The organism is Clostridium sp. CMCC3677 (assembly GCF_023845585.1).
Lineage (GTDB): Bacteria > Bacillota > Clostridia > Clostridiales > Clostridiaceae > Clostridium > Clostridium aquiflavi.
This window is the reverse complement of record NZ_JAMQHS010000010.1, coordinates 57,436-115,106: the sequence shown is the minus strand read 5'-3', so window position 1 is coordinate 115,106 and position 57,671 is coordinate 57,436. Positions and strand designations below refer to the sequence as shown.

Below are 57,671 nucleotides of genomic sequence, written 5' to 3'. Positions count from 1 at the left end.
TGAGCTAGTGAACCAAAATGGTGCGTTTTAAGGGATTCGAACCCCTGGCCCACGCCTTAGAAGGGCGTTGCTCTATCCAGCTGAGCTAAAAACGCATAATTTAAAATATTCATCTTATAATCAAGTTTTAAACTTTAATACTTAAGTTATTCAGGAATTAAATCCCTTGCAACTTGACTGCTTGTTTATTATAGGATACATAATATAAATTGTCAACACTATTTTTACAATTTAGCTATAAATCTTCTAAGATAGTATAAATTTAGATATTTATTTCATATTTAATCATAAGTAATTCAGTAAAAAAATCAATAAATTTTAATTATATTTTAATATAATGCTATGTTTTAATATATTTTATAATAAATTTTACTCATGTAATTCTAATGGTAATCCATCTGGATCAGAGAAGAATGTCATTTTCTTATTAGTAAATTCATCTATTCTTATAGGCTCTGTTTCTATTCCTTTTTCATTTAATTCACTTATTATCTCCTCTATGCATTCCACTTTAAATGCTAAATGTCTTAAGCCACAGGCCTCTGGCCCTGATACTCTTTTAGGACTATTATGCATTCCAAATATCTCAAGTTCACAATCTCCAAGCTTTAAATCTAACTTATAATCTCCTCTATCAGGTCTATAATTTTCCCTGATTATATTAAAGCCCAACTTATTTACATAAAAATCTTTAGATTTTTCATAATCCGATACTATTATTGCTATATGGTGAATTGTATTTAAGTTCATGTTTTTGTCATCTCCTTTTACTATCCATTGTATATATATTATACTATTATAACAACTACATTTTGAACAAAGATTAGATATAAACAATGTAAATAGTAAAGAAGCTATCTAAAATATTATAGATAGCTTCTTTACTATTTTAACAATTTATTTTTTCTAAAATCACTTCATTGACTCGATAATGCTGTTAGAAAGATCATCCATGGAATTCGTATCATCTTCTTTCATAGCTGAGTTCAATGACATCTCATTATCTAAAATAGTCATTTCTTTCATCTCATCCAAAAGTTTATGCATCAACTTACCAGATTGAGGAGCCCATGATCCATTTTCTATGAGAGCAAAGGTACGTTTTTGAAGATTCAATGCTTTCATATCCATTATATAACTCAACATAGGAGGATAAATGTTTAAATTGTATGTTACACAGGCAAGAACTACATGACTATATTTGAATGTCTCAGAAATTAAATGTGAAACGTGAGTTTTGGAAACGTCATACATAACTACATTTGTCATTCCCTTTTCCACTAGTCTTGTTGCTAAATCATTAGCAGCAGCCTCTGTATTACCATACATTGTTCCATAAACAATCATGACACCTTTTTCTTCTGGCTCATAACGACTCCACTTATCATACTTGTCTAGTAAGTACGCAAAATCATTACGCCATACTGGTCCATGCAACGGACAAATAATTTTTATGTCAAGACCGCCAGCTTTTTTTAGCAGTGCCTGAACATGAGCACCATACTTTCCTACAATGTTTGTATAGTATCTTCTAGCTTCATCAATCCAATCACGGTCAAAGTTAACCTCATCATTAAACAGCTTACCATCCAGAGCTCCAAAAGATCCAAAAGCATCAGCAGAAAATAATGCCCCATTAGTTGTATCATATGTTACCATAGCTTCTGGCCAATGCACCATTGGAGCAGCTACAAACATAACGTCATGTTTTCCAAATGACATTTTATTTCCTTCTTTGACTTCTATTACTTTGCCATCGATATCAAAACCAAACTGACGCATAAACATAGAAGCTTTTTCTGTGCATACAATCTTTACATCTGGATAACGAAGCATAATTTCTTCAATGCATGCTGCATGATCTGGTTCCACGTGATTGATTACCATATAATCTAAAGGCCTATCGCCTAAAACCGCTTTAATATTCTCAAGAAACTGACGACAAATTGACCAATCCACCGTATCAAAGAGTACAGTCTTCTCATCTAAAAGTAGATAAGAATTATAGGAAACACCCCGTGAAATTGGATGAATATTTTCAAAAAGAGCAAGGCGACGATCATTGCCACCGACCCAATAAAGATCTTCTGTTATTTTTCTAACACAATACATTAATTTAATCCTCCTTTACACTAAATACATTTTTTTCTGTTTACTTAATTGTGTATATTATACTTCTATAAACATATTTTTTTCTTCACCACAAGCAGGGCAAGTCCAATCTTCAGGTACATTTTCAAAAAGTGTTCCTGGAACTACTTCACCTTCAGAATCACCAACGCTAGGATCATATTCGTACCCGCATCCGTTGCAGACATAATGTTTCCAAGTTGGAACAGCTTTCTTTGGAATTGATCTCTTCATCTTTTTCATTGGAGGCGCTTCCTTCTTAGGTTCTCCATTATCTAAAGCTGCAGTAAGTAATGGCAAGATTTCTTTTAAATCTCCAACAATCCCGTAATCTGCATTCTTGAAAATTTTTGCATTAGGATTAATATTTATAGCAACAATTGTCGTAGCATCTTTTATGCCTTTTAAATGTTGACCTGCGCCTGAAATACCGCAAGCAATATAAAGATTTCCCCTGAATTTTTGACCAGACATACCAACATAACGATTTAGTGGTAAATACTTAAGTGTTTCAGCTACTGGACGTGAAGAGCCTATAGCTGCACCTACTTGTGTTGATAAATCTTCTATGAGTTTCATATTTTCTTTTTCCCCTATGCCTAAGCCTGCGCTAACTACTCTTTCAGCCTTACTGATAGGAGTATCTATAGGAATTCCAACTGTAAAATCATAACCTTCTGCTTTAAGAGCTTCCACAAGGTCCTTAACTCTCTCTTCTGGAGTTCCTTTCTTGAAAATCATTTTTTTACGATAACCAGTCTCAGGTTCATGTTGATAAACTTTACCTGGACGCTCTGCCTTTGGCATTTTACCTATTATTTGAGAAGAAATAACAAGACGTTGAATTTCATTGGTTCCTTCATATATTGTACAAATCTTAGCATCTCTGTATGCACGTTCAACTTCCATGCCTTTAAGATAACCACTTCCTCCAAATATTTGAAGTGCATCATTAACAATTTCAAGACAAACGTCAGAAGCGTATTGTTTAGCCATTGCTGCTTCCATAATATAGCTCTCATGATTTCCTTTCAATTCTGCTGCACTGTAAACAAGCAATCTGGCTGCTCTAAGCTTTGTAGCCATGTCCGCCAATTTAAAAGCAATAACCTGTTGCTGACAGATAGGTTTTCCAAATTGTACTCTTTCTTTTGAATACTCCAATGCATGTTCATAAGCGCCTTGTGCAATACCAAGTGCCTGAGCTGCAATACCGATACGACCACCATCCAATGTAGACATAGCAATCTTAAAGCCTTCGCCCTCTTTACCAAGCAAATTTTCTTTAGGAACTTTTACATCGTTGAAAATCAGTTCTGCAGTAGCAGAAGAGCGAATACCCATCTTGTCGTAATGTTTACCAAAACTAAATCCTTCCCAGCCCTTCTCTACAATGAATGCACTGATACCGCGAATACCTATATTAGGTGTAGTAATTGCAAAAACCACATAAATATCAGCCTTACCTGCATTAGTTATGAATATCTTTTCTCCATTTAAAATATAATAATCGCCTTCTAAGACAGCAGTAGTCTCTGTACCTCCAGCATCACTACCAGCATTTTCCTCTGTGAGACCGAAAGCACCAATTTTTTCTCCTTTAGCTAAAGAAACTAAATACTTCTTTTTTTGTTCTTCTGTCCCATAGGCAGCAATTGGATATGAACCCAAAGATGTATGAGCAGAAAGAATTACACCTGTACCACCATCCACTCTTGATAATTCCTCAACAGCAATTGCATAACTGATTACATCCAGACCTGCTCCTCCATACTTTTTCGAATATGGTATCCCCATCATTCCCATATCAGCTAACTTATGAATGGCTTCTTCTGGGAATTTATTTTCCTGATCTAACATAAATGCAATAGGTTTAACTTCTTCTTCAGCAAACTCTCTTATTTTTGTCCTCAAATTTTCATGTTGTACCATAGTCTTAAAAAACATATATTTCCCTCCTTTTAATCAATACATTATCATAAATCCTCTTCCATAAAATCTGTAAAACCACAATCTTGAGCTTCTATAAGCAAAATTTCTTAAACTCAGATAACTCATCTACTTCTTTTTTGTTTTTACAAGCCATTAAATAATATATTGTATATTATTACATATTGTGAAATATATTTATTTAATGTATATATTTACTTTATAAATCTATTATATTACTTAAAATCATTTATTACAACCCTATTTTTATCTTTTAATAATAATTATTATTTATATTTTCTTGAGTAAATCCAAAGTATTCATCATATATATATACACTCTTAATTTCTTTATATTAATAAATGTACTTTATAGACTGGATACTAAAAAAGCACTACACTAAACATAAATTTAGTGCAGTGCTTGCATTGGGTAAACTTACATAAAAGAGCTAATCCTTTTGTTATTTTTCCGTTCTAGGAAGACCTCTTGTAGGTTTATGCAGTTTTTCTCCTGTTTCCATATTGCTATCTGATGATTTATTATCATTCCTATTTTTATTAAATTTATTTTTTAACATTTTTCTCACCTCAATTTCAGTTTTTCCTTCTTATAAAATTTATATTCAACAATCTATCTTAGATTAAATTTAATGTACAATTTAAATAGAGAGCAATTATAAAGTTATATATTTTACTTTAACACCATCAATATCAAGCAACTCATTTTTAAGTATTTTTATTTTATCTAAATCAGAATCAATATGTAAAATTATCAATCCTTGCTCAGAACAATAATGATTGATATATTCAATTTTATTACTTAACTATGATATAATAAATCTAACGTATTGGAGGTGTATTTTATGAATGTTTATGATACATTCAGCTATAAATCAGCTTGCTCCTTGCAAGGACTACAACAAAGTAAGCTATGCTTTGTATGGAGCCTAAGCTGTTAATTTAGCTGAAATGCTCATATATCTTAGGTTCTGTAACACATAGCTTTTTTAGTATTCTTTGCTTTAATACTATGATAAATATTAAGGAGTAAAGAAATGAAATATGCAAAAGCACACGATGTGTTACCAGAAGAAATCGTTAAAATAATACAAGAATATATAGACGGAAAATATCTTTATGTACCTAGAAAAAATGAAAATCATAAAGCCTGGGGAGAAAAGAGTGGTATAAAGAGTAGTCTTAAGCTTAGAAATAATGAAATTTATAAAAAATACCTTAATGGGACTACTATTAATGAACTAACTCAAGAATATTATCTGTCTGAAAAAAGTATAAGAAGAATAATAGGTGAAGAAAAGCGTATTTGCTCATAATTATTACAGAATCATTTATTAGATTGAGTTCCTATTTTAAATAGTGTTATGATTTCATTGTGGCGATCCACTGAAAGTTATCATTTCTAATTTAAAATATGATTCTTAAGTAAAATTATTGTGAGTATGTAATGTATTTTAAATTTCGATGATTATTGTTACTTTCAGTTGGAGTAATAATAATCATCTTTTTTATTTAAGCCAAAATAAACTTTAAAGTAATGACTTATTTAATTAAATAAATAATAAAAATAACAGAAAAGAGGTGCTGAATTTTATGAAAGCCTTTATAAAAAGATATGAATATAATTATATAAAAAAATGTTTATTCGATTTAAATAATACTTTCAGAAATTGTGTAGATCCTAATATCGTTGAAACAAACAAAGCATATATACAGGGAAAGATATTACGTCTTTTTACAGATTTATCTGAGGAAGAAGAAAAGCTACTTGATATCAGTAAAATAACTGATCCATTATACATTGAACAGTATTCAAATAAGCTGAAAGAATATGTATATGAAATGCCAAATATAACAAATGCACAAATTAGTAAATTGTTTAGAAAAGAAAAGAAATTAAAAGTACCAGACTTAACTGAGCATGATTCAACGAATGTTTATTTAGGTTGGGTTGATGAATCAATTAGAAAATTATTTATAGCTTATAATATGAATGGTAAACTTATAGGTATGTCATGTAGACTTCAAAATTATGCTTCTAACAACACTCACATATGTGCCCTTTGCAATCATATAGGTCGTGAAAATGAAGTAGCTTTTGTTTCACCTATATGTAAAACAGATAACGCTAGTAAAGGTGCTTATAAATCCATAGGATTTGATATATGTTTAAATAGCGATAAGTGTAATGAAAGAATTACATCTATTGAAAAACTAGAGAAAATCTTAAAGACTGTTAACAATATAAAAGATTGATGACTTGCACTTGCGTACATTATGTAAAAGTGAAGAATAAAGAAATAAATTATAAACTAGACTTTTAAGCCTAAAGTACCTTAAATGATACTTTAGGCTATTTTCTGTAACTTCTTTAAATTTTATCTAAAAATATCTATAACATTTTTTGAATTTCCAAACATTTTTCTAACTTCAGCAGCTGATAAAAAGACTCTTTTATAACTTTCATCAAATAAAGATTTCAATTTTTTAATATTATAATTAGTTGTATCTGTTAAAGATTGATTTCTTCCAATATTTTTCCCTTGAGCTTTAGAATAAAAAACATCCTCAAAATCTTTATATGAATATTTTAAAAATTGATCATATAATGTTTCTTCTGTTTTTATATTATTCATAATACTCCTCCAAAATTTTATTAAATATATTATATCTCACAATATACAAAATTTAAACATCACAATTTCTTTGTATATATTATCTTCCCCTCATTGTCTATATGATTTATTAATTTCTTATTTGAAATTGAAGAATATTGTATAACATCAAAAAAATAAGGTAGTGGATAAACTTCATTTATTTAATATATTCCACAAAATTCTATTCTTTAACTTTTATCACACAATCTTTTCTATAAAATGAAATACCATACTTAATTATGTTTTCATATCCTTCTTCTTTAAGTTCTTCTTCGTAATTTTTTGCATCAATTTGTGCTAATGCTTCATCACATTTCTTAAAAATATCTTTAGGTTTATCACATACTTTAAGTTCTAATATAACGCATGGCTCAAATATTGAAAGTGATTTTATAAATATATCACTTCTGCCATCTCCAGCTTCTCTGTTAGACTTTACTAAAAAGTCATGCATATTAGCTAAAACGCCAAGAGTAAATCCATGATAGAAATTTTCATAAGCATCATTAAAACTTATAGTTTGTCTAAGCATTACATTTAATTCTTTTTGGAAGGTTTCAACATCTTTATTAAATATAGCACTATACATTATAGATAAATCTTTTACTTTAACCTTATCGTGAAACCACTTTAATATCTTGTTTTTAAAAATATATTTAACTTCTTTATTAGGTATTTTAAGAGTTATATAGTGATTATCCTCTTCATCCATTCTTTCTCCAACTTTTTTAAAATAGCCAGTAAAGAACATAAAGTTCCAAAGATTTTCCATACTATCATACATTTCATCATAAGTTATATCTTTATGAACTCTTTTTTCTATAGTTTTTCCTTCAATCAAAAGCTCAATTTCTTTTTTTGTTACACTATCTGCTTTTTCAATTAAACTCTTAACAATACTATTAGAACTCGTATTTGCCCAATACGATGTTGGTATTACATTTGGATTTATCCTTAAATCCTTTATAAAGCGTACTGCACTCCAAGGATTATAAACTTTAGCATCGCCAAAAATATAACCATTATACCAATCTTTTATTAATATTTCTTTATCTATTAAATTGTAATCTTCAAGCATTTTATCTATTTCTTTTTGAGTAAATCCAAAATACTCATCATATGACTTATTTAAAATTGATATTATTTCTAAATTGTTAAGTCCTGTAAATATACTTTCTCTACTAATTCTTAAACAACCTGTTATTACAGAAAACTCTAAAGAAGAATTTGTTTTTAAAGCTGATTCAAAAAGTGATCTTATAAATTTTATCATTTTATCATAAAATCCTTCAAAAAATGCATTTTCAAGAGGCACATCGTATTCATCAATAAGTATTATTACTTTTTTGTTATGATATTTTTCTAAGCATTGAGATAAAAACTTCAATGAAGTTATATAAAGTCCGTCTTCATCATCACCTTTTACAATTCTCAAATATTGTTCCTTTTCATTATTTAATTTGTCACTTTTTAAAATATATTCATGTCTTCTAAATTCGTTAGTTATTTCTTCTTTCATGCATTTAAATGCAAGTTCAAAATTAGGTTGTTTTGCAGATTTTAAAGAAAGATTAATTACAGGATACTGTCCCATATGAGAAATATACTCTTCTCCTGCTTTTATTATATTTAGATTTTCAAAAAGATAAGCATTATCTTCTTCCCTCTTTTCAAAATAATATTGAAGCATACTCATATTTAAAGTTTTTCCGAATCTTCTTGGTCTTGTAAATAAATTTACTGATGCCTTATTATCTAATAAATCCTTTATTAATAATGTTTTATCTATATAGTAATAACCTCTAGTTATTAACATTTCAAAATTATCTACTCCTATTGGTAGTGGCTTTAAATTCATAACAAACCTCCATTTTTTAACTTATACATTATAGTAATCAATTGTATTATCTCTATTATATCCAAAAATATCTTATTGTTAAACCTAAAACCATAGAATGTGTTATGTCACAATATTAAAAAATCAAACACCTTAAATATCTCCTCTTTAAAACTGCACTAAAAATGCTAATAAAACTTAAACTTAATTAAGCTCTATTAGCATTTTTCTTAATCTATAAGTAAATTCAAACCTTATTATTGTTTCTTCTGATTTATCCCACCAAATATTATTTTCATCTAGTAAATTACACCTTGCAAATTAAAACTTTTAGTCTAAAACTATTTCTATATCTTTTAATTACATAAATGTTAATTTATACTTATTATACCAACTTATATTCCAATTTCTTTCCTTGCACAAAATTAATAATTCTTCCTCATCATTAATTCCTTTTTGGGATATTATATTATGAATTTCTTTATTCACTATTAACCCATTATCTATTTTGTCCGATATATCTTTGAAAAGAGCATAACTTCTAATATGAGAAAACTCTGATGTCTTTTCAATTAATTCTTCACCTGTTAATTCATCATTTTTTATTCTATATTTTCTAATTCTTTTCTTTTTTAATTTTTTTACATCACCTTGTAATTGATTTTGATATACAGCTCTCATATTTTGAGCAGTATCACAATCCCTTATAGCATTAAATATCATTTCTGAATATTTAAGATACTGTTTTTTAGTCCCTACTCCTGTTTCTTGTATAAACTTGTCTATTATTTTTTTTATTTCATAACCAACAACATAAATCTTTCCACCTATATTTTGCTTTGATTTATCTTCTATTTCATTAGATATAATATATTTAGCATTAGCCTTATTAGTTCTTAATATATCAGCAAGTCTAGTAGACTCTATCCAAATTACTCCATGACTATCAAAATATGTTGTTTGATTATAGGCATTTAGAATTCTAGTTACATGCGTTTTATTAGTATTAGATAATGGATCTGGTCTTTTAAAAATAATATCCTTTAAAGATTTTTCAAAAGGCACTAATGCATTTTCATTATTCATAGGCTGTCATCTCTTCATATAATTGATTCAACTTGCTTATTGCTTTATTAGCTCCTTTTACATTACATATATCAGGATGTATCTTCTTTGCAATATTATCTCTCCATTTTTTTGCTAATTTTTTATTACTATATTGTGTTTTCGTTATATTTAATGCTTTTGCTCTTTTTACTCCATCTATTTCTAAAAGGTAAAATATTAATCTCGCTTGCTCTGATTTAAAAAAAGTTTCGCTGCTTTCTTCCCTTTCATCTTTTTCTACTTTGTTCACATCCATATTTAACTTTTTAATGACCTCTTTAAATATACTAATCTTATCTATAATTCCTTTCCAACTTCCACTTGTTATTCTAAACATTTCTATTACGTTTTTATCACTAGAATTATATTGTAAAAGCAACTGTCTACAATCCTTTTTTATTGCCTTTCTTAATTTATCTAATGATCCATACTTTTCTTTTAATATTTTCTCTTTTGTTTCACAGTTTAACCATTCCATAACTAATCTCCTAAATATTATTTCATTTATATATACTAATATTTATATTATTCTATAATCATTTTTCTTTTAACTTATTAATATTAAATAATAAATATGAAGATTAGTATTATATGCTATGCATAAATCAGACTTAAAATCATTATACAAAGAGCTAATTATGGTATAATATGTAATATATTATACCATAAGGGGGTATTAGTAATATGAATAATAATGAAAAAATTTATAGCTATATTGAAAATAAAATGATTGATCCTAATGATAAATCTATAAAGTTTAATCCTAAAAAGCATTCATCATTTACTGTTGGAGATTTACTTAAAAGAATTGTTGCTATTTTATGTATGATATTTGTTGTATATAATATTTTTGCTTATAAAAATAAACATACTTCTATTAATGTAACAAAAGACTTTATTAATGATACTTCAAATCTAATATCTACTTCAAATACTATTCTTAATAAAATAGTAAATGAATACAATAATAATAATTTTTCAACTTCATATAAACAAGAATTAAATAATTATCTATCTGATTTAGACAAGCTTAATATAGGTACTTACTCTGATTCTAAGTTTAATTTACTAAAATCAAACATATCTAATATTTCAAATGAAACTAAAGACTGTATACATTTAATCTTGAACTCAAATTGTGCAGATACTTACACTTCTAATTCTATAAACTCAAAGTTAAGCTCTATAAGAAATAATATAAATTTAAATAGAGAACTATTAACTAAGTTTTTTGATGAAAATAACCAAATACATTATCAATTACCTAACTAAATATTTAACTTTACGTAATAATCTGCTAAAATGCTAATAAAACTTAATCAAGCTCTATTAGCATTTTTCTTAATTTATTAGGTACTTCTTTATTAAATGCAAATTCATAAAATATATTTTTCTTTTTTAATGAATCAATATCAATAACATGACTTATATTTAATGATTCGATTAAAATATTTTTATATTTATTTATCTCTAAAATAGCTTTTGGGGTTCGTATCTCTGCATCTATTCTTAGTTTTTCCATTTTTTCTTGATCAATCCACTTATTTTTTTGTTCAGTAATTTTTGAATTCAATTCCATATACGATTGTGCTAATATTTTCTTGCTTAATCCTAATTTCTTATTATATGAAATCGTTTTTTATACTTAATTAATTTGTAATACTGATGTTTAACAAACTTCATATATCTCAAAATTTTATATTCGCAAATTTCTTATTAATAAAGTACTCTTCTGTAAGTAAATCATCTCTAACAGAGTTAGTAAATCTAATATGATTTTTATAACTTTCACTTTTATCTTTTCTTATCCAAAAGATATCTAAAAAACACATTCCCTTTGCTGCCAAAAACACTTCCCATTCATCCCAATATTCTAAATTATAGTATTCTAAATAACAATCTAAATTCATTCTATTGTATGGTATTATTCTATCAACTATAAATTCTCGTATTACTTCACTTGGAACTTTTCTAATTTTTCTAGTAAATAGTCCATAAAATTCAGCAGGATACAAACTGAGATCCTCAATCTCTTCATTTTTCTTAAAACTATATTCATCACATACTAAATCATAAGATAGATTTCCTAAATAATGTTCTTCATTCATTAATTCTACAGTTTCTAATTTTGATTTTGGAATAAGCATCTCTTCGCCTCCTCAATTCTATGTTTAAGTAATTCTAATATAGAAGATTTGCTTTTTCCATCACCTCTACCTGACTTAACTAAATATTTCTGCCCATCTACAATTTTTATATATTTTGTATATACCCCAAGAGAAGAACTATTTATAAAATTTCTTATATTGCTCTCTTCCATATCGTAACTCCTTAAATTTTTATTTGATCAACTTTACAATAATCAATTGTATTATCTCTATTATATCCAAAAGCTTCTTATTGTTAAACCTAAAACCATGTAATGCACTATGTCACAATATTAAAAAATCAAACGACTTAACTATCTCCCATTTAAAAATAGGTTAATCACTCTGTTCTAATGGCTCACCTATATCTTATTCCCCAAAAATAGTTCTTAAATATTCTAAAACTTTTCTTTTGATGTGTGATAAACAAACAATACTTACCTCAAGAATAAATTAAAAATGCTAATAAAACTTAAAACTAGTTTAGCTTTAATTTCTCCTCATCTGTAGAACAAGTAGACAGTTTTAATTCATAGTAAAGTTAATAATCTTTCCCATTTCAATTCAAACCCAATGACTATATTTCACCATAAATAAAGACTAGAAATCTTGCTGAATTCTAGTCTTTGTTTATATAATTAAATTAACTTATTGATGTATTCTAGATAATGATATAGCATTAGCAATAGAATGTCGTAATGTTTTTATTTGTGATTGATTACTAAATCCCCTAAATGCCATAAACTCTTCTAACTTTTTCCCATCTAGTTCAAAAAATAACTTTCCAATTGAATTATTTAAAAATGCTGTTGTAATATTATTAATGTTTTTAAAATCAATATAAAACTTTTTTTCTTCACTTAAACATCTTGTTATAAATGGTAAAATTTCCTTATAAACCAAATCACCTTGAGTAGGTGTTTCAGCATCGTTAGAGGATATAATTTTGTATAAATTTATTTCATTTTCCATTTATTCAATCCTCCTTTAAGTCTTCTCTGATATTTAATATTATATTTCTTAATAACAAACAATGCAAGTTAATAGCCTTTTCAAACATATTCTCTAACTCATTACTTTTATCTATTATCATATCATTATATGAAATTAACATATAGTTCATGCTAAATAATATATCCAAATCAACTTTTGATATTAACTCTACATTATTTAAAATAGAATTTATTATTTCTAATGACTTTTTAGGTTCATAGTATTCTTTATTAAACTTTTCTTCAAACATAACTGGTGCTGATAATAAAAATCTTTCATACAAGTTTTTATCATATACATATGTTACATCATTTATTTTTTCTTTATCATAATTTGTAAATATACATATATTTTTATATACCATATTAACCAATGATTCATTTTGTTTAACATTTTCATCATAATATGCTTTAGTAGATGTATACATTACACCATCAAACTGCTCATACTTTAAAATTTGTGCAAGCATTTGTGGTAAAACATATTCTTCACAAAAACTTGTATTTTTCAGTTCACTTCTTCTTTGAAAACTGCAACAAGAGGATAAAATCATTAAAAATAATGTCTTTCTAAAGTCATAATTCTCCTCTATATTGTTTTCAATCATATTATTTGCAACTGCTATAGATGTATCATCATTATTATCTTTTACATACCTATAAAATAAATTACTATTATTAAATATTTTCATATTAAATTTATTTTTAAATCTAAACGAAGATATCCTTAAATTCTCAATTTTTTCAAGTTCTCTATAAACACAGTAAGGACTAGTTGCTAAATATAGTAATGGCTGCCCAACCAATGAATACCTTTGATTTCCAATAAAAAATCTTTTATTAAATGGTATATGAAACATATCCCAATGTGAAATAAATTCTTTACTGTCCCTTCCTCTGAATAATATTAAATTATCAATATTTTCATCAAACTCTAAAATTCCATAATCTTTTAATGTATTTTTAAATTCTGATATAGACTCTGATACTTCTGCATTTATCCAAAGAACATATATATTCAAAAGTCTTTTAATAAAAGTCTCTATTTCTGTAATATTAATATTATTCATTGCTTCCATAATAAGTTTATTTCTACTATTATTATGATGTTCACATAAATTATTTTTATTTTCTTGAAATTCAGTTAAAAATGAATTTTTATATCTATACAATGTATGTTCAAATCTATCACTTCTCATCTGAGCACTTTTTCTTAATCTATATTGAAAAGTTTCTTGTAAAAAACAAATAATACACATATCATAATTCCTCCTTTAATAAATCATATATATTAAATTCATTATTATAATTAAATTCATCATTTACTTCTATATCTTTTATTGGTACCTTTACAGTAACTACTGTTCCTGGAAATTCACAATTTAATTCCTTAACTTTATATGGTAATTGTTTATCTCCATCCGCTCTATAAAATCCTTTACCAGAAACTATAATTATCTTTCCTTTACAATCTTTTATTAAATCTAATAATAAATATAATCCTAGCCCTCCAGGCCCTTCACATTTTGTTTCTCTAGTTGTATTAGATTTCTGCATAGCCCAATTTATATATTCACTTTCATTAATATAATTTAACTCTATACTACTTTTAATATTTTGAGAAAACGTCAATCCATTATTAGCAATAGAAAAAATCAAATAATTATCACTCTTATAATATGCACCACTTGAAAATATCTCTTTATCTCCAAATCTATTTTTACTTATTCTGTATCTTGCATGCATTTTTACATTAACAAATATCTCCATTAAACGACTTATTAACAACCCTATTGTCTCTGAAGATTTAATTTCTCTTAATTGTGAAAGTATATACTCTCTAAAACTATTATTGTCATCTCCATTAAAATTCATATAACTAATATAGTTTTGTGGTATTTCATTATTTAAGTATTCATTGGTAGATAAAAATCCATTTTCTATTAAAAGACTCTTCATCTGTTTTGAAAGATTTCTAAAAAATATTTTATTTTTATTGCTTTTTATCTTTGTTAATATTAAGCCCAAAGGTGCCATCATATTAGGTTCTATTACTTTAGTTCCTTTAAAATCCAAATAAATAATCTTATTTGTTTTACTTTTATAAGTTGACCATATTAAACTTATAAAATTATAAACACCTTCAGAATTAATAATTTTTCGTGGCATTTCATAATCATAACTCTTTTCCATGTCTCTCCTTATTGTATTCTTCAATGTATTTTCATATTTAACAAATTGTCACTATATAATTAAATAAGTCCTTATTTAATTATAACATTAATATTGTATTTATCTAATTCAAATTATTTACATATAAAAAATAAGTAGTATATTAAAATTAAATAAAAGTCTTAACTAAATTAATAATTAAGACTTTTACTAAATTTATGTTTTATTCTTTACTTAATATCTCTTTTAATAACTCTAAAGCACTTTCATCCTCTTCACAATTTGTTCCAAGTTCACCTCTAAATGCCTTTGCAAGTATTGATTTCTTTATTAGTTCTATTTGACCTTCTAATTCAGTAAGTTGTTCAATTTTAGATTCATCTTCTAAAAGCTTATCCAGAATTCGTACTATTTCTTTTTGTTCTTCTAAAGATGGTAATGGAATTAATATTTCTTTGATCCTTGTTAAAGCAAGTTTACCAAGCGTTGCAGATAAAACATTATCCTTAATCAAATACTGTCCTGTTAAAGAGCTTAACCATTTCATTAAAAAAGTCTTATCAATAACTTCTTTATTAATATTACATATTTTCGCTGCATTTTCTGTTAAATTAGCTCCTGATAATTTATCCGGAATAACTCCCACATCTCCAATACATGCACCTACAATAGTTATATATACATCACTAGAAGTTATAATATAATTTTTAATTCTTCTTTGAACCTCTTCAGTTAAATATTGAATATCCTCCTCTAATACAGATTGATCTTTCAAATTGCCAGCTCTTAAATATGGATATCCAGTGTTATCTATAACTAGCTTTTCTCCTTTTGGTAATCTTTTTCCACCTTTTACGTCAGCAATATCTCTTACTCTACAAAAACTCCATTTGCACTTAACTTCTTTTACATACTTGTCTTCTACTTCATCAAATTCTATATTAAAGTCAAAGATTGCTTCTACTTTTTTAAAGCCTTTAGTCAATTCTCCCCTAAAAGCCTTCTCCAATATAGCTGACTTCCTCTTATCAAATCCCTCTCTAGACTCTTCTATTAATTCCTTTGCCTTATCTAGCTTTTTAAAAAGACTTTCTATTCTATCAACAATTCTTTGCTGTTCTTTTAATGGTGGAATAGGAACTATTAATGATCCTAGTTTTTGTGCATTCACACCTGGTTGAGCAATACCCTTTTTTTCTTCCATTATTTGTTTCCAATATAAATCACTATACATATAATAACTTATAAATTTATTATATATACTATTACTTATTTTCATTCTTATTAAATACGAAGCAAATACCGCATCAACTTCATCACTTATTATATAATTTTTTCCTGTAGTTGCTCCAGTTCTTGCTATAACAATATCGCCTTTATCTAATTTATACTTTGTATAATCTTTTTTTGAAATAGGACAGTATGGCACTGAATCCCAATCAACTTCATTTTCTTGTATATCTGTAATACGTAAAAAATGAGGACCTAGTTTTTCTATAGATGCCTTTTCAGTATATCCATATTGAACCTTATTGCATACTGCTCCTAATTTACTACACACCCAATTCCTAGGTACTTCATAAGAAACATCCGTAACAATAGCCTCTTCAATCTTTTCTTCTAGTGTCATTTTCTTCTTAGCCATTACTTTTCCTCACTTGTATTTCCATTTTATATACCAATGAAATAGAGCAAAATGGCAGTCCATACCTATATTTTAAATTAACCATTTCTCCTTACTCCAATCCATGCTCTTTCTTCTATATTCAAATTTTCATGTTTAGTATGATATACATACATTTCCCTAGTTTTATCCTTCTTGTGCCTTTCTGCATATTCTCTTAACGCAGTTTTTCCATCACTATAATAATTAATAACAGATAAATCCTCAACAATCCTGTTTCCATTCTCAGAATGTGATTTCAATGCTTCAAATAATATCCAAGTATCTTTATATAGTACTCTTACTTCACTCCATTTCATACTTAATACCCTCCTATTATTGTAACGACTTTAGTTCTTTAATAACGCTCATAAGTAAGTCAGTTGCCTCTTCAAGCTTTGCTACTGCGTCTTCTGCACTTTCTATTGGATCTGGTAGATCTTCATAATCTAATATTGAATCATCTTTTATAAGCCCTAAATCTAAATTATCATTCTTTTCTCTTATTTCTTCTCTAGTGAACTTATTCCATCTTTCATCTTCTACTTTCGCTCTATCTTCTGATGTATAAGCTTTTATAAATTCATCAAAATGAGATTCTTTTAATGAATTTCCCTTATTGAAGTTTTTCATATTTGTTCTTAAATCATAGAACCATACATCTTTTGTATTTCCTTTATCCTTAGTGCCTCTTGTAAAGAATAATACATTAGTCTTAACTCCTTGAGCATAGAAGATACCTGTTGGAAGTCTTAATATTGTATGCAGATTACATTTATCCATTAAATCCTCTCTTATTTTGCTTCCATCACCTTCTTGGAATAAAACATTATCAGGTAATACTACTGCTGCTCTTGCTTTTCCATCTGCTTTTAAACTTCTATATATATGTTGTAAGAAATTTAATTGCTTGTTTGATGTTATGAACGTTAAATCATCTCTATTTGCTCTTTCTCCACCTTTTTTAGTTCCAAATGGAGGATTTGAAAGCACTACATCTAGATTATTCATTTGCTTTCCTACATTAGTTAATGTATCTCCTAATATTATGTTTCCTTCTATATCATGAAGCATTGCATTCATAAGTGCTAACCTATGAGTTTCATGAACTAATTCACATCCTGAAAAAGCTTCTGTTCTTTGGAATTCTGCTAAGTCTGTATCTAAATCAAAGTAATTATCTGTCTTTTCTTTCATATAATGATCTGCTGCAATCATAAATCCAAACGTTCCTGCTGCTGGGTCATTACATTTTTCACCTGGCTTAGGATCAATTAATTTAACCATTATGTCAATTAAAACTCTTGGCGTAAAGTATTGTCCTGCTCCTGATTTCTTTTCAGATGCATTCTTTTCTAAAAGTCCTTCATATAGGTTTCCTAGTCCTTCTTCCTTTGCTGAATACCAGTCAAGTCCATCTATAGTTGTAATTATCTTTTCTAAGTTCTTTGGTTCATCAATATTAGTAGCTGAACCTTGGTATATTTGCTGTACTATTCCTGTACTTTCTTCACCTAAATGATTTAATAGCTCTTTATAGAAATTCTTAAGCTCTATACCACTTTTTATTTTTAGATCATCCCATTTATATCCTTCTGGCAATTTGATCTCTGCTCCTGTTTCCTTTGCCATCTTTAAAAACAAAATATAAGTTAATTCTGTTACATATTGATGATAAGTTATCCCATCATCTCTTAGTACATTACAAAGGTTCCAAAGTTTACTTACTATTTCTTGTGTATTCATTACTACGTTCTCCCGTCATTCTACTCTTTAGCTAAATATAAATTATTGTGCAATATATAAATAAGTATCTAAACTTTTATCTACAGCATTAGCTACTATATTTATAAAATCTTTTGCATCTCCTATTGTACTTGCCTTTTCTAAAGCTTTCATATATTCATCTCTGTCTTCATTCTTAATAACTGATATTGGATATCCATTTCTCATAAGAATTAAGTTCATAAGAAGTCTTGCACTTCTACCGTTCCCATCAATGAAAGGGTGAATATATACATACCTAAAGTGAAATTCTGCTGCTAATTCTATTGGATGAAACTTTTCTTTATTCTCTTTATACCATTTAATAAGCTCTTGCATTTTTTCAGCTACTAAAAGATGTTCCACCGGTCTATGCCTACTACCACTTATAAGAACATTTGTATCTCTATATTTTCCAGCGTTTTTGTTATTAATACTTTTTAATATTATATAATGTAAATCTTTAATAACTCTTTCAGATATGTCAATATCTTTACTTACAATATCATCAATATAATCTATAGCTTCCTTATGATTTATAACCTCTAAATGCTCTCTTAATGTTTTTCCTTTACCTATTGTAATTCCATCTTCTAAAATTACTTTTGTCTCAGTTACAGTTAAAGTATTTCCTTCTATGGCATTAGAATTATAAGTTAATTCCACATCAAAATATTTCTTTAAATTATGCAAAGCTTCCTTATTTAAAGGTCTTTTGCTATCTAAAATAGATTTTTTATTATCTATATTTGTAAACATACTTCACCTCCAATAATCTATACTATATTTTCAAACATATATGTTTTCACTTTATTTATTATTTCTTCTAGCTTACCACCAAATATTGTGTTAAGTCTAGTAAAACCTCCACCTTGCGCTTTAAAGCTTCCAGTATCAAATGTTTCTTTGTCTATTACTACTTCTTTTAACATTACCTTTTCTATTCTATTCATCCAATTTTCTTGTGGCTTTGTTAAGTAATACTCTCTCTTTATTCTAGATACAGCCCTTTTTACTCTTTCTTCATTTGATTCTAGTGGACTTCCTAAGGCTTGTTGCCTTATAAATGCAATAATATCTGCAACTATTTCTTCATGCCTTAAGTCTTTCCATGCAGTTTTTAAATATTCTTCACTAAAACCATTCTTATCTAGTATTGCTCTAAGTTGTCTTAATGATTCTCTTGTTAATTCTTGTGGTCTTGTACAAATAACCTCTAACGCAGGAATAAGATTTTTATTTTCATCTATATACTTTTGGAACTCTTCCAAATAATCTTCTGGTTTTTTACCTTTTCCATATCCTCTTGTATGTGATACAACCTTATCTTTTCTGTCCGTAACTATTATGATTTCTTCACTTTGAGATTTTTCATCTAGGTAATCTATTAATTTGTTATTATTAACAACTTGATAGACTGCCTGATCTATATGAGCTTCTTTAAGTTCCTTTATAAATTCCTCAGGAGTTTTATCATTACAAAGACTTTTAAAAATTAATTTTTCATCATCTTTTAATAATTTCTTCTTTCTTTGCAATTTAGCTATAACTTTCTTTATTGTTTCCTTCTTTTCCTCAATATCATCAGTTCTCTCTAATGTTTCTTTAAGAATTTTAAATGATGTATTTGCACTTGCTGCAACTGGCTTCATATTAGTAACATCTTTAAGTGCTTCATAAAGTCTTACGCAGTCAAATATCTCAAAGTGAGTTTTTTCTATTTCATCGCAAAGACGAGTTGCTCTACCTAGCATTTGCTCATAAAGTATTCTTGATTTTACCCTTCTTAAAAATACTATTTTATCAATCCTTGGTACGTCAATTCCTGTAGATAATAAATCAACAGTAACTGCAATATTAGGGTACTTCTCATTCTTAAATCTTTTTATTGCTAAATCTGAATCCTTTATTGCACCTGTTATCTTTAATATTGAATCATCATCTACTCCACCCATAGTTTCTGTATAAATTTTCTTTAATAATCTAACAATCATATCAGCATGAGCATCACTTGCTGCAAATATTAATGTTTTTCCTTCATCATTTTCAGGATCAATATGATTTGCTACTTCTTCTAATGCTGCTCTTGTATGTGATTCTACAATTACTTTCTTATTGAATTGATCTATTTCAAAATCTAAATCATCATCAATTTCAGCACCATTAATAAGTTCACCAGTATACTTATTATATTTAGCTACTGTATCCCCTTTCTTAAAGTGAACTCCATCTCTTGTAAGTTCTGTTTCAATAAGATGTGGTGGTTCATGGTCAACTAAGTAGCCATCTATAACTGCTTCTCTATAACTATAGTTATAAACTGTTTTTCCAAATATCATTGTAGTTTGAAGTGCTGGGGTCGCTGTAAGTGCTACTTTAAACGCATCAAAATACTCAATAACTTTCTTGTATTTACCTAAAAAGTCTCTATTATCTCTCCAATCAATTTCATTTTCACTCATTTCTTTGTCTAAAGTATATCCCCTATGAGCTTCATCTACTATAATACAATCATAATCACCAACAGATGGCACATTTACTTCTTCTTCATTGTACATAATTCTTTTAACCATAGCTTGTACCGTTGCAATATGGATCTTAGTTTCCTTATCAATAAGTTTGTCATCTAATCCATTAATATTATATATTTGATTTAATGTTTTTAAATCTTCTAACTTAACTTCCTTAAATGTATCTAAAGCTTGATCTCCAAGTGAAGTTCTATCAACTAGAAATAAAATTCTTCTATATCTATTAGTCTTAAGTAATCTATATATTAATCCTAAAACTGTTCTAGTTTTACCTGTTCCAGTTGCCATAGTTATCAATGCTGTTTTCTTACCATCAATGATAGCTTTTTCAACTGCCTTTATAGCCTCTACTTGATAATATCTTAATCCTACACTATCTGAACTTTGTAAAAATTCAAAACTTAACTCATCAAGTTTTTTATTAGCATCTTCTATATCTTCTTCAAGAATAGCTTCTAATTTTTCTGGTGAATACCATCCTTGAAGGACTTTAGTATTATTTCTAGGATTTCTGCAATCTACAAAATGAACACCGCTTTTGTCTTCAATCTCTTTAATATACTTTCTGCCATTTGCAGAAAATAAGAATGGGACTTTATATTCATTCCAAGTAGAAATAACATATTCTGTATCCTCTTCTTTAACTCCTTTAGCATAAGTTTTAGATTCAACCATAGTTCCACCAACGTCTTTGGAATATTTTTTAGCTTCAACAAATCCAACTAACTTTTTTCCGATAAATAAAGCATAGTCAACTTTTCCATTACCCTTTTCTTCAGAATATGTTGGCCATTCAGCAATAGCTAAATTTCTTCCTTTAGTAGGTCTTGTTCCTCTTGAATATCTAATATTAATTGTGTCTGCTTCCCAACCTGCACTTACAAGTTGATCATCAATTATTCTTCTTGTTTGAGCTTCACTATATTCAATCTTTCTACTAGCCTTTTTACCTTGTTTTTTACGTTCTTCTAACTCTTTTTTATCTTTTTCTTTAGCCTTTAATGCATTAAGTTCTGCTTCTAAGGCTTTTACCTTTTCATCATATTCTCTTGATATATCATTAATATTTTCACTAAAATCATTTTCTTTAGGTACTTTAAAAGATTCAGGTTCAAAATTCCACTCTCCATAAGTTTGCATAAACCACACTGCTAACTTAAATGTAATCTCTAATTGAATTTTAGCTTTTTCCACATCTTCATAACCACTATGAGCTGCACTATTCCTCTTAATTCTTAGCATATGAAGTATATTATCAATATCATCTGGAATCAAGTCTTCCTTTTTAAGTAACTTAATTCTATTGTTATGATTATTGTCATGAGCTATTAATGTTTCATCAACCTCTTCCATTGATACCATATACTTAACTATAATTTCACCAAACATACCGCATTTTATAAATGTAGTATTTGAATCTATATAAAGATTTCTCTCTGCTAATCTCCCCAAATTTCCTAGTATAGGCCACTTATCTTCTAAAAAAGCAAAATTATTCAAACCCATCTCCCCTTTAATTATCCATATTGTCACATTTTATGATAATATTATTATAAACTAAACTTATATTATTTTACAAATTGATTAATACTAAGCATCTAATTTAAAAATAGTTTTATTTATTTTAAATAACAAAAACACCAATACTACTTTAAGTATTGATGCTTTTAATAATTCTAATTGAACTCTTGTTAAATCTTGACTTTTATCTATTAATATATGGGTATATTTTTCAATAGGATATTTCTTAGCTTGAGCTAATGCAATCAAAGCCATATCTTGAAAATCTACTTTATTTATCTTCTTTAAATTTTTATCATATCTTAATAAGACTTCAAATATGGTATTTCGTTGCTTAGAATTTTTTCTAAGTTTTTGTGGCCCTTCATTATTAATTTTTCTAACTCTACCTATTCTATCAACAGATTGATATTCTTCAAGCTCCATATAATTGCAAGATTTTATCCACATAATTTCTTCTTTTATAAATTGAAAATACTTCTGATTAATAATTTTAATGTCCTGAAAACTCTTGCTAACAAAGTTTATTGCATCAATTAATTGATCTTGACATTCTTTTTGAAATGCAAGTTCTAAACTAACATTATTATGTTTTTTATATTGATTAAAATACTTAAACATTATTGAATCTATTGTTTTAATATATAACTTATTACTATTATCTTCATCAAATATATTAATCTGATCATTAATATCGTCTTTAACGTTATCATATATAAATGAAACATATTTTTGAAGTGATTTATTATAAGTTGCCATAAGAACTCTATCATCTTCAGAAGGACAATAGTGCCTTAATAGCAATGGCATTTTATTTACAGCAACAGTAGTTTTACCTGAACCTGCTACACCTTTTATTAAAGAATGTCCATTAGGTTTACTCTGAATTATTCTTTTCTGCTCTACATTAAGTTGCATTTCACCCTCCATTACATAATTTATCATATTTTATGCTTTTATAATAATTGTACTATATTATGTAATTATATGTAAAGTTTTGGAATATTATGAATAGAAATTATAATTTATATTTTATTAGAAATTAACTTTATTTATGATACAGTTCTCTTTAACTCCTCTAAGTTAGGTTATTATTCTTTATATTAAATTACACTTTATTGCATACCTTTTTGCACGTAATTTAAATGCATCTTCTCCTCCTTCCATAACACTACATATTTCTGTTCTAATATCATCATTTTCTATAGTTCCAAATTTATATATTTCTATTTTTTTACTATCTGAATTCATTGCTATAGTTAATTCAGAATCACCATTAACAGGAATATTTGCATTATGTGTCACTACAATTATCTGTCTTTTTTCCTTGCATTTTTTTAACATTTCAACCACTAATTCTGATATCAAATGATTATCTAGATCATCTTCTGGTTGATCTAAAATTAATGGAACCGTTCCATCAGACAAAATGAATGTTAATATAGCTGATGTTTTCTGTCCAGCCGAAGCATTCTCTAATTTTTTATAACTCTTAGAACCATTTAATTGGTACTCTACTTGAATATCATCTTCTGGCAAAAATAAGTTAAGAGCAGCCATTTGTTCATTATTTAAATCTTTAATTACATTTATAAATTTGCCATTAAAATTATTATTTGATTTATTTGTATATTTTATTTCTTCAAATTGTTTAACTAAATTATTTATTTTTTCTTTTACTTGCCCTTTAAAACATTGCTCTGATATTTGTTTTATCAACTCACTAAAACCTGTATTTTTTTGAATTATCTCTCTAAATCTAGAACTAAAATCTCCAATATCTTTAAATTGATTAATTTTTATCCTTATATTAGTATCACTTAACAATTGAGTAATATAATTCTTTCGTAATTGAGTAATTTCATTTCTAATCTTATAATAACTTTCTTTTATTTTTTCTAATTCTTGATACTCATCAGATAATTTTTTTTCTTCTTCTTCTAACTTATTAAGTTCCTTTTGTTTTTCTTCTTGTTCTTTTAAAAGCTTATTAATAGTATCAACATCTATACCTTTTTTTCTTAGCTCTTCTAAAGCTGCATCATACTCACTTTTACTTATTTCATATTTTTCATGCCACTTCGTCTTTATTATGCTATTACTATATTCTTCACTTGACTTTTTTAAGTATTCAATTTGTTTTTCAAAAGTCAATATAATAGTTGAAAATTCTTTGTTTTTCATATTAATTAAATTACCAAGTTCATCCTTATACTCATCTTGCATAAAATTAAGTTTAAAAGATTCTAACTTAAATTCTTCAACAAATTTTCTCAACTCTTTTTCTTTATTTTGCATTAATTCATAAATACTCAATAATGCTATTCTTTGTTTATTATATAGTTCATATGATTCTAACCTTTCTTTTATCCCACTCTTTTTATATGTATCTATTTTCTCTGATATATCATCTATAGAAAGCTTTATTCTTTGCTTGATTTTCAGCTTGTCTTCAGTGTCCTTAATCTTAATATATTGCCTTTTATAATCCGATATATATTGATTTAATTTATCTTTAGAATTATTTATAGTTGGTATTAAAGAATCTATCTTATTTCTCAATGAATTGGTATTCTTAGCTGATTCATATATTTGTTTTTGGTTATATATATCAATTTTAAATAAGTCTCCTACTTTTATGTCATTAATTTCTTCTAATGACCCATCCAACTCATTAATTTTATTTATTAGTATATCTGGATTAGTTTTATCATTAAAATTTTTGACAACAATTTTATATTTAATATTATTTTTAAATATCTCTAATTCAACTTCACTTGATTTCTTTAAAACACCATCTTTTATGCTATAAAAATTATTGAATTCTCTATAAATGTCTTCAAAGTCTACTATATTCTTTTGGGCAAATATGCCTGTCAATATTTTTACTATTGTGGATTTGCCACTTCCTCTTCCACCAATTATTGTTGTTAATTGAGGATTAAATTCAACTTCCAATGATTGTCCAATAGTATTAATGTCATTAATTTTAACTTTTTTAATCCATGTATCCGGTAATTTATTTATTTTATTGCATTGACTAAAGCAATTTTTTATCCTTATTTTAGGAAATATAAATGCTTGACGTAAACTATTCAGTGTTGGGTTTTCATCCATTTTTATATATGTATATGATCTGCCAATTCCCAATAATCCATGTTTTGAACTACCTTCACTTTCTGGATTATCTGAAAAAGTTACAATTCCTTTTTCCTTTTCTTTTACTAGTTGTATACACTTATTATAATTTTTAACATCATTTATTGTAATTTCTTTATCCGTTTCACATAACCTTTTATATAAATTCTCTATTTGTTTTTTATTAGGTGATTCCAATATTAATTCTTTGTTTATTCCTTGCACAACATCAATACCATCAGATAACAAAACTTCCTCTTGTATTTGATAAGATAATTTACATAATCCATTATAATCATCAACATGTGCAGGTATAACAATACCATTATGTTCTTTAGCTATTTCTAATATCTCTTTTGTTGTTTTACTGGAATGTGCATTTTTTGTCCCCAAATCATTCCTGTGTATTTTAGTTGCTAAAATAAAATCTTCAACCATTTGAGTTGTACAATTAATATCAAATAATATAATCAAATGTATTTTGGCTTCAGTACAAGTAAGTTCTACACCTGGAAATACAATAATATCTTCATCTTTAGCAGCTTCTTTAATTTTATCAATCCATTTAGCAGTATTATGATCAGTTATTGCAATACATTCTAAACCTTCTTCTTTTACTTTTTTTATAAATTCTGTAGCCGTAACAGATTTATCTCTAAAGCATGGACTTGCAGGCGTATGTAAATGCAAATCACACTTATACCATCTATTTCCCTTATAATCAATTTCCATATTTCAGTTCTCCTTTGCTCTAATATCTCTGTTTACTTCATTTTTAGTTATTTTATTGACTATAATCTATAAATTTAAATTCATACAATTTAAATTTATAAATGATTTTACAATATCATAATTTCCAATAGAAACAACTTTTTGTCCATATAAAGATCCTCACATACGATTCCATAACGGAAAATCTCCATTTGCTTTTCTATAAGCTTCTATTAAAATTCCTTCTACTTGTTTTATATGCTCATTTCCCTCCTCTCCTACATAATCTTCTCTTGAAAATTCATCACCTAACATTTTTCTATACTCTTTTTCATTTCTGTGTGTAATTGGTTGCGATAACGGTGATTGAACAAATATTGAATATCCGATTTTTTCTTTTTTATTAAAGTATTCATCAATTTGTTTTCTTTTACAATTATTATCATCTACAATATTTGTACCATTATGTTGCTTAAATCTATCATTAAGTTTTCTTTTATTGTTATTTTTCTATTTAATCGTCATATCTCTAGTTTTGTTGAATACTTAATAATTTTTCTTTATCAAAAAGCATTAACCAAAGAATGTTTGCAAGAGCTTTATCCAATTGAATACATATATTTCCGTATGTCCAATTTTCTATGCTATATTCAAACTCATCATACCAAAAGTTTTGCATAAAGGAATTACGATATTCTTCGAGCAATTGTTGAATGACCCTGAAATCACCATGTCCAATTTTATTTCTTAACTTTCTCATAATGGTTGAAAATAATTTTTTTTGTGAAGTATTAATTTTTATAGTGAGAAACTGTGGTAGTTTTCGCTCCATTTCACCAACTGTTCTTCCTTTTCCATTTGGATTAATAATCAACATTTCTATCAACGACATTACTTCAAAAATGTGATATGCACCATTACCATGCTCGTCATGAACTGCATTAATAATATAATCAAGTAACCAAAAATCTTCATCTATAGATAAAAATCCATCAATTAAGCCTCCTAAATATTGCAATGTCTCAATACAATTATTTGTATATGTATTAAGACAAATGTTTGACTTTGATATTGCTTCCAAATAATTAAGAATGAGAGGTTTTTCACTTAAATTATCCGAATCATAGGTTACGAATGGAATCTGCCCCTGTACAACCTTCTGTGCACTCTCCGAAGACTGTACTACACTACAAAATTTCAAAAATTTCCCTGTATACTGTAGCTCACAAGTAGGACTATCTAAATATTCATTATTCTTTTGTAACAATGAATTTTCAAAATCTATTACTTGTATTTCTATCAAGTGTTCTGCAATGGTTTGTTCAACAGATTTCCCTTCTTCTTGCCACCCAAGCCCTTTTGTAATTTGAGGCAGATTATATCGTCCTTCCATCCTTTTTATATCAAACCCATCTTTTAAATATTTCTTCATATTATGCTTATGGATTAAAATTTCTTCATCAAAATCATCACAAAACCCCCTAATCCAATCTGAATCAGGATTGCAAATACCGACTCCTAATTTTTTAGAAATTATTATTGGCCGAATTTTTCCATATATATTAACTAAAACCAAACTTATCCCTTCTTTTCATAACCTCTTTATGCATAAATGTTATATAAATTTTCTCTTATCATACCTCCGAGACAAATAATTACTTGTCTAAAGATTATACGAATAATCTTTACTTGGCAGTTATTTACATTGACTACACTTTTTAAATAAAATCTTTATATACTTTAACTTCTTGTTATTATCCTAATGAATTAAAACGCAACTTGTCCAATTATATTGATAATGCAAAACTCAGTTACTAAAATATCATTTCTTAAATTTGTCTAAATGCTCTGAATAATTCATCAACATTTTGAAAACGCTTGTTTTTATCTACATTCAAACCTCTCTCAACAAATTCTTTTAATTTAAGATCATTAACCTTATCCGTATTTGTTCTTCCTGTCATCACAAAAAATAATAATCTTGTCAAAGCATATGTTTCATGCAAAATATTGTATTGTCCAAACCCATCTACTACTAAGCTTGGATCATTAAAATACCCTTTAAATTCTGTATTAACATTAGTTAAATTGCTATCTGGAATTCTTACTAATCCAAAATCAGCAATTTTCACTACCAAAACATCATCATACTGCTTAATAAGAATATTTTTAGGACTTATATCTCGATGTAATAATTCCTTTAAATGTATATAAGAAAAAGCTTTTAATATTTGGAACCCTAAATTTTTTCGCTGTGAAGTATTTAATTTTGTATTATTTTTTTGAATGTAGTCATCCAGTGAAAAATCCATGTACTCCATAACATATTCATTAGTTGCATCATTATAGCAAAATACTTCAACTATGTATGGTGAATTTAGGATATTCATTTGCTCAAACTCACGCTTAAATCTAATAATTTCCTTATCATCTAAATCTTTTTTTGCACGTTTTAATGCAAATTTTTTTTTATAATATTCATCCTTATATTTAAATACATGTGCATATGATCCTTTTCCGATTAAATTTAATTCAAATGTTTTATTAGATTCCATATTCTTAATATTAATAGTGTTTTGTTGAACAAAAATAGGAATAGTATAATACAATTCCACCTTATCCATCCCTGGTGGTATAGCGCTTCCACCACTTCCACTTAAAAATTTATTACACTTTTCTATTATTTTTTGATAATATTTATCAAACTCAAATGCAAATTCAGTATTTTTTAATGCTCGTTGTAAACCTTCTGCTATTTCAATAGCTTCTATTAGTTGACGACTTGGTTCGGCCCAAAAATGAGCACCATATTCGCTCTCTGTTGGTAACCTACTGTTCATAGATTTGAACAACTCCAGAAATCTTGAATGCAAAGTAGAAAAAATAACTTTAAGTTTTGAATGATTAATCCTGTCATATAAGTCTAAATATTCTTGATTTATATTGCCACCTAAATTTCTATATTGAGATTCAATATAATTTTCTATATTCATTTTTAATACATCACCTCTTTTAATATTAGTCATAAAACTCAATTTGTAATTGCTTACATTTTATTTCAAAGCTTATATTCATAATGGATAGATGGAATAAGATTTTTTATTACACCTTTGAATTATTTATGATATATTTCACTGTATTAATTTTGAGTGCAAACTACATCATATTAATCACTATTTCATTTTTACTACAATATTTTTTAATGCTAAAGCGAGTCACGAGAGTTTAACTCACACTATAGTTATATAAGGATTAATAGTTTTCAAATCCCACGAGTCATTATCTGTCTTTACAAAATAGAGACCTTGAATTTTCGAAAGTATTGATAACTTATGATTCAATTTTTCCTTTATTTTAATTCTTATTTTATAATCATATGAGCATAAATATATTCTTTCTTCAAAGTCTTTTGCATATAAAACATCATATTTGCCACAATGCTCATATGAAATTTTAAGTGTCATTTTAGTTAATGAAATGTGTGTTCTTTGTTTATTATCTTCAACCAGTAATTGTAACCATTTATATGCTTGTTGAGAGCATTGTTCCTGTCCATCATCGAACATATGCTTAAAATCCAATAGCTTCCCCTTAACAGACATTATCGACATATCATCAATATCAATTAATTTAGATAGCTCTTGTGCGCTTTCTCTTGACCGAATTCCAGATAGGTATGTCATTGTGCTCTCAATATCTGCTACTCCAATTTCGGAAAACAAAGAAATATCTTCTAAAATCTTTGATTCCTCTTTCTTTCCCATAATTTTCATCTTTTTAGCTACTGCATTTATAATCCATGGAAAATTAAAACCATAGTATTTATTACATACGTCTACTGCTTTATCATTAATCTTACTGATATCTTCAATCGATATTCCACCATACCATTGACTACGAATCGGATATTTCATTGCTATTTCAATTAATTCATCATCTTTTGACATATTAATCCCTGCTACAAACATATCTAGTTGTTTAATCAACTCCATCATATCACTAAATAATTGCTGCGATGTTAAGTATTTATTCATGCTATCATTTAATTCTCCAATGTGAGAATCTATGTATATACTTGCATTAAGCGGAATACTAGAACATGCTATTGCTTTCCATTTACTATAATCCCCAGCTAATTTAACAACCCCTTTATTCCTTGCTTTTAGAACATCAATAATTTGCTTCTGCGTGAAATCTAATGAACTCTCAGCTTGAATATACGCAAGTGAGCCCCGAAATACATCATCTATCCATGTTGTACACTCCTCCAAGGAATTTATTCCTTGCTTAATGTCCATTGAAATTAATGTATCGTCCAATAAATCCAATAATCTATTTGAACTCTCAAAGAAATTTTTACCCTCTTCTGTTTCTTTCAAATCACTGTTTTCAGCTAATAATTCTAAAAATATTTCATACTTTATATTACACATTTGTGATATTTTGTATAGAGCCCTTAGCAATAAAAATATTCCACTCCGAGCCTGTTCAACATTTTCCTTCTTAAAATATGTATTCATATACTTAAATTGATTTTGTACTGAATAATTATTTTTTGTTCTATCAATAGCATATAATATTTTTCCCTCCGTATCAGTAAAGGCTCGTCCAGCACGTCCGGCTATATTCCAAAAGTCTTTCACCTTTACCACGTTATCCTGATCAAGATACACATTTGATATAATCACAGTTGAAACACCAATATTGACGCCTTGTCCTAATGTAGATGTTGCAATTATTACCTTTGGTGTGCCATTAATCATTAAGCGTTCTATGCTTTGCCTTACATCCGTTGGAAGCTTAGAACTATGGCATATGATGCCTTGCTTAATAAAGCTTAATATTTCTGAATTTTCACCATAAGCCTCTTCACATGCCAATTCTACATATTTTAAATCATTTGAGTTATCCCAACTATGCTCTATTTTCTGTTCTTTAAATAACTTTGAAACTATTCTTGCCTGTGAAAATACCATAGTTGAACGTCCAACATAAATTAGAACTGAACCCATTAGCAACATCTTTACTGCAGTAGCACCAACAGCCTCCTTTTTGTCCTCTGGAAAATATTTGGCTTTATATATCCTACCTGTTTTAGTTTTTCTTGAAGGTTTTATTATTTCAGCTTCTATAAAATTGTTATTAAATGATACTGGCTCTCCAGGCCATTTTAAATCTACTGAATTATTATTAAAATCTAATACTCCAAATCTTTGTTCGGATGGTCTCCAAGAGGATTTTACAGCATCACTAGTATTTCCACTTATCCATTTTGCAAATTCTGATAAATTAGGTAAAACGGCCGAAAGCATTACTAATTTGCCGCCATTCTTTTTCAGACAAATTTTCAATTCTTCGACTAACAACTCACTGGTAATATATCTTGGTTCCCCACCAACTAAATGACCTTCGTCAACTATTACAAGTTTTATCCGTTCTATCATTTCATCGTTTGAACGTAAAATAGACTTAATTTTTTCTGGTGTGGCAATTATAACATTAGCTTTTTTAATAGATTCCCTGTCTAATTGTGTAGCTTGGGAATTACCATATAAATGGGATACCCCAAATCCAATTACACTTAATATACCTGATAATCCATTCTCAACCTCTGTTGCCAGCGAACGGAAGGGTGCTATATAAACACATAGTGAATCTGGATTTTCAAATAAAGTTTTAACAATTGTGATTTCTGCGATTTTGGTTTTTCCTGAACTAGTTGGTATACCAATAATAAATCCGACATCATTGTCTGCAATTTTACCAATACATTCCTTCTGAGATTTAAACAATTCTACAATCGGTGGTTCCTTAAAAATATTTGCATAAATGTAATCCTTACATTTATTATCTTCTGGTATAATCGGCGGTAGTATATTCCAAAGAGATGCTTCTTTATATTCTCCAAATACCAGCTTCAATAATCGAAATATCCACCACAAATGCGGTTCCTCATTAATATCTGTTAAATCAATTAAATCAATCAAAATGTTTTTAGCATTCTCTAATGATTCATTTCTTCCATTATATATATATTGAAGCATTTGTATTAATGCATCTGAGAGTATTTTTGAATAAATCTTGTCATGTTTTATATCATTCCAATCATCATTTGTTCTAATATCAAACTGTACATTCCTTATCGTCTCTTCTAGTTTCCCAAAATTACGTGTTAAAAATGCTTTAACCATTCTTGCAACTGGAGTCTTACAGGTATACTCTTGCATTACAATAAAAGACTTTGAATATTGTGACGCACTATAATACGTAAGTGCACAAACCAAACAAAAATATTCTTTATACTTTTTATTACATTTTTTATATGCAAAAAGATGCTCCAATACACCTCCAGCTCTTTCCATACACAAATCAGATTTTTCCTTTTCATCATTTAATAAAAATGTCAACCCGAACTCAATATAACCAAACGCTAAATGGGTACATTTCTTATCCAATCCTTCTGTATATCTAGGAAAATTTTCTTCAGGTTCATTTGCATTGTATAAAATATATCTTGATTTCGCTTGTGCAATATAATTCTGTATTACAGAATCCTTTTCATACTTTTCAAAATATTTGTTTGCAGTTTCAATTTTCATGTTTATTCACATCCACTAAAAGTTCTTCAGCTTTTTTAAAGGCTTCATTCATAAAATCAACTGGATTTTCAATTCCCAATGATAAAAAAATAAATTCATTATTGCATGAATTTATGTTATTTTCAACATATCTGCAGACTGATTTTGTTGAAATCAAAAAACCAACATTTTTAATGTCTATATCTGTTTTTCCTATTTTGTATTGTATATCAAATATTTCCTCTGCTAATTTACTATCCCCTTGTTCTAATAACCTATCAGCAATAAAACCAAGTGAAAGTGGCAGCACCATAGAATCACCCATAAGTTCTGATGCATCTTCTACAGCTTTTTTATTTGGTGTTGCACGAAATTTACTTTCACCTAATATAATTTTCTGTTTATCCACCAGCAAAACATCGTCGCCCTTCATTGATTGATCTACATTAGGATTATAATGTAATTTGTATACAAGAACTTTTATACCAGTTGTTTTACTTAAATATTCTGACAACACAACTTCTCCAAAGTTACCTTTCTTGGTCTTATCTGTTCTAGGCAATATATGTAATGATTCAGCATATTTCTGAAATTCATATTTTCTCAATATATTCTGTTTTCTCTCAATCATTACTCGTTTTGAATCTGAAAGGTGATACTTAATCAACCACGCTGCAATTGTTTCAATTGCTTTATCGCGATATTTATCTTTTCCATCTAAATGACGGTACCGTTTCTTATCATCACATTCATAATCAACACAATCTGTCCACAAATGAAACAAATCATCATTAGGATGTTTTCCTATCATTGTATCTTGTACAGTCATTATATATATTTCTCCCTTCACTCATCTTATATTGGTTTCACTATTAATAAACTATTTTCCAACTAAATTCTCTTACTATTATCTTTATTGTTTATTCATCACTGTATCTTTTCATACAGCTGTTAATTGTTTATATATACTCTGTAAATAATCTAAACACCATTCTATATTTTTTATTCTATTAATATATCAACTTCCCATTATAGACATTATCAACATACTAAAACAAAAACAATTATTCCAATTAGCTAAATTTATCTATGCTTATTATACTACAATATTCATACTTATTTTACTTATTTATCTATATAATTATTTTATTTCCTATTTTTTCTCTTTATACAACATGTAATTCTATATTTCTAATTTTAAGCAACAAATTTTATTTATGTTAATACTAAATCAATTCCTCCACAATCCCAAACCCCTGATTCACAGCAATATTATAAACTGGCATGACTTCTTTCTTTATCATCTTATAAAATTCTTCAATAGTTTTTTCTTCTTTAAATTTCTTAGCATCTTCTATTCTTAATAGTTCTCTATACTCTTCAATTTGGTTATTTCTTTTTTTATCTACTACAAAAGAAAAGGCTTTATATTGTAAATCACAGAACTTGTCTATATATTTATCATAATTTAATAAGTTATCACTTTTCTTGCTATTTATATTCTTAAATGTAGGTACTAAGTTCCATATTTGATCATGAAGTACAAAGCTCCAAGGTATAAAATGATCCATGCTTAGAACTCCATACTCATTATAATTTTCCTTTGTGAATTCTAGTCCTGTATAAATATCATTAATATGATTAGTTTCTATTATCTCTTTCCAAATCTTTGTTTGAGCTGTAAGATTTCTTTTCTTTGGAGCTTCTAATTTCATTGCTATTCCTGGTACATTAAGATTTCTTTTTTGAAGGAAAATCACAAGCTTATAATATGCCCATCCTTGAAGGATTCTATAGTTATTCTTTAAATAATTGCACCAATTTTCTCTGATTTTGATTCGTTTTTTCTTATTTACATCTATATAAATTTCATAAACACATTCTTCATCAGTTCTTGAAAGTTCTTCAATTATTTTTTCAACCTTTGATCTTTCTCCACGGGTATGTTCTCTAAAAAATGGTGATAAAAATCTATATGGCACATTATAAGTTAAATCCTTAAGCATCTTATTTAATATCTTATCTTCACAATTATATATAAAATCTAATAATTTCTTTTCATCATAATTACTTCCTAAATTATATGTATCCTCAATATAATTAACAACTTTAACTAAATTGTCACACAAACCAAAACTAAGCTTGTACTTAAGTATTGGATACCAAGCCAAAGTTACCATTCTACTTATAAGTTTTTTAAAATCTATATCAAAATTATCAAGTTGTATTTCTTCTAATAAAGCTAAAAGCCAATACATTTTATATGTAGCAGACATTTTATTATCATCTAACACTGCTGAAAACCTTCTATAATCTACTTCATTGCTATAAGGTACAAAGCTTATTTCTTTAGGTAATATTATGCCTTCTTTTTCTATGTAAATCTTATTCATTAAAATTCTCCCTATGTGCATTTTACTTCCATGAATATTTTACCATAAATATCAAATTTAATTATAAAAAAATAAGAGCCTACATTACATAGACTCTAATTCATATCTCACTCATGATAATCACTAAATCTTATTATATCTCTTAACTATTTCTAAAATGTCATTTCCATACTTATCAATTTTAACTTTTCCTAATCCCTTTATAATTATTAGTTCATCTTGATTTTTAGGATACTTTTCAACCATTTGATTTAACACATCATTAGTAAATACCATGTATGCTTGTATTTTTTCTTCCTTTGACTTGTTGTATCTATATTCTTTTAAAGCTAAATGAAGTTTTTCTTTAGGATCATTCCTTGAAATAACTTCTAATATTTCATCACCATATTTGTCCACTTTTACTTTTCCAATACCCTTTATATTTAATAATTCTTCTTTGCTTTTTGGATTATTCTTTATAATTTGCTCAAGAACTTCATTACTAAATATCATATATGGCTGTATTTTCTCTTCTTTTGCTTTATTATATCTATATTGTTTTAAATTTGAATATACTAAATTATAATTATTACCTTGTCCATCAGTCTCAATTTTTTCCTTCTTATCAGCCTTTTTAGATAACTTTTCTTCTTCTATAACTTCTTTTACATTTTCTATTATAGGAGCATTAACACTCTTAGATTCATTATTGCTTTGTTTTATATCTATATTTTTCTCACAATCTTGAATTTTAAATTCATTATTATCATTGTATTCAATATCCTTATTTTCTATTTCATTGTTACTTATACAATCTTCATCAATTAAGTATTTAGCTTTATAGTCATATGTAATAGCCTTATTATTTGCTATTAAAAAATTAGCTATATTATATAAATACTTTTCTAAAAGATCTCTTTCAATACTTACATCTTCAAAATCTTTCTTTAATATACTATTTAATTGATCGTACTTTACAACAATATCTTTTATATGTTTTGGACACTCTGCTTTTTTTATTATAGTTTTTGGATTTGCTATAACAACAAGTGATTTAATTGGAAAGTTATTTACTAAATTATCTTTTCTTAAAATTTCTTTAAGTATATTAATATGTCTTTCATTTTGAGTAATTGGACTTTCCATACCTTCTTTATAAAATTTACCTTGCTTAGTTCTTATAGTTCTTATAAAATCCCCATCTTCATTTATTTCAATATTTCCACTTAATTTTTTAGTTTCTAATACATAAATACATTTCTTAGTTATAAGTATAAAATCAAATTGAGCTGTAAATTCCTCATATTCTAGTCTAATATCATACAAAACAAGCATTGGAATAAATGAATTCTTTATTTGAAAGTAAACATTTTGTTCTCCTTTTAATCCTTCTTTTAATAAAAGTATATCTTTATCAATTTTCTCTTTGCATTCTCCTGAAACTTTTTTAGAAAGTTCTATAAGTTCTTTTAACTGTATATTTTCCTCTTCAAATTCCTTTAAAAATATAGTACTATTAATGGTTCTTTTACCATTAAACATTCTATATAACCCTTTTTCTAATAATGACACCTTATTCCCCACCCATCTTTATAATTAACACATATATTTTACCATATTCTATGTAAATACTTATTATTTAAGACTTGAAAATATAGATTATTCTTAACTTCAAAAAAATAAGAGCCTGAAATTAATCAAGCTCTTTCATATTCTTAATAAGCTAACAGTTTGTTCCTAATTCACATATTTTAATACCTCCTTAAAATCTTCTTCACTGTTAATTTCACCATTGTCATATTTTTCTCTTAATCACACTAAAAACGCTATTCAATATTCCAATTCAAACTTTAATTACATACCTTTTTATTTACTAACACCTTTTAGTAAAATTCCTTTTTCAAATCCTCCACGTTTAACTTTCTTTTTATGTCTAGCCTTTAAAAGATCTTCTTCACTATATCCTAAAGAATTAGCAAGTCCGAATATTACTTCCATTACATCTGCTAATTCCTCTAAATTTTTATCTTCAATAAATTCATTAACTTCTTCTTGAAGCTTCATTTCTAAAAATTTATATTTTTCTTCTTTAGATGCAATTTCTATTTTGCATTTTTTATCATCTCTTTCTATAATTTCAGGTATTCTATCTCTTACAAGTTTATTATATTCTTTATAATTTTTCCCCATATATAAAACTTTCCTCTCCAAATGTGCTTTTATGAATATTTTACCATAAATATCACATTTAATTACAAAAAATAAGAGCCTACATTACATAGACTCCTTTTCATAAATAATAAAAGTTATGTATAATTTTATAATTAATTATGTTTGTTGATAATTAATTCCAACCATCTTACAATCTTCACATATGTAGAAATACATTGTTCCATCATAAAAATTAATTGAATCGCTCTGAATCTGAGCTAAATATTTCATTTTCTTCTTGCAGCATGGGCATTCTAAATGAATACAGTCATTAACAAAATTTCCTCTTCCACCTATTGTAATTAAATCTTCACTAAAAGAACCATAATATTTACTTACTTTCTCTTTTGATAAAGTAAAATGCTTTGAACTCACTTCTTCTATTTCATCATCGTCATCATATTCATAGCCTTCAAATGGCATAAGTTCACTTCCACCATCCAAATCAAATTTACAGAATTCATCTTCATATGGAAGACAGTTTAAACATACCTTTATATTTATCTTTCCTTTTAAATTAATAAATTTTAACCTTTCATCATTTCCATCAATAGAGAAAATATCTACAAGCCTTGAATTGCATTCAGAACATCTTTCATCACTTATTGCTCCTACAATAACAGCTTCATCACTAATTTCTTCATCTTCAAACATAACATAACAATCATCATAAGCTAAGTTTATTTTTTTCTTGTTTTCATCAAATGTCCATCCTCCACATTCTGCATATACAGATGGATTAACATATAATTTTTCTCTCCACTTTGGAGGATTATTTTCAAATTCATAGAAAGCATTTAAAACAACATCATCACATATTATCGCAAGGCATTCTAATAATTTATTAGCAGTTAATGACTGTTCCGTATTCTTTAATCTTTCAATAAGCTTGCCTCTAACTTTTTCTGATGCATCCTTATACAGTTCCTTTGGATAATATACTTCATTATTACAAGCAGCCTCTGCAATTTCAGAGGTATCTGCATTTGTATAGCTAATTATATTTTTAGCTTTATCAATATACTCATCATCTTTAATATTATTAATTATTTCTTTAATTTGAATATTAATTTCTTCATCTGATAATGATTCATAAGCTTCTCTTTCCAATTTTGACTGACAATTTAGACATACACCTTGAACATATTTTTCTCTTCCACATATAGGACATTCATACATTCCTATTCCCCACCCATCTTTATAATTAACATATCTATTTTACCATATTCTATGTAAATACTTATTATTTAAGACTTGAAAATATAGATTATGCTTAACTTCAAAAAAATAAGAGCCCATATTACATAGACTCTTTCATATTTACTCATTATAATCCTGTAATTATATCCAATTTTAGATAATGTTAACATCCAGGAAGGATTACTTTAAAACTATGCTCAATTCTTGAATTTATAAACTTAACTTTCCCTCTATTTTTAAAGGCATTTGTTATTCGTTTAAACCCTTGCCCATTATTTAAAAATCTCTTTTCGTCATCTAAAGTTGTGAGTTTTTCATAAAGCCATATATTTCTTTTATTATAATGTATTCTTTCACTTTTACTATTTTCATCTATAAGTTCTCCAGGGCTTGAAACAATAACATTATTTTTTTCTATGGTAACTTCAATGATTCTATTTAAATCAAAATATTCTCTGTAAAGAACAGCATTTTTTATTGCTTCTGTTATAGCTGAACATGGATAATCACATTTAATTATTTCTGATAGTTTCTTTTCTGCCTTATCTATCATAGTCAAAAGATTCCCTTGAATAATATAAACATCACCATAATCATTGTTTAAGTTGTCCATAATTTTTATCATATTATTAGGAATACAAAGATAATTATCATCTGAAAAAACAAGAAGTCCTCCATATGTGCATATAAGCTCACTTCCATCCCTTTCTTGTGCCGCTATCCCAGATGAAAGAAGCAAAAACTCTTTATTTTCATCATTCATTTCAATTCCTTTATGATTAAAATATTTTTTTACAAGCTCCATATTAAGCATATCTATTTTGCTATTAATAAGAGGGCACGTTTCAATTGTCAAACTCAAGTTTTGCTCTAAAAGCGTTATAATTTCTTGTTTCCTCATAACATCAGTTGTTGAACCTCTTCTTATATAAAAAGCTCCATTTTCTCTAATCTGATAAGGCTTTTGTCCACCATCATAAATTGTTATTATTCCAATTTTTTTATTGTCTATATAAATGAAATCAACTTTCAAAGGTATAGGAGGCTCACACCTTGAAGTTATAATCTGCTGAATCTGTTCTTCTGTGAACAAATCTTCTTTTCCAACGCCCATTATCTTCTTTGTTTTATCCTGTATTCCAACTATGATATATCCACGTCCATATCCAGTATTGGCAATTGCACATATATCTTTTGACATTTCCTTCTTTCCACTATCGCTCACAAGATCAAGTTTCAATTTATAATCTAATTTTATTCCTTCTTCTCTCTTTAACAATGACATGAATTTTCTTTTATCCATAAACCCCTCCACCTAAATATTAAAATCCCCATTAATAAAATATATTTTTTTAAGGTCTTTAATATTTTACACCCCTGGGGTCCATAAAATTCCAACTACATTATAATTATATTTTTATCTACTATATATTTCTATACCATACTTATGAATTTGTTCTTTTACTTCTAAATTCAAAGAATCACTAAACAAAATGTCTGAAGAATAAATTCCAATAATATCATCTATATTCTTCACTAGATATATTTAACAGTAACTTTTCTATAGCATAAACATAATTATATGTTAAGTTAATTGATTCTCCATACTTATTTAGTATTCCACTCATTGCATATCTCCTTACATGATAGGTTATCTTATATTTAATTGTACATATTATTTAATGTTAATTCAATATTTACACACCACAGTATACAAAAAATTAGCTGAATGACTTAAACTTATTCTAATATACATATATAGTGATAGATTAAATAAGGAGGCTTTACCATGCAAAACGTAACTTTGAATAACGGCGTTGAAATGCCTATCCTGGGATTTGGTGTTTATCAAATTGAAGATACTGCTCAATGTGAGCAAGCTGTCTATGATGCACTTATGACTGGCTATCGTTCCATTGATACTGCATCAGTTTATATGAATGAGAAAGCTGTAGGTCGCGCCATCAAGCGTAGTCACATCCCTCGTAAAGAACTTTTTATCACTACGAAACTCTGGATTCAAGATGCCGGTTATAATAATACAAAAAAAGCATTTTCACAATCCCTAAAACGCCTGCAGCTAGACTATATTGATTTATATCTTATACATCAGCCATTTGGAGATATATATGGTTCATGGCGTGCTATGGAAGAACTATATCAAGAAGGTAAGATTCGTGCCATCGGTGTAAGTAACTTTCAGCCAGATCGTTTGGTCGATTTAATTATTCATAATAGGATTATTCCAGCTGTTAATCAAGTGGAAACAAACCCTTTCTGTCAGCAGGTTGAAAGTGCCATGCTAATGAAAGAAAACGGAGTGCAAATCGAATCTTGGGCTCCATTTGCAGAAGGACACAACAATATATTTAAGAATGATGTTCTAGTAACACTTGCTGAAAAATACAACAAATCAGTAGCGCAAATTGTTCTTCGTTGGCTAATACAACGTGGTGTAGTTGCTATTCCTAAATCTGTTCATAAAGAACGAATTATTGAGAATTTCAATATCTTCGATTTTGAATTAAGCAGCAATGATATGGAGAAAATTGCAATGCTGGATACAAAAGAAAGTTGTTTTTTCTCTCATAGTGATCCGAAAATGGTGAAATTGTTTAGTGAAGTTAAATATGACGTCTAACTTGCTTATCTAAAAAGAGTGTATCTACTTTTTAAAATTTATTTATAAAGATGAATAACGTAAACTTCTTCCGTGAATAATAAAAAATAAAGTAAGGTGGTGATGTTAATGGGTAATTCTCAATACAACAAGAACAAGAACGATAAGAGTAATACTGACAAAAATAAAAATAACAATAACAAAGATAAAGGCAACAATAAAGTAAAATAAAATATTGCATATATACTTTGTAAGTAGAAAAAATCTACTTATAACAGTAATAAAAGTGACAACAAATCTATTTTTCAAATGAAATGGGCTGTATCAAAATAAATTTGATACAGCCCATTTCTGATATTACTCCATTATTGATATTGTGCAAAATTACCATTCTTATTAAACGTAAGAGTTATAATAATTTTCTATTACATTGTTTGATTTCTTGTATATCTTTATGGAACTTAAACATCAAACCAGCAGTAGTAGCTTGAGCCATTGTTAAAACCTTTGAAGTAATTATATGAAACCTAACTTGCCTATTTTGCACATGGATATTCTTTCTGTATATATTTATGGCTTCTTTGCTATTAAAATCAATATACTGTTTTAAGGAATTAAAATATATTCCCCCTTCTTCTATTTTAAACTCATCATGATGTGTATGGGTTCTAATTACCCAATTCTCATAACTTTTATGATTATTTAATAAGTGAACATTAGCATGCTGAGGGACTGTCAAGTCTTGAATCAAATGACAAGCAGCACCTAAATAGAACATTGAATCTTTAATGTTGCCATGAGAATATTCATTTAATGATCTAGTATAGTAAGATATACATTCTCTTTTTGCATCACTACTACCGTATAATCCCTTGTTCCTATGTGGATTATAAAAATGATTACTGCTTTTTAAATCCTGATCAGCCCAAACTACTCCAGCATTAATATCACTTATATATGATTTCATAAGTTTATAAGCTTTCATATGTCCATCATTTTTTAATACTATTAAAGACTGAGTATTTATAAATTTATGAACTATACACTCAGCTTTCATTATTCTCTTCTTTACAGGATTTACAGTTTTCAGTATTTTTTTAAATATGTATGAATATAATTTTTCTAAAATTTTCATAATCATCATCCCTATAAATATATATTTATAATCTTAATTATTATAAACATATATTTAACTATTATTCATGTGGCATGTGATTAAATATTTTTTTATATTTTATAAATTAAAGTCTTATCTTTCCTCCATATTTTATTAATATATCTTTAATAGAATCATTTTGGCACAGATATAATGGAGTATGTCCTGCATTATTTTTTGAATTTATATTCAAGCCAAGGGAGATAAGAATTTTTAGAAAATCTTCGAAAGTTTCAGTATTACAATTTAAATAATCATTATGTAAAAGAGTATTTTTATATTTATCAGTATGTTTGATGTCTGCTCCATATTTAACAAGAAGGTTCAAAAGTTCTATAGAATAACTAAAGCTACAGCAAAAAATTGGAGTTTTACCTGCTATATTTTCAGAATTAACTTCAGCTCCTCTATCTAATAATAATTTAACAATTTCAATTTTAGGTGTTGTTCTTGCACATATTCTATGCAAAGGTGTTTCTTTAAAGTAACTTTGATGACTGTTGATATCTGCACCATTATTAATTAAAAATTCTATTACTTCGAAATAATTATTTTCACAATTATCTATGGCAAAATTAAGTAGGCTCTTATCATCACATTTTGCATTAACATTACCTACATTCTTTATAAAAGCTTTAAGTTCATCCAAATTTCCCTCTTCTATTATTGTTGAAATAGGTTTTGGCCTTGAACCAAATAAAATATCATAAATTTTCATTGAAAATTTCCTCCTAATATTTAATATTATAAATTAATTATAATATGTTTTTATCGGTCTTTTTATATTTTTCTTCATTTATTATATACAAATTTTTATATTAATATGATTTACCATTATTATTCTTATTAAAACAACACTATATTTTAACTGAATGTTGATATTGTAGTATAAAGCTCATGGACAGAGGAATCTACTTATCTCATAAATTAAAAATTCCCAACAATACTTACATTAAAAGTATTGTTGAGAATTTTAATGATGAAAGATTAACAACCCTCCATATAGTTTACCAATCTATTATAGTCTTCAGCTGTATCTGCATCTAATGTGCATCCAATGTCTTTAACAGGAACTGTTGCCATCTGATTTTTAAATTTTTCCCATATTTCTCTAAGACCACCTTGTGCATTAAACTTAAGTATATAATCTATGCATTTTGATGAAATCAAAGGAGGATGTTTTTTATATCCATCAATAGTTGGAAAGGAAACCATGGCATGTGTTCTGCACATGGTTTCTTTTACTGCAAGAAAAGTTTTGATATTAATGGCTGGCATATCCCCTGGAAGAAGATAAAATGCATCACAATTATCTAATGCTGATATTCCAATTTTAACAGATGTTAGCATGTCAGTTTCTGCATATTTTTCATTGTGTATAAATAGTAATCGTGAAGAATCATATTTATTATGAAGTAAAGATTCAATCTCTTTAGCTCTATGTCCTAATACCACAACCACTTTATTTACACCAGCATTAAACATACTATCAATACTATTTTCAATAATAGTTTTTCCTTTCAATTTCAAGAGTGGTTTAAACGCTTTCATTCGACTAGATAAACCCGCAGCTAGTATTACTCCATTTATATTCATTCAACTATCTCACTTTCATTAATAAATATAGTATTACAATGATTATATATTGCAAATTTAAATGTGCAAAAAAAGGATACACAGTTCTTGGATTTATTGAATAATTGTTATTGCAACATATATATTTTTTACTTTTTATAAAATGTATCTCTTAATGGGAAATGAGTACGGAATTTACCATCTAATCTATAATAAGCATGTGCACAAGCAGGCGCTGTTGGAATTAAACATAATTCTCCACAACCTTTTGCCCCATAAGTTTCAGGAATTTTCCCTTTAGCTTGTACCAGAATAACTTCAAGTTCAGGAGCATCCTTTGCTCTTATAAGTCCTAATGTACCTAGTTTTGTCTTAGGATATCCTCCTTCAACTTTAAATTCTTCTGTCAAAGCATAGCCTAATCCCATAACCATACCACCTTCAATTTGTCCTTCAACAGACTGAATATTAACTGCTGTTCCAACATCAAATCCTGCAACTGCTTTTACAACTTTTCCTTCTTCATTAAGAACCACAACCTGAGCTCCATAACTATAACTTACATGACTAATGGGATTATCTTTTATAGCTCCCATTGGGTCTGTCTTTGCAGAATACTCTCCAAAAAATTCTCTACCTTCTAAATCTTCTAATGTTAATCCCTTATCTAGTTCTGCTTTTAATTTTTCAGATACTCTTCTTACAGCTTCACCTGTTACTACAGTTTGTCTTGAAGCAGTACTAGTTCCTGAATTAGGTGTACGAACAGTATCTGGTCTTTCATGTATAGTAAGAGCAGGATCTAAGCCAGTTGTTTCACACAACACAGTAGTACACATTTGTGCAATTCCTTGTCCCATACAAGCTGCAGAAGTTCTAATATGAACTTTACCATTTTCTATAGATAAAATACAACGACCAATATCCTTATGTCCTACACCAGTTCCACTGTTTTTCCATCCTATAGCAATACCTGCATATGGATTTGATTCATATACATCCTTAACAGCTTCCAAGCATTCTACAATAGCAACGCTTTCATCAGCTATCTGACCATTTGGTAATACTTGACCTGGACGAATTGCATTACGATAACGGATTTCCCATGGTGAAATACCTACCATTTCTGCTAAAAGGTTAATATTACTTTCAGTAGCAAAACAACTTTGTGCTGCTCCAAAACCTCTGAATGCTCCACTAACAACATTGTTAGTATAAACTGACATTCCAAGTATATCCATATTTTGATAATTGTATGGTCCGCCTGCATGAGTACATGCTCTTTCTAATACTGGTCCACCAAGAGATGCATATGCACCTGTATCAGCAATAATAACAGCTTTCATGGCAGTTAAATAACCATTTTCATCACAAGCAGTTGTCATTTCTATTCCCATTGGATGACGTTTAGTATGATAATTTAAGCTTTCTTGTCTTGAGAATTTTACTTTTACTGGTTTTTTAGTATACCATGCCATTAATGCTGCGTGGTGTTGAACACTCATATCTTCTTTACCACCAAAGCCTCCTCCAACAAGTTGAGCATGAGAATGTACTTTTTCCATTGGAATTTGAAGCATAGTTGAAATTTCACGTTGTTCATCATAAACAGATTGTGAACTAGTATATAACAAAAGACCATCTTCTCCTTCAGGCATAGCAATTGCACATTCTGGCTCCATAAACCCATGCTCCTGACATGGTGTCTGATACTTTCTTGTTACAACATATTTAGAATTTTTAATTGCCTCAGCCGCATTACCACGTTGAAGCATAGCTCGACTCATAATATTTCCATCAGAATGAATTAAAGGTGCATCTGACCTTAAAGCATCTGTTGGAGAAGTAACAGGTTCCAGTTCTGTGTAATCGACTTCAATAAGTGCGCAAACTTCTTCAAGTTTGTCTTTGTGATAAGTTGCTACTAATGCTAGTGCATCTCCTATATATCTAGTTGTTTCACCTTCAGCAATCAGTACATCCCAATCTTGCTTTATATGTCCAATACGTTTGTTTGGAACATCCTTTGCTAATAAAATTTTCACACAATCTGGATGAGCTTCTGCTTTACTTATATCAATTTTATTTATAATAGCCCTTGGATATTTAGAATGAACTGCTTTTGCATAAATCATTCCAGGCAATTCAATATCATCTACAAAAATTCCTGTTCCATTTACTTTTTCAGTTGCATCAACACGTTTAAATCTTTGTGCCATCTTTAATTCAGTTGGGTTAGGTGCAATTTGAATATTATTTCTAAAATATTCTGCTGCCATTAAAATCGCTTCTTCAATTTTCTTATAGCCTGTACAACGACAAATATTACCATTAATTGCTTTCTTCACATCTAATCTTGTTGGATTAAGATTAACATCTAATAGAGCTTTTGCACAAATCACCATTCCTGGAATACAGAAACCACATTGAACTGCGCCTGCTTCTGCAAAACAATGCTCATAAACTTCTTTTTCTCTAGGACTTAATCCTTCTACAGTTAAGATCTTTTTTCCTTCAAATTTTGATACTTTTTGTATACAAGCTTTTACTGCTTTTCCATCAACTAATACAGTACATGTCCCACATGCACCTTCACTACAACCATCTTTTGCAGAAGTGATTCTCAAATCATCTCTTAAAAAAGATAGTAATGGCTTGTCTATTTGAGAAAACACATCTTTACCATTAATATTTAATTTAAACATAAATACCCTCCTATTTAGAATAATTTAGCAAATTATCTTACAATTATTATAAAACGGAGGATATTTTCCTTCAAATTCTTTGTGAAAAGAACTCGTTTATATAAGATTTTAAAATAGTCGTTCAAATTCGTCCTTTGCATACTGGCGAACATTCTCTTCAAACTGCTGATATTTTTTTAAAAATTCTAAACCTTCTTTTGTTAAACAAGTTTTTCCACCTTTACTGCCACCATGTTTTCTTTCAACCACTGCATAACCTAGTTCTTCTTCCAACTGGTTTAGCATATTCCATGCTTTACTATAAGACAATGCCATGTGCCTACATGCACCTCGTACAGAATTCTTATCATTAATCAAGATTAAGAGTAATTTTGCTCTTGAATCAAAGAATGAGGATTCTTTTTCTATACTAATTTTAACAAAAGGATGTAGTATACGTTGATTATGTTTTATTAAAAGTTGGTCTAATTGATCAATATAATCTGTATCATAGATAATACCTTCATCTTCTACATCTATCCATTCTCTTGTAACCCCAATATTTTTAATAGCTCCTCGCATTCCTATATTTCCATCATATTTTAGAATTCTAGGAATCAATTCAGAAGATATCAAAAGTGGATGTCCAGATTTCCCATGATACGATGGTGAAACCAATCCTTTACCACATTCTATCATAGTTTGAAGGGTCTCTGTTGTAAACATTGGAATACTTACTGGAGTAAATATTACCTGATCACATTTATTCTGTAAAAAATCTAATCCTATCTTTGCAGAATCAAATTTCCTTGAATTTTCATACTGATTGTTTTTCAAAAATATAACACCATAATTAGCTAAATCACGTTCAATTTCCTCAGCTTTATATCCGGTGATTATCACAATTGGTGAAATAGAAGCCCCCTGAAGAGTTAAAACAATCCTTTTTATTATAGTAATAGAACCAATTTTTAATAGTGGATCAGAACTAATTCTTTTTGATGATTTTCCAGCAGCAACAATTATTCCACCTGTTGTTTTCTTCTCATTTTTTCTCATATCTACTATACCTCTTACTCTACTTAAGTAATATTATCTTATTTGTAAACTACTCTTTACTTACTTCATTAAAAATCTGACTTATAATGCTTAATATTAGCACTTTAGATTCCATATTAATTTTATACATTATTTCCTTAGTTTTCAACCAACTTCCATCTTTAATAGTTCTATATACTCTTCAATCTAGTTATTTATTTTACTATCTATTAGAAATATGAATTTAATGAATTTTAATTTAACTTCCAATTACCTGCTTTCTCTCTTACTTCCCAAAACTTTTTATATACCCCTTTTTCTTTAATTAACTCATCATGTATTCCTTTTTGCACAATCTGTCCATTTTCCATGACTAAAATTTGATTTGCTTCTTTAATTGTAGATAATCTATGAGCTATAACAATAAGAGTTTTGTTTCTGACTAATTCACTAATAGCTTGTTGTATATAAAATTCATTTTCAGGATCAATGCTAGATGTTGCTTCATCTAATAAAACAATAGACGCATCCTTTAATATAGCACGCGCAATTGATATTCTTTGTTTTTCTCCACCAGAAAGAGATGAACCACCTTCTCCAATAATAGTATCAAATCCATCAGGCAAATTTTTTATAAATTCATAGCACCTTGCCTTTTTAGCAGCTTCTTCTATTTCTTGCATTGAGGCATTATATTTTCCAAGCCTTATATTATTAGCAATAGTATCATTAAATAAATATACGTTTTGAAAAACTATAGTGATATGTTTTAATATAGAATCACAAGTCATATTCTTTATATTAACTCTACCAATTTTAATACTACCTTTTTCTACATCCCAAAATCTTGCAATTAGTCTTGTTATAGTAGTTTTTCCGCAACCTGAATGTCCAACAATAGCTGTCATGCTTTTTTCTGGAATATGAAAAGATACATTATTTATTACTGTTTCATTATCGTTGTACCCAAAGCTTACATTTTTGAAATCTATGTTAAAAGAACTTAAATTTATGTCTTTTGTATTTTCATCAATAAGAGGAAATTTTTTTATATTTTCTATTTTATTTAAAGAAATCTCTAACATTCTAGTTAATCCTGTAATACTACCTAATGCTTCAACTGGTGTATAAATACTAAAAATAGCCACTAAAATAACAATCATTTTAATAATAGATAATTTTCCATTTAAAACTAAATAAGGTGATAAAAATAGAATTATTCCACAGGCTATTTTTAGTGATAAAGAAAATAAAGTATTTAATGGAATAAATTTTAATTCTAGATTGCAATTAGCCCTGCTATATTCATCAAAAGATGATTTTATTCTGCTATTACTATTATTGGAAAGGTTAAATAATTTAAATATTGAAATGCCTTGTATATATTCAAGAACAGAAGATACGACTTTTACTTGTGCTTCTTTTTGAGTTTTTGTAAGCTCTAGAGCCTTCTTTTGCATTAGGTTTAAGATCAAGATTGCTAAAAATAATCCTGTTAAAAATACAAATCCTATTTTCCAATCAAATATTATCATGGCTATACATGTAACAAATACATTAATTATTGAATTAACCATTTTATCTAAGATAAATGGAGCCTGCTTTTCAACAAATTGCATATCTGATGTGACAGTATTAGTTAATTCTCCTAGATTGTTTTGATTAAAGAATCCCATAGGAACTCTTTTTAATTTTTCTCCCATATCTAGACGTTCTTTTGCAATCATTTGATATCCTGTATGTCCTTGTAATCTATAAGTTGTAAATTTGCAAATTATTCTACCAATAATTCCAACTAATAAAATAACAGTACATTTTATTATCACATTTATTTCAACCATTGGTTCTATAGAATTATCCAAATTAATTCCTTTAAAAAAGTAGAATATTGCAATCAATGGAAATGATTCAAATATCCCATCAATAAAGCTATAGATAAAACTTTTCTTAATATTTGAAGACATATTCCCAGATAACTTTATAATTTGTTTTAATGTTGTAAACATTGTTTGCCCTCCTTTACACTCCAAGATTTTGAACCTATATGAGCTTCCCACATATCCCTATAAAGAACAGAAGTTTTTAACAATTCATTATGATTGCCTTCACTTACAATTCTTCCTTTATCAAATAAAATAATTTTATTTGCATTTACTATTGTTGATAATCTATGAGCGATTACAATAAGGGTTTTGTTTTTTGTTAAATTATTTATAGATTTTTGGATTATTTCTTCATTCTCTGGATCTGTAAATGCTGTTGCTTCATCTAAAATTACAATTGGAGCATCTTTTATCATCGCTCTTGCAATTGCAATTCTTTGACGTTCTCCACCTGAAAGTAATTCACCAGCATCACCAACTTTAGTTTCAAATCCTTTAAGTAATTTTGATATAAAATCTAAGCATCCAGCATTTTTAGCAGCAGATTCTATTTCATCATCTGTTGCAATTTTATTACCAATTCTTATATTTTCTCTTATGGTCATATCAAATAAGAAATTTTCTTGAGAAACAAAGCTTATTTTATCCATTAATTGTTTAAGTGGAATATTTTTTATATTCTCTCCCCCAACCATAATGTTGCCTTCATTCACATCCCAAAATCTTGCAATCAATTTTGCAATAGTTGATTTTCCAGCTCCAGATGGACCAACAAAAGCTGTCATTGTCTTTGGTTTTATTTTAAAAGAAATATCATGTAATACTACTTCTTCTTCATATCCAAAATTCACATGATTAAATTCAATACTCTCATCTTTAAAGTCTATATTTTCTAAATTTTGTTGTAACTCTTTTGTAGAAAGTATTTCTTTTAATTTACTGTCAGTAAAAATAATTGTTGGAATATTATCTGTAAACTCAATTAATTTCATGATTGGCGGAGCAATTCCTAATGATAAAATCATACCTATTATAAAAGTTGAAAGTTCAATCTTATTATATCTTAGAAGAGTAGCTCCTATAGGTAAGACAAAAGCAATACTAGCTGGCATTATTATATTATATGCACTTAAATAAGGCCAACAATGAGAAAACCATTTTGTCATTACATCTCTAAAATGTATTACAGAATTGCTGAATTTTTCTATAGAAGATAAAGTTTGATTAAATGCTTTTATAACTTCCATACCATTAATGTATTCAACTGTACTTGAATTTAAAAGAGCTTTTCCCTGATTAAATTCCTTAAATATTTCCATGGCACCACCTTTCATCATAATAGCATAGATTATAAAACTAATAATTATTGGTACTAAACTTGCTAAAGCTAAACGCCAATCTACAATAAATAGATAAGTGATTATAGCAATAAACCCTAATAAATTTGAGCTTATTTCTGGAATTGCATGGGCTAATGGATATTCAAGTTGCTCCATATCATCAATAATAAGTTGCTTGTACTCACCAACTTTTTTCTTTTTTAATTCTCCCATAGACATAAAAGCTAATTTATCAACAATCTCATATCTAACAGCATTGATTGTGTTGTATGCTAATTTATGTGATATAGCAGTTGATAAGTTAAATAATATAATTTTTAAACAAAATCCAACTCCCCCTATTATTGATAAATAAATGATATTAGAAACCGTACCAGTTTTTAATATTATTACTGTAAGTATTTTTGTCACAATAAAATATGGGATTATTCCAAATATTACACTAAAAATAGATAATACAATTGAAAGTGCCATTTTTCCATTATACTTTTGTACAAATGAAAGAATCCCAGAATATTTTGTTTCTTCCATGTTTGTCCTCCTTTTTAATGACTATATTTATATTTTTGGTCATTTAACAATTTAACTATACCTCTAAATAATATTTTTATCAATAAAAATATTGAGAATAATTCTTAATTTTATATTTAGACACATTCAAAAAAATAATAAACCAGTATGCTCGTCTCTTTGATCTATTATTTTATTTCATGTGCCTTAATTGACATGTAAAACATACTATGATAACGTATTAAATGACTAATTTTAATTATATATTCATATATTCTAAGGAGTGAAAAAGTTATGCCATTAATTTTTGATGAAGAAACAAAAAAACATTTAAGGAAGCAAATGTTAGAGAATGGCTTTCAATTAATTAAACTTTATGGTTTAAAAAGAACAACTGTTGAAGATATAACAAAGAAATCAGGAGTCGCAAAAGGAACTTTTTATAATTTTTTTAAAAATAAAGAAGATTTTGTATATGAAATAATAATTTTTAAGAGAGATAAAGCAAAAGAGGAATTTCAAAATTTATTAGATGAATCTAAACAATTAAACAGAGCACAATTAAAAAAATATTTAGAAATATTAGTATTCGGTGATTATAACCTTTTTGTATATCTTAATGATGCTGAAATTGCTATGTTAAAAGCTCGCTGGCCACAAGAATACCTTATAAATGAAAAAAATGATGAGAATACTTCATTATGGATTTTAAAACACATTAATAATATTTCAGAAAATTGTAATTGGAAAGTTTTTTCAAATTATATTAAATCTATTGCCATAATCCAAGTTAATAAAGAGCAATTACATAAAGATGCATATAAAGAAACCTTAGAACATTTTATTAATAATATTTTAGATTATGTTTTTATATAAATTAAACCTTAAATCACATAAACTTCACATAATTTCATAAGAGTTTCTTTTAACAACCATCCTAAAATACCATGAAACTAATGTATACTAAATAAATTACCTTTTATTTTTATATATATATTATATAATAATATACATAATATATTTCTTGGGAGGTTTATTTTTATGAATAATCAATTAACAGAAGAAAATATGAAAAAATTAAGGGAAGAATTAGACTATAGGCTAACAGTAAAAAGAGCTGAAATAGCGAAGGAAAAATTAGTAGCTGCTGCACATGGAGATAGATCAGAAAATGCGGAATATAAAGAAGCTTGTGCTAATTATAGAGAAAATGATAATAGAATACAGTATTTAATGACTATGATTTCAACTGCAACTATAATAGATAGTGAAACTGTAGATAAATCAGTACTTGGAATTAATAGTAAAGCTAAAATAAAATTTATAGAGGATGAAGATGACGCTATTGTAACATTAGTAACTACTATGGATTTAGACCCTGAAGCTATGCGTATAAGCATAGAATCTGATTTAGGAAAAGCATTAACAGGTAAAAAGCAAGGAGATATAGTTGAAGTAAATGCTCCTGGAGAAAATTACAGAGTAGAAATTTTGGAAATCTTATAATAATTAATTGTTTTAGAATACTGTAAATAAAATAACATTATAATCTTTATTTAAATGAAATCTAAGTCCACTTACTTAGTTAATGTTAATTCTATATTTTATAGGTATAAGTGAACAAACTAAAAATAGTTGTAATATAACAACAAAAGAATAGAAATTTTATATTAAAATTATTTTTTGTAGAACTTTTATATCTATTTTCATATTATAAACTATAAACAAAATAATATGAATAAAAAAGGAGATACTAATGAAAATTATGGAAGAAAATTTAATGTCAGATTATAATTGTTATCCTAAAAAACAAAAACCATGTATATGTCAATGTGAATGTGTTCATCATGAAGGACAAGAACCTGGAAGAGCTATTTTAAAATGTGGTTGTAGCGGTTCAGCTCCAATTCCAGTAGTGAGTGCTAATACTTTAGGTACTGTTAAACCACTTCCTCTTGCTAATGTTAGCATCGATACTACTAATTTAAAAAATCCAACAACAGTTTTAACTTTTACTTGTGAAATACAATCTGTTCTTGACGTTTCTTTAAGATTAAACTTTTTAATTAAAAAAACTACTAAGAATGGATATTGTGAATATATTTGTGGAACTCATAGTTTCTCAGATGTTATAGAATTTGTTGGAATTCAAACTTTCTCATTCCAAGTTTGTGATAATTCATTATGTAACGACTGCGTAACTTATACTGTAGAATATGTTCCAATTGATTTCATTTTAAATCTTGGTGGTTCAATTAATAACGCTACTTTAACAGCACTTGCAGTAGAAAATTTATGCTAAATTTAATTTAAATCTAGTTCAAATAGTATATGTGGGTTGTCTCAAAATTAAAATAAATCACAATAGATATTATTAGATAGTTCTCTATCCTTACTATGTATTGTGTAAAAAGTATTTTGAGACAAACCCTATCATATATGTTTTATATCAATTTTTAAAAGAGGTATTAAATGAAAAATTGTGATTATATCAATTATGATTACTACGTACCTATGGGGAAACCAGGTTCGTTAATTGCTAAAATTCCAATAGTCTTAACTTATTTTGAATTTTCTTTCCCATTATATTTTAAACTTGAGCCTAATAATTATATTAACTTAAATGATAATAGTCGTAATAGTAATAGAGTTATTATAGATAAGATTTCATTAAATAAGAATAAACAGTTAATAATTAATGGTATTTTTATCAAAAAAATTAAATGCTCAGATATGTGTGACGCTGAATCATCAAATAAATGCACTACTATAAAAATATCTATAAACAAAGTCTTAAATATAAAATTTTTGCATAAACCTAATTTATCTACTAATAAAACAAATATTTTTAATAAACATAATATTAATCCTATAAAATATACTATAGAACATGTTAAAATATCTGATAGTTCTTATTCATCCCAAAATAACAATTCTATAAATAAAATTATTTTATCTATAAAACTTTACTTATCTCAAGTTCAAAGTGTATTCATTCCAGAGCCTGATGGTAATTTTGTACTACTAAATAAAAACTCTCCAAGCTTTAAATGTACTAATCCTAATTGTTCAGATCTGTATGTTGTAGGATTCAACAAAGATAAAGGCTTAATTGCCGATTATAATTATAATTTTTATAAATAAAGCTGCTGCAAAATTACAGTAGCTTTATTTATTGCAAAAAATTTATAATAATGTTTTTGCAAATTCTAAATTATCAAATTCTTTTCGTTTTATATGATTTAGTGTATCATCTAAATATGTCTTATGATGTTCTGTTGTTTTAGTGAATACTTGAATAAATTTAACTACATCATATGACGAATCAATTTTATTATTTAGATATCTACCTACTAAATAGAATCTTAAAAATGAATATCTTGTTAACAGCATTATATATCCATCAAATACACTTTCTGTTTCTGAAAATGGGAATAAATTTTTATATATAAAATTAACTAAGTAATTTTCAAAAATATAACTATTAGCATTCACGAATTTTTCAACATAAATCTTGAATGCATTTATATAAAACTCTGGATTATTCGTTGCATCTTTTATTTCATCAAATTTAAATCCAGCTATAAGTTCTTTAGTATACTCCTTAAAAGTCTTACTATCAATTTCTTTAAATACATTTAAATCATCTACCATCTTCTTAAAAAATGAAATTTGAATAATATAGTTCATATCATTTTTTTCATATGAATCATCAATTGAATTTATATTATATCCTTTTATAAATTTATGTACATTACTAAAATTATAATCAATTTCTTCTTCTAACTTTTCTAAAAATTCTCCTAAAATATATAGTCTTTCACTTAAATCAAACTTTCTATTTTTTATTATCTTAATACTTAAATCTCTAATTTCCTTAAAATATTTTACAGGTGAATCCTTAAATTCTTTAGATTTTGTATCAATATCGCTTGATAAAATGTGTTTTCCTAAAGTTTCTTGACTCTCTTTAAATTCGATTCCCTCTTTTTTTAACAAAAGAATTCTTGCAGCTTCAGGACATGCCACATCAAGGGACATTTCATAATATCCATCTATTCTATTTGTAATTCTAGGGAACGATGTACATACATTTGAAAGATATTCTTCACCCAACTTAGAATGAATTACACAGTAATTTTCATCATCTAAAAATGGACATCTTTTTCCTTTTTTTAATTTTACTTTTCCATAATCTATATCATCACAACAATAACCAGTATTATTATGAACATTCTTTTGAAACATTTTTCTCATTTCTTGATCTTGAACTTTATAATATTGTTTAAATGTAGTTTTATCTATATCTACATCCCAGCCAATACAACAGCTATCTTCGCAGCTTCCACCTATGCACTTAAACTCTTTAAGATACATTGGATATCTCATCTTTATCTTTCTTTCCATTACTTTCTTCCTTATCTAATTTATTATTTAACTTTAATATTATATAATTTTATTGCCATACTTAATGTTTTATTGAGTTGCTTTACTTCCTTTAAAACTGGATCTAAAGAATCATAAACATTCTCTACAAATAAATCTATATGAAATCTTAATGTATTTCCAAGTTGTCTTCCATTTGGTGTTTGTGGTGGCAAAGCAAATGGTGTTAGTTGTATTTTAGTTTTATCTCTTGCATAATCTCTAACAAACCAAGCAATAAATTCTAATGCCTCTAAACCTTCTTCTGACTTATCAATTGTGAATCTAAATTGTACAAGTAGTTCATTTTCAAATCCACCATTTGTTCTTAAAAGAGCTGCAATTGGCAAATGTGCATAATCTGCTGTTAATACTAAATCAGAATCTACACCTTCTAAGTCACAAACTCCACTTTCAATTGAATCAATTCCCGCAATATTATAGATAGTATCTTGAAAATTCTTAACATCTATTGGGTATTTCATAAAATTAACGCACCTCCCAACATGTATTACTTTTATAGCATAAGTATAGCATAAATATAAAAAGAAGCACTAATACTTCTAAATATTAATGCTACTCTACTATCTGTATTGTTTTAATTCTTCATTAATTATGAAATCGTCTTTTGCATTTATTGTAAATGGTACTGCATGTACAACACATTTATATTTATCACTCCATAAATGCGATGATATTTCCATCTATCATTATATAAATTTTCTCTTTTGTATATTTAAATATTTATATAGCCAAAATAACATTGAAAGGTGGTTTTACTAATGAAAAAATTTATTTCTATGCTTTTAATTTGTTTATCTTTATCATTTTGTATTTTTGCTCAATCAGCCTATGCCGTAAATATCTTTGATGAAGGAGTTTATAAAGCAGCTGATTTTAATTTTTCGTCTGAAAATAAGTATGTTGTTCAAAACATATCTGATAAAAGTAGTGTTTATATCGAAGTTTTTGATGAAAATCAGAATTTATTACAATCAATTCATTTATTACCCAAATCTGATAAATATAATTTAATTCCTTTAAAACCTGACTATAGAATTGTACTAGTGGGTAAAGGTAATGTCTTTATTTCTTAAAACTAAATTGTTCTTTTTTAATATTATGCTATAGAGTGGATTACCTATATAGTCCACTCATTTATTGTTTCCATGTGTTATGTATTAATCCAATATAAAAAATAAAATGTATCAACTAAGTGTGTGTTGCTACATTTTATCTTCCTTTTATATATTAAATTATTTATTATATATTTTAGCTACTTTTTTCGTATTGCTTTAATCTATTCATATTCAATTTCTACTATTCTAGGCAAATCAAGAGCTACAAAAAACTTTATTCTTCAATAAATTGTGCCAATTCTTCATTAAATTTATCACGTTGATCATAGAACAATCCATGGCCACTGTGTTCAAATGCTATAAGCTTGGAATTTTTAATACGTTGTCTTTGTGATTCAGCTAATGGGAATAGACAAACTTTGTCATGAATACCATGAAGAATTAAAGTTGGAACACTTATTTTCTCTAGATCAAAAAATAAGCTTTCTTCATCTAACCAAGAATTTGCAGTTGCAGCAGTAGCCCAGCCTGCTGCTTGTAGTCCTAATTGGAAGAACCATTCTGAAAAAGGCTTAGTTATATGCTGGAAGAAAAACATGTCTCCAAATCCTTGCAACATTTTAGGACGATCATTATACGTTCCTTGAATAATTTCATTTACAGCTTCTTTTTCTAAAC

At 27.4% G+C, this 57,671-nt stretch carries 49 protein-coding genes and 2 tRNA genes (2 of these 51 only partly in view); 9 read left to right on the top strand and 42 right to left on the bottom strand.

Annotated elements, in window-relative coordinates; all coding sequences use genetic code 11:
• The 5 genes from NG901_RS13635 to NG901_RS13615 form a co-directional block, all read right to left on the bottom strand.
• Window positions 1-14, bottom strand: a tRNA-Lys gene (locus NG901_RS13635); it reaches 62 nt to the left of the window's first position.
• 4 nt (window positions 15-18) lie between these two features.
• Window positions 19-95: transfer RNA gene (locus NG901_RS13630), tRNA-Arg, on the bottom strand.
• Window positions 96-369: 274 nt separating this feature from the next.
• Window positions 370-750 carry an SMU1112c/YaeR family gloxylase I-like metalloprotein gene (gene gloA2 / locus NG901_RS13625; protein WP_252215629.1) on the bottom strand — a complete coding sequence of 127 codons (381 nt, stop codon included), beginning with the start codon at window positions 748-750 and terminating at the stop codon, window positions 370-372.
• Window positions 751-912: 162 nt separating this feature from the next.
• Complete coding sequence (locus NG901_RS13620; protein WP_252215628.1) at window positions 913-2,112, bottom strand: FprA family A-type flavoprotein; 1,200 nt, start codon at window positions 2,110-2,112, stop codon at window positions 913-915.
• Between the two features lie 57 nt (window positions 2,113-2,169).
• Entirely contained in the window at window positions 2,170-4,077 is a 1,908-nt protein-coding gene (locus tag NG901_RS13615) for an acyl-CoA dehydrogenase family protein (protein WP_252215626.1), read from the bottom strand.
• 1,039 nt (window positions 4,078-5,116) lie between these two features.
• Between NG901_RS13615 and NG901_RS13610 the strand changes: the two genes are divergently transcribed.
• Together NG901_RS13610 and NG901_RS13605 are read left to right on the top strand one after the other, a co-directional pair.
• A complete protein-coding gene (locus NG901_RS13610; protein ID WP_252215623.1) occupies window positions 5,117-5,395 on the top strand; it encodes a CD3324 family protein in 279 nt (92 codons plus the stop codon).
• A gap of 277 nt (window positions 5,396-5,672) precedes the next feature.
• Window positions 5,673-6,335, top strand: a complete 663-nt coding sequence (locus NG901_RS13605) for a FusB/FusC family EF-G-binding protein (RefSeq protein WP_252215621.1) — start codon at window positions 5,673-5,675, stop codon at window positions 6,333-6,335.
• A gap of 122 nt (window positions 6,336-6,457) precedes the next feature.
• On the opposite strand, the gene NG901_RS13600 is transcribed toward NG901_RS13605, so the two are convergent.
• The 4 genes from NG901_RS13600 to NG901_RS13585 all read right to left on the bottom strand — a co-directional run bounded on the left by NG901_RS13600 (window position 6,458) and on the right by NG901_RS13585 (window position 10,158).
• Window positions 6,458-6,715 (bottom strand): hypothetical protein, encoded by a 258-nt coding sequence (locus NG901_RS13600; protein ID WP_252215619.1) that lies wholly within the window; start codon window positions 6,713-6,715, stop codon window positions 6,458-6,460.
• Window positions 6,716-6,917: 202 nt separating this feature from the next.
• Window positions 6,918-8,594, bottom strand: coding sequence for an AAA family ATPase (locus tag NG901_RS13595; protein WP_252215618.1), 1,677 nt, complete (start codon window positions 8,592-8,594; stop codon window positions 6,918-6,920).
• 339 nt (window positions 8,595-8,933) lie between these two features.
• Entirely contained in the window at window positions 8,934-9,659 is a 726-nt protein-coding gene (locus NG901_RS13590; RefSeq protein WP_252215616.1) for a hypothetical protein, read from the bottom strand.
• A complete protein-coding gene (locus NG901_RS13585; RefSeq protein WP_252215614.1) occupies window positions 9,652-10,158 on the bottom strand; it encodes a hypothetical protein in 507 nt (168 codons plus the stop codon). The genes NG901_RS13590 and NG901_RS13585 overlap by 8 nt, the downstream gene beginning before the upstream one ends.
• Window positions 10,159-10,364: 206 nt before the next feature.
• Here NG901_RS13585 and NG901_RS13580 point away from each other — a divergent pair, with 206 nt between their 5' ends.
• The gene (locus tag NG901_RS13580) at window positions 10,365-10,952 is read left to right on the top strand and encodes an RNA-dependent RNA polymerase (RefSeq protein ID WP_252215613.1); all 588 of its coding nucleotides are present in this window, start codon (window positions 10,365-10,367) and stop codon (window positions 10,950-10,952) included.
• A 43-nt stretch (window positions 10,953-10,995) separates the two neighbouring features.
• Here the strand turns inward: NG901_RS13580 and NG901_RS13575 are convergent, their stop codons facing one another.
• The 23 genes from NG901_RS13575 to NG901_RS13470 all read right to left on the bottom strand — a co-directional run bounded on the left by NG901_RS13575 (window position 10,996) and on the right by NG901_RS13470 (window position 39,986).
• On the bottom strand, window positions 10,996-11,259 hold the full coding sequence (locus NG901_RS13575) for a hypothetical protein (protein ID WP_252215611.1): 264 nt from the start codon (window positions 11,257-11,259) through the stop codon (window positions 10,996-10,998).
• A gap of 109 nt (window positions 11,260-11,368) precedes the next feature.
• Entirely contained in the window at window positions 11,369-11,827 is a 459-nt protein-coding gene (locus tag NG901_RS13570; RefSeq protein ID WP_252215609.1) for a hypothetical protein, read from the bottom strand.
• Window positions 11,803-12,000 carry a hypothetical protein gene (locus NG901_RS13565; protein WP_061313560.1) on the bottom strand — a complete coding sequence of 66 codons (198 nt, stop codon included), beginning with the start codon at window positions 11,998-12,000 and terminating at the stop codon, window positions 11,803-11,805. The genes NG901_RS13570 and NG901_RS13565 overlap by 25 nt, the downstream gene beginning before the upstream one ends.
• Window positions 12,001-12,475: 475 nt before the next feature.
• Window positions 12,476-12,799 (bottom strand): STAS-like domain-containing protein, encoded by a 324-nt coding sequence (locus NG901_RS13560; protein WP_252215606.1) that lies wholly within the window; start codon window positions 12,797-12,799, stop codon window positions 12,476-12,478.
• A gap of 4 nt (window positions 12,800-12,803) precedes the next feature.
• Window positions 12,804-14,078, bottom strand: coding sequence for a hypothetical protein (locus tag NG901_RS13555; protein WP_252215604.1), 1,275 nt, complete (start codon window positions 14,076-14,078; stop codon window positions 12,804-12,806).
• A gap of 1 nt (window position 14,079) precedes the next feature.
• On the bottom strand, window positions 14,080-15,012 hold the full coding sequence (locus NG901_RS13550; RefSeq protein WP_252215602.1) for a hypothetical protein: 933 nt from the start codon (window positions 15,010-15,012) through the stop codon (window positions 14,080-14,082).
• A gap of 202 nt (window positions 15,013-15,214) precedes the next feature.
• Window positions 15,215-16,636 (bottom strand): restriction endonuclease subunit S, encoded by a 1,422-nt coding sequence (locus NG901_RS13545; RefSeq protein WP_252215599.1) that lies wholly within the window; start codon window positions 16,634-16,636, stop codon window positions 15,215-15,217.
• A 77-nt stretch (window positions 16,637-16,713) separates the two neighbouring features.
• A complete protein-coding gene (locus NG901_RS13540; RefSeq protein WP_017825885.1) occupies window positions 16,714-16,974 on the bottom strand; it encodes a hypothetical protein in 261 nt (86 codons plus the stop codon).
• A gap of 16 nt (window positions 16,975-16,990) precedes the next feature.
• Complete coding sequence (locus NG901_RS13535; protein ID WP_252215597.1) at window positions 16,991-18,400, bottom strand: class I SAM-dependent DNA methyltransferase; 1,410 nt, start codon at window positions 18,398-18,400, stop codon at window positions 16,991-16,993.
• 42 nt (window positions 18,401-18,442) lie between these two features.
• Window positions 18,443-19,177, bottom strand: coding sequence for a Fic family protein (locus NG901_RS13530; protein ID WP_252215595.1), 735 nt, complete (start codon window positions 19,175-19,177; stop codon window positions 18,443-18,445).
• A gap of 17 nt (window positions 19,178-19,194) precedes the next feature.
• Window positions 19,195-22,449, bottom strand: a complete 3,255-nt coding sequence (gene hsdR, locus NG901_RS13525; RefSeq protein ID WP_252215593.1) for a type I restriction-modification system endonuclease — start codon at window positions 22,447-22,449, stop codon at window positions 19,195-19,197.
• Between the two features lie 90 nt (window positions 22,450-22,539).
• Complete coding sequence (locus tag NG901_RS13520; RefSeq protein WP_252215590.1) at window positions 22,540-23,415, bottom strand: UvrD-helicase domain-containing protein; 876 nt, start codon at window positions 23,413-23,415, stop codon at window positions 22,540-22,542.
• A 153-nt stretch (window positions 23,416-23,568) separates the two neighbouring features.
• The gene (locus NG901_RS13515; RefSeq protein WP_252215588.1) at window positions 23,569-26,340 is read right to left on the bottom strand and encodes a TrlF family AAA-like ATPase; all 2,772 of its coding nucleotides are present in this window, start codon (window positions 26,338-26,340) and stop codon (window positions 23,569-23,571) included.
• A 159-nt stretch (window positions 26,341-26,499) separates the two neighbouring features.
• Complete coding sequence (locus tag NG901_RS17200) at window positions 26,500-26,634, bottom strand: hypothetical protein (protein WP_286675207.1); 135 nt, start codon at window positions 26,632-26,634, stop codon at window positions 26,500-26,502.
• A gap of 214 nt (window positions 26,635-26,848) precedes the next feature.
• Window positions 26,849-27,895, bottom strand: coding sequence for a hypothetical protein (locus NG901_RS13510; protein ID WP_252215586.1), 1,047 nt, complete (start codon window positions 27,893-27,895; stop codon window positions 26,849-26,851).
• A gap of 253 nt (window positions 27,896-28,148) precedes the next feature.
• Window positions 28,149-29,312, bottom strand: a complete 1,164-nt coding sequence (locus tag NG901_RS13505) for a protein kinase family protein (protein WP_252215584.1) — start codon at window positions 29,310-29,312, stop codon at window positions 28,149-28,151.
• A 237-nt stretch (window positions 29,313-29,549) separates the two neighbouring features.
• On the bottom strand, window positions 29,550-32,918 hold the full coding sequence (locus NG901_RS13500) for a DEAD/DEAH box helicase (RefSeq protein ID WP_252215582.1): 3,369 nt from the start codon (window positions 32,916-32,918) through the stop codon (window positions 29,550-29,552).
• Complete coding sequence (locus tag NG901_RS13495; RefSeq protein ID WP_252215581.1) at window positions 32,908-33,726, bottom strand: Hachiman antiphage defense system protein HamA; 819 nt, start codon at window positions 33,724-33,726, stop codon at window positions 32,908-32,910. Before NG901_RS13495 ends, NG901_RS13500 begins: the two co-directional genes overlap by 11 nt.
• A gap of 397 nt (window positions 33,727-34,123) precedes the next feature.
• On the bottom strand, window positions 34,124-35,290 hold the full coding sequence (locus NG901_RS13490; protein ID WP_252215580.1) for an HNH endonuclease domain-containing protein: 1,167 nt from the start codon (window positions 35,288-35,290) through the stop codon (window positions 34,124-34,126).
• Window positions 35,291-35,413: 123 nt separating this feature from the next.
• Window positions 35,414-36,844 (bottom strand): HRDC domain-containing protein, encoded by a 1,431-nt coding sequence (locus tag NG901_RS13485; protein ID WP_252215577.1) that lies wholly within the window; start codon window positions 36,842-36,844, stop codon window positions 35,414-35,416.
• Between the two features lie 294 nt (window positions 36,845-37,138).
• A complete protein-coding gene (locus NG901_RS13480; RefSeq protein ID WP_252215568.1) occupies window positions 37,139-37,462 on the bottom strand; it encodes a nucleoside triphosphate pyrophosphohydrolase in 324 nt (107 codons plus the stop codon).
• A gap of 138 nt (window positions 37,463-37,600) precedes the next feature.
• Complete coding sequence (locus NG901_RS13475) at window positions 37,601-38,662, bottom strand: hypothetical protein (RefSeq protein ID WP_252215567.1); 1,062 nt, start codon at window positions 38,660-38,662, stop codon at window positions 37,601-37,603.
• A gap of 184 nt (window positions 38,663-38,846) precedes the next feature.
• Complete coding sequence (locus NG901_RS13470; RefSeq protein WP_252215565.1) at window positions 38,847-39,986, bottom strand: AlbA family DNA-binding domain-containing protein; 1,140 nt, start codon at window positions 39,984-39,986, stop codon at window positions 38,847-38,849.
• Between the two features lie 486 nt (window positions 39,987-40,472).
• On the opposite strand from NG901_RS13470, the gene NG901_RS13465 reads away from it, so the two are divergent.
• Window positions 40,473-41,324, top strand: coding sequence for an aldo/keto reductase (locus tag NG901_RS13465; protein WP_252215564.1), 852 nt, complete (start codon window positions 40,473-40,475; stop codon window positions 41,322-41,324).
• 388 nt (window positions 41,325-41,712) lie between these two features.
• On the opposite strand, the gene NG901_RS13460 is transcribed toward NG901_RS13465, so the two are convergent.
• The 7 genes from NG901_RS13460 to NG901_RS13430 form a co-directional block, all read right to left on the bottom strand.
• Window positions 41,713-42,438 carry a zinc dependent phospholipase C family protein gene (locus tag NG901_RS13460; RefSeq protein ID WP_252215563.1) on the bottom strand — a complete coding sequence of 242 codons (726 nt, stop codon included), beginning with the start codon at window positions 42,436-42,438 and terminating at the stop codon, window positions 41,713-41,715.
• Window positions 42,439-42,544: 106 nt separating this feature from the next.
• On the bottom strand, window positions 42,545-43,177 hold the full coding sequence (locus NG901_RS13455) for an ankyrin repeat domain-containing protein (protein WP_252215562.1): 633 nt from the start codon (window positions 43,175-43,177) through the stop codon (window positions 42,545-42,547).
• Window positions 43,178-43,446: 269 nt separating this feature from the next.
• Window positions 43,447-44,055 carry a nucleotidyltransferase family protein gene (locus NG901_RS13450; RefSeq protein ID WP_252215559.1) on the bottom strand — a complete coding sequence of 203 codons (609 nt, stop codon included), beginning with the start codon at window positions 44,053-44,055 and terminating at the stop codon, window positions 43,447-43,449.
• Between the two features lie 128 nt (window positions 44,056-44,183).
• The gene (xdh, locus tag NG901_RS13445) at window positions 44,184-46,739 is read right to left on the bottom strand and encodes a selenium-dependent xanthine dehydrogenase (RefSeq protein ID WP_252215557.1); all 2,556 of its coding nucleotides are present in this window, start codon (window positions 46,737-46,739) and stop codon (window positions 44,184-44,186) included.
• 108 nt (window positions 46,740-46,847) lie between these two features.
• Complete coding sequence (locus NG901_RS13440; RefSeq protein ID WP_252215549.1) at window positions 46,848-47,777, bottom strand: NTP transferase domain-containing protein; 930 nt, start codon at window positions 47,775-47,777, stop codon at window positions 46,848-46,850.
• Between the two features lie 233 nt (window positions 47,778-48,010).
• The gene (locus NG901_RS13435) at window positions 48,011-49,762 is read right to left on the bottom strand and encodes an ABC transporter ATP-binding protein (RefSeq protein ID WP_252215546.1); all 1,752 of its coding nucleotides are present in this window, start codon (window positions 49,760-49,762) and stop codon (window positions 48,011-48,013) included.
• A complete protein-coding gene (locus NG901_RS13430) occupies window positions 49,747-51,510 on the bottom strand; it encodes an ABC transporter ATP-binding protein (RefSeq protein WP_252215544.1) in 1,764 nt (587 codons plus the stop codon). The genes NG901_RS13435 and NG901_RS13430 overlap by 16 nt, the downstream gene beginning before the upstream one ends.
• A 273-nt stretch (window positions 51,511-51,783) precedes the next feature.
• Between NG901_RS13430 and NG901_RS13425 the strand changes: the two genes are divergently transcribed.
• From NG901_RS13425 to NG901_RS13410, 4 genes are all read left to right on the top strand, one after another.
• A complete protein-coding gene (locus NG901_RS13425) occupies window positions 51,784-52,365 on the top strand; it encodes a TetR/AcrR family transcriptional regulator (protein ID WP_252215542.1) in 582 nt (193 codons plus the stop codon).
• 165 nt (window positions 52,366-52,530) lie between these two features.
• Window positions 52,531-52,995, top strand: coding sequence for a transcription elongation factor GreA (gene greA / locus NG901_RS13420; protein ID WP_252215540.1), 465 nt, complete (start codon window positions 52,531-52,533; stop codon window positions 52,993-52,995).
• Between the two features lie 250 nt (window positions 52,996-53,245).
• A complete protein-coding gene (locus tag NG901_RS13415) occupies window positions 53,246-53,791 on the top strand; it encodes a DUF4489 domain-containing protein (RefSeq protein WP_252215538.1) in 546 nt (181 codons plus the stop codon).
• Between the two features lie 170 nt (window positions 53,792-53,961).
• Window positions 53,962-54,633: a hypothetical protein gene (locus NG901_RS13410; protein ID WP_252215536.1), complete on the top strand. Its 672-nt coding sequence runs from the start codon at window positions 53,962-53,964 to the stop codon at window positions 54,631-54,633.
• A 42-nt stretch (window positions 54,634-54,675) separates the two neighbouring features.
• Here the strand turns inward: NG901_RS13410 and fliB are convergent, their stop codons facing one another.
• Both fliB and NG901_RS13400 read right to left on the bottom strand, forming a co-directional pair.
• A complete protein-coding gene (gene fliB / locus NG901_RS13405; RefSeq protein WP_252215532.1) occupies window positions 54,676-55,896 on the bottom strand; it encodes a flagellin lysine-N-methylase in 1,221 nt (406 codons plus the stop codon).
• A gap of 23 nt (window positions 55,897-55,919) precedes the next feature.
• Window positions 55,920-56,399, bottom strand: coding sequence for a hypothetical protein (locus NG901_RS13400; protein ID WP_252215530.1), 480 nt, complete (start codon window positions 56,397-56,399; stop codon window positions 55,920-55,922).
• 297 nt (window positions 56,400-56,696) lie between these two features.
• Between NG901_RS13400 and NG901_RS13395 the strand changes: the two genes are divergently transcribed.
• Window positions 56,697-57,011: a hypothetical protein gene (locus NG901_RS13395; protein ID WP_252215527.1), complete on the top strand. Its 315-nt coding sequence runs from the start codon at window positions 56,697-56,699 to the stop codon at window positions 57,009-57,011.
• A gap of 256 nt (window positions 57,012-57,267) precedes the next feature.
• On the opposite strand, the gene NG901_RS13390 is transcribed toward NG901_RS13395, so the two are convergent.
• Window positions 57,268-57,671 carry the end of an alpha/beta fold hydrolase gene (locus NG901_RS13390; RefSeq protein WP_252215524.1) on the bottom strand. It continues 412 nt past the right edge of the window, so 404 of the gene's 816 nt are visible here — the last part of the coding sequence; its start codon lies off the right edge, out of view; the stop codon is at window positions 57,268-57,270.

Coding starts and splice junctions, on each gene's coding strand:
- gloA2 (WP_252215629.1), bottom strand. CDS start 750: ATGAACTTAAATACAATTCACCATATAGCAATAATAGTATCGGATTAT.
- NG901_RS13620 (WP_252215628.1), bottom strand. CDS start 2,112: ATGTATTGTGTTAGAAAAATAACAGAAGATCTTTATTGGGTCGGTGGC.
- NG901_RS13615 (WP_252215626.1), bottom strand. CDS start 4,077: ATGTTTTTTAAGACTATGGTACAACATGAAAATTTGAGGACAAAAATA.
- NG901_RS13610 (WP_252215623.1), top strand. CDS start 5,117: ATGAAATATGCAAAAGCACACGATGTGTTACCAGAAGAAATCGTTAAA.
- NG901_RS13605 (WP_252215621.1), top strand. CDS start 5,673: ATGAAAGCCTTTATAAAAAGATATGAATATAATTATATAAAAAAATGT.
- NG901_RS13600 (WP_252215619.1), bottom strand. CDS start 6,715: ATGAATAATATAAAAACAGAAGAAACATTATATGATCAATTTTTAAAA.
- NG901_RS13595 (WP_252215618.1), bottom strand. CDS start 8,594: ATGAATTTAAAGCCACTACCAATAGGAGTAGATAATTTTGAAATGTTA.
- NG901_RS13590 (WP_252215616.1), bottom strand. CDS start 9,659: ATGAATAATGAAAATGCATTAGTGCCTTTTGAAAAATCTTTAAAGGAT.
- NG901_RS13585 (WP_252215614.1), bottom strand. CDS start 10,158: ATGGAATGGTTAAACTGTGAAACAAAAGAGAAAATATTAAAAGAAAAG.
- NG901_RS13580 (WP_252215613.1), top strand. CDS start 10,365: ATGAATAATAATGAAAAAATTTATAGCTATATTGAAAATAAAATGATT.
- NG901_RS13575 (WP_252215611.1), bottom strand. CDS start 11,259: ATGGAATTGAATTCAAAAATTACTGAACAAAAAAATAAGTGGATTGAT.
- NG901_RS13570 (WP_252215609.1), bottom strand. CDS start 11,827: ATGCTTATTCCAAAATCAAAATTAGAAACTGTAGAATTAATGAATGAA.
- NG901_RS13565 (WP_061313560.1), bottom strand. CDS start 12,000: ATGGAAGAGAGCAATATAAGAAATTTTATAAATAGTTCTTCTCTTGGG.
- NG901_RS13560 (WP_252215606.1), bottom strand. CDS start 12,799: ATGGAAAATGAAATAAATTTATACAAAATTATATCCTCTAACGATGCT.
- NG901_RS13555 (WP_252215604.1), bottom strand. CDS start 14,078: ATGTGTATTATTTGTTTTTTACAAGAAACTTTTCAATATAGATTAAGA.
- NG901_RS13550 (WP_252215602.1), bottom strand. CDS start 15,012: ATGGAAAAGAGTTATGATTATGAAATGCCACGAAAAATTATTAATTCT.
- NG901_RS13545 (WP_252215599.1), bottom strand. CDS start 16,636: ATGGCTAAGAAGAAAATGACACTAGAAGAAAAGATTGAAGAGGCTATT.
- NG901_RS13540 (WP_017825885.1), bottom strand. CDS start 16,974: ATGAAATGGAGTGAAGTAAGAGTACTATATAAAGATACTTGGATATTA.
- NG901_RS13535 (WP_252215597.1), bottom strand. CDS start 18,400: ATGAATACACAAGAAATAGTAAGTAAACTTTGGAACCTTTGTAATGTA.
- NG901_RS13530 (WP_252215595.1), bottom strand. CDS start 19,177: ATGTTTACAAATATAGATAATAAAAAATCTATTTTAGATAGCAAAAGA.
- NG901_RS13520 (WP_252215590.1), bottom strand. CDS start 23,415: ATGATAAATTATGTAATGGAGGGTGAAATGCAACTTAATGTAGAGCAG.
- NG901_RS13515 (WP_252215588.1), bottom strand. CDS start 26,340: ATGGAAATTGATTATAAGGGAAATAGATGGTATAAGTGTGATTTGCAT.
- NG901_RS17200 (WP_286675207.1), bottom strand. CDS start 26,634: ATGTTAGGTGATGAATTTTCAAGAGAAGATTATGTAGGAGAGGAGGGA.
- NG901_RS13505 (WP_252215584.1), bottom strand. CDS start 29,312: ATGAATATAGAAAATTATATTGAATCTCAATATAGAAATTTAGGTGGC.
- NG901_RS13500 (WP_252215582.1), bottom strand. CDS start 32,918: ATGAAAATTGAAACTGCAAACAAATATTTTGAAAAGTATGAAAAGGAT.
- NG901_RS13495 (WP_252215581.1), bottom strand. CDS start 33,726: ATGACTGTACAAGATACAATGATAGGAAAACATCCTAATGATGATTTG.
- NG901_RS13490 (WP_252215580.1), bottom strand. CDS start 35,290: ATGAATAAGATTTACATAGAAAAAGAAGGCATAATATTACCTAAAGAA.
- NG901_RS13480 (WP_252215568.1), bottom strand. CDS start 37,462: ATGGGGAAAAATTATAAAGAATATAATAAACTTGTAAGAGATAGAATA.
- NG901_RS13475 (WP_252215567.1), bottom strand. CDS start 38,662: ATGTATGAATGTCCTATATGTGGAAGAGAAAAATATGTTCAAGGTGTA.
- NG901_RS13470 (WP_252215565.1), bottom strand. CDS start 39,986: ATGGATAAAAGAAAATTCATGTCATTGTTAAAGAGAGAAGAAGGAATA.
- NG901_RS13465 (WP_252215564.1), top strand. CDS start 40,473: ATGCAAAACGTAACTTTGAATAACGGCGTTGAAATGCCTATCCTGGGA.
- NG901_RS13460 (WP_252215563.1), bottom strand. CDS start 42,438: ATGAAAATTTTAGAAAAATTATATTCATACATATTTAAAAAAATACTG.
- NG901_RS13455 (WP_252215562.1), bottom strand. CDS start 43,177: ATGAAAATTTATGATATTTTATTTGGTTCAAGGCCAAAACCTATTTCA.
- NG901_RS13450 (WP_252215559.1), bottom strand. CDS start 44,055: ATGAATATAAATGGAGTAATACTAGCTGCGGGTTTATCTAGTCGAATG.
- xdh (WP_252215557.1), bottom strand. CDS start 46,739: ATGTTTAAATTAAATATTAATGGTAAAGATGTGTTTTCTCAAATAGAC.
- NG901_RS13440 (WP_252215549.1), bottom strand. CDS start 47,777: ATGAGAAAAAATGAGAAGAAAACAACAGGTGGAATAATTGTTGCTGCT.
- NG901_RS13435 (WP_252215546.1), bottom strand. CDS start 49,762: ATGTTTACAACATTAAAACAAATTATAAAGTTATCTGGGAATATGTCT.
- NG901_RS13430 (WP_252215544.1), bottom strand. CDS start 51,510: ATGGAAGAAACAAAATATTCTGGGATTCTTTCATTTGTACAAAAGTAT.
- NG901_RS13425 (WP_252215542.1), top strand. CDS start 51,784: ATGCCATTAATTTTTGATGAAGAAACAAAAAAACATTTAAGGAAGCAA.
- greA (WP_252215540.1), top strand. CDS start 52,531: ATGAATAATCAATTAACAGAAGAAAATATGAAAAAATTAAGGGAAGAA.
- NG901_RS13415 (WP_252215538.1), top strand. CDS start 53,246: ATGAAAATTATGGAAGAAAATTTAATGTCAGATTATAATTGTTATCCT.
- NG901_RS13410 (WP_252215536.1), top strand. CDS start 53,962: ATGAAAAATTGTGATTATATCAATTATGATTACTACGTACCTATGGGG.
- fliB (WP_252215532.1), bottom strand. CDS start 55,896: ATGGAAAGAAAGATAAAGATGAGATATCCAATGTATCTTAAAGAGTTT.
- NG901_RS13400 (WP_252215530.1), bottom strand. CDS start 56,399: ATGAAATACCCAATAGATGTTAAGAATTTTCAAGATACTATCTATAAT.
- NG901_RS13395 (WP_252215527.1), top strand. CDS start 56,697: ATGAAAAAATTTATTTCTATGCTTTTAATTTGTTTATCTTTATCATTT.